The organism is Constrictibacter sp. MBR-5 (genome assembly GCF_040549485.1).
Taxonomy (GTDB): Bacteria; Pseudomonadota; Alphaproteobacteria; order JAJUGE01; family JAJUGE01; genus Constrictibacter.
This window is the reverse complement of sequence record NZ_JBEPTK010000014.1, coordinates 55,960-110,749: the sequence shown is the minus strand read 5'-3', so window position 1 is coordinate 110,749 and position 54,790 is coordinate 55,960. Positions and strand designations below refer to the sequence as shown.

At 70.5% G+C, this 54,790-nt stretch carries 58 protein-coding genes (2 of these 58 running past the window's edge); 30 read left to right on the top strand and 28 right to left on the bottom strand.

Annotated elements, in window-relative coordinates:
* Positions 1-1,217: the beginning of a hydantoinase B/oxoprolinase family protein gene (locus ABIE65_RS22640; protein WP_354080883.1), read on the bottom strand. It extends 2,398 nt beyond the left edge of the window; 1,217 of the gene's 3,615 nt are visible here — the first part of the coding sequence; its start codon is at positions 1,215-1,217; its stop codon lies beyond the left edge, outside the window.
* A gap of 208 nt (positions 1,218-1,425) precedes the next feature.
* On the opposite strand from ABIE65_RS22640, the gene ABIE65_RS22635 reads away from it, so the two are divergent.
* From ABIE65_RS22635 to ABIE65_RS22585, 11 genes are all read left to right on the top strand, one after another.
* Entirely contained in the window at positions 1,426-3,078 is a 1,653-nt protein-coding gene (locus tag ABIE65_RS22635; RefSeq protein ID WP_354080881.1) for an ABC transporter substrate-binding protein, read from the top strand.
* Positions 3,079-3,219: 141 nt separating this feature from the next.
* Positions 3,220-4,170 (top strand): ABC transporter permease, encoded by a 951-nt coding sequence (locus ABIE65_RS22630; protein WP_354080880.1) that lies wholly within the window; start codon positions 3,220-3,222, stop codon positions 4,168-4,170.
* A gap of 37 nt (positions 4,171-4,207) precedes the next feature.
* On the top strand, positions 4,208-5,110 hold the full coding sequence (locus tag ABIE65_RS22625) for an ABC transporter permease (protein WP_354080878.1): 903 nt from the start codon (positions 4,208-4,210) through the stop codon (positions 5,108-5,110).
* Positions 5,111-5,120: 10 nt separating this feature from the next.
* Positions 5,121-5,321, top strand: coding sequence for a hypothetical protein (locus ABIE65_RS22620; RefSeq protein WP_354080876.1), 201 nt, complete (start codon positions 5,121-5,123; stop codon positions 5,319-5,321).
* A complete protein-coding gene (locus ABIE65_RS22615) occupies positions 5,318-6,718 on the top strand; it encodes an amidase (protein ID WP_354080874.1) in 1,401 nt (466 codons plus the stop codon). The genes ABIE65_RS22620 and ABIE65_RS22615 overlap by 4 nt, the downstream gene beginning before the upstream one ends.
* Positions 6,719-6,735: 17 nt before the next feature.
* Positions 6,736-7,740: an asparaginase gene (locus ABIE65_RS22610; protein WP_354080872.1), complete on the top strand. Its 1,005-nt coding sequence runs from the start codon at positions 6,736-6,738 to the stop codon at positions 7,738-7,740.
* Between the two features lie 94 nt (positions 7,741-7,834).
* The gene (locus ABIE65_RS22605) at positions 7,835-8,587 is read left to right on the top strand and encodes a sulfite exporter TauE/SafE family protein (protein WP_354080870.1); all 753 of its coding nucleotides are present in this window, start codon (positions 7,835-7,837) and stop codon (positions 8,585-8,587) included.
* Between the two features lie 11 nt (positions 8,588-8,598).
* Entirely contained in the window at positions 8,599-8,916 is a 318-nt protein-coding gene (gene cutA / locus ABIE65_RS22600; RefSeq protein WP_354080869.1) for a divalent-cation tolerance protein CutA, read from the top strand.
* A gap of 102 nt (positions 8,917-9,018) precedes the next feature.
* Entirely contained in the window at positions 9,019-10,272 is a 1,254-nt protein-coding gene (locus tag ABIE65_RS22595; protein ID WP_354080867.1) for an MFS transporter, read from the top strand.
* A 7-nt stretch (positions 10,273-10,279) separates the two neighbouring features.
* The gene (locus tag ABIE65_RS22590) at positions 10,280-10,858 is read left to right on the top strand and encodes a chromate transporter (protein ID WP_354080865.1); all 579 of its coding nucleotides are present in this window, start codon (positions 10,280-10,282) and stop codon (positions 10,856-10,858) included.
* A 22-nt stretch (positions 10,859-10,880) separates the two neighbouring features.
* On the top strand, positions 10,881-11,420 hold the full coding sequence (locus ABIE65_RS22585; protein ID WP_354080863.1) for a chromate transporter: 540 nt from the start codon (positions 10,881-10,883) through the stop codon (positions 11,418-11,420).
* Between the two features lie 4 nt (positions 11,421-11,424).
* Here the strand turns inward: ABIE65_RS22585 and ABIE65_RS22580 are convergent, their stop codons facing one another.
* Positions 11,425-13,071 (bottom strand): AMP-binding protein, encoded by a 1,647-nt coding sequence (locus ABIE65_RS22580; protein ID WP_354080861.1) that lies wholly within the window; start codon positions 13,069-13,071, stop codon positions 11,425-11,427.
* 179 nt (positions 13,072-13,250) lie between these two features.
* Between ABIE65_RS22580 and ABIE65_RS22575 the strand changes: the two genes are divergently transcribed.
* Positions 13,251-13,958: an SDR family NAD(P)-dependent oxidoreductase gene (locus ABIE65_RS22575; protein ID WP_354080860.1), complete on the top strand. Its 708-nt coding sequence runs from the start codon at positions 13,251-13,253 to the stop codon at positions 13,956-13,958.
* A gap of 16 nt (positions 13,959-13,974) precedes the next feature.
* Here the strand turns inward: ABIE65_RS22575 and secB are convergent, their stop codons facing one another.
* A complete protein-coding gene (gene secB / locus ABIE65_RS22570) occupies positions 13,975-14,484 on the bottom strand; it encodes a protein-export chaperone SecB (RefSeq protein WP_354080858.1) in 510 nt (169 codons plus the stop codon).
* A 171-nt stretch (positions 14,485-14,655) separates the two neighbouring features.
* Between secB and cysE the strand changes: the two genes are divergently transcribed.
* Positions 14,656-15,363, top strand: coding sequence for a serine O-acetyltransferase (gene cysE / locus ABIE65_RS22565; RefSeq protein WP_354080856.1), 708 nt, complete (start codon positions 14,656-14,658; stop codon positions 15,361-15,363).
* A gap of 10 nt (positions 15,364-15,373) precedes the next feature.
* On the opposite strand, the gene ABIE65_RS22560 is transcribed toward cysE, so the two are convergent.
* Both ABIE65_RS22560 and ABIE65_RS22555 read right to left on the bottom strand, forming a co-directional pair.
* The gene (locus tag ABIE65_RS22560; RefSeq protein ID WP_354080854.1) at positions 15,374-17,413 is read right to left on the bottom strand and encodes a putative phage tail protein; all 2,040 of its coding nucleotides are present in this window, start codon (positions 17,411-17,413) and stop codon (positions 15,374-15,376) included.
* A gap of 225 nt (positions 17,414-17,638) precedes the next feature.
* Positions 17,639-18,514: a haloalkane dehalogenase gene (locus tag ABIE65_RS22555; protein WP_354080853.1), complete on the bottom strand. Its 876-nt coding sequence runs from the start codon at positions 18,512-18,514 to the stop codon at positions 17,639-17,641.
* Between the two features lie 74 nt (positions 18,515-18,588).
* Between ABIE65_RS22555 and ABIE65_RS22550 the strand changes: the two genes are divergently transcribed.
* Positions 18,589-19,242, top strand: coding sequence for a DNA-3-methyladenine glycosylase family protein (locus tag ABIE65_RS22550; protein WP_354080852.1), 654 nt, complete (start codon positions 18,589-18,591; stop codon positions 19,240-19,242).
* A gap of 4 nt (positions 19,243-19,246) precedes the next feature.
* On the opposite strand, the gene ABIE65_RS22545 is transcribed toward ABIE65_RS22550, so the two are convergent.
* The 5 genes from ABIE65_RS22545 to ABIE65_RS22525 all read right to left on the bottom strand — a co-directional run bounded on the left by ABIE65_RS22545 (position 19,247) and on the right by ABIE65_RS22525 (position 23,811).
* Positions 19,247-20,680 (bottom strand): alkaline phosphatase D family protein, encoded by a 1,434-nt coding sequence (locus tag ABIE65_RS22545; protein WP_354080850.1) that lies wholly within the window; start codon positions 20,678-20,680, stop codon positions 19,247-19,249.
* 82 nt (positions 20,681-20,762) lie between these two features.
* Positions 20,763-22,280, bottom strand: coding sequence for a tripartite tricarboxylate transporter permease (locus tag ABIE65_RS22540; protein WP_354080849.1), 1,518 nt, complete (start codon positions 22,278-22,280; stop codon positions 20,763-20,765).
* 7 nt (positions 22,281-22,287) lie between these two features.
* Entirely contained in the window at positions 22,288-22,527 is a 240-nt protein-coding gene (locus ABIE65_RS22535) for a tripartite tricarboxylate transporter TctB family protein (protein ID WP_354080848.1), read from the bottom strand.
* Positions 22,524-22,712, bottom strand: a complete 189-nt coding sequence (locus ABIE65_RS22530; RefSeq protein WP_354080847.1) for a hypothetical protein — start codon at positions 22,710-22,712, stop codon at positions 22,524-22,526. Before ABIE65_RS22530 ends, ABIE65_RS22535 begins: the two co-directional genes overlap by 4 nt.
* Before the next feature lie 94 nt (positions 22,713-22,806).
* On the bottom strand, positions 22,807-23,811 hold the full coding sequence (locus ABIE65_RS22525) for a tripartite tricarboxylate transporter substrate binding protein (RefSeq protein WP_354080909.1): 1,005 nt from the start codon (positions 23,809-23,811) through the stop codon (positions 22,807-22,809).
* Between the two features lie 178 nt (positions 23,812-23,989).
* On the opposite strand from ABIE65_RS22525, the gene ABIE65_RS22520 reads away from it, so the two are divergent.
* The 5 genes from ABIE65_RS22520 (at position 23,990) to cofD (ending at position 28,429) form a co-directional block, all read left to right on the top strand.
* On the top strand, positions 23,990-24,886 hold the full coding sequence (locus ABIE65_RS22520) for an alpha/beta hydrolase (RefSeq protein WP_354080846.1): 897 nt from the start codon (positions 23,990-23,992) through the stop codon (positions 24,884-24,886).
* A 139-nt stretch (positions 24,887-25,025) separates the two neighbouring features.
* Positions 25,026-25,958: a methylisocitrate lyase gene (prpB, locus tag ABIE65_RS22515; RefSeq protein WP_354080844.1), complete on the top strand. Its 933-nt coding sequence runs from the start codon at positions 25,026-25,028 to the stop codon at positions 25,956-25,958.
* Positions 25,955-26,626 carry an NADPH-dependent F420 reductase gene (npdG, locus tag ABIE65_RS22510; protein ID WP_354080843.1) on the top strand — a complete coding sequence of 224 codons (672 nt, stop codon included), beginning with the start codon at positions 25,955-25,957 and terminating at the stop codon, positions 26,624-26,626. Before prpB ends, npdG begins: the two co-directional genes overlap by 4 nt.
* A gap of 82 nt (positions 26,627-26,708) precedes the next feature.
* Positions 26,709-27,476 (top strand): coenzyme F420-0:L-glutamate ligase, encoded by a 768-nt coding sequence (gene cofE, locus ABIE65_RS22505; protein WP_354080842.1) that lies wholly within the window; start codon positions 26,709-26,711, stop codon positions 27,474-27,476.
* Positions 27,473-28,429 (top strand): 2-phospho-L-lactate transferase, encoded by a 957-nt coding sequence (cofD, locus tag ABIE65_RS22500; protein WP_354080840.1) that lies wholly within the window; start codon positions 27,473-27,475, stop codon positions 28,427-28,429. The genes cofE and cofD overlap by 4 nt, the downstream gene beginning before the upstream one ends.
* Here the strand turns inward: cofD and ccmI are convergent.
* The 8 genes from ccmI to ABIE65_RS22460 all read right to left on the bottom strand — a co-directional run bounded on the left by ccmI (position 28,426) and on the right by ABIE65_RS22460 (position 33,603).
* On the bottom strand, positions 28,426-29,691 hold the full coding sequence (gene ccmI, locus ABIE65_RS22495; protein ID WP_354080839.1) for a c-type cytochrome biogenesis protein CcmI: 1,266 nt from the start codon (positions 29,689-29,691) through the stop codon (positions 28,426-28,428). The two genes, cofD and ccmI, sit on opposite strands and share 4 nt — an antisense overlap.
* Positions 29,688-30,179: a cytochrome c-type biogenesis protein gene (locus ABIE65_RS22490; RefSeq protein ID WP_354080837.1), complete on the bottom strand. Its 492-nt coding sequence runs from the start codon at positions 30,177-30,179 to the stop codon at positions 29,688-29,690. The genes ccmI and ABIE65_RS22490 overlap by 4 nt, the downstream gene beginning before the upstream one ends.
* Positions 30,179-30,739: a DsbE family thiol:disulfide interchange protein gene (locus tag ABIE65_RS22485; protein ID WP_354080836.1), complete on the bottom strand. Its 561-nt coding sequence runs from the start codon at positions 30,737-30,739 to the stop codon at positions 30,179-30,181. Before ABIE65_RS22485 ends, ABIE65_RS22490 begins: the two co-directional genes overlap by 1 nt.
* A gap of 2 nt (positions 30,740-30,741) precedes the next feature.
* Positions 30,742-30,963 carry a heme exporter protein CcmD gene (ccmD, locus tag ABIE65_RS22480; RefSeq protein WP_354080835.1) on the bottom strand — a complete coding sequence of 74 codons (222 nt, stop codon included), beginning with the start codon at positions 30,961-30,963 and terminating at the stop codon, positions 30,742-30,744.
* A gap of 3 nt (positions 30,964-30,966) precedes the next feature.
* A complete protein-coding gene (locus tag ABIE65_RS22475; RefSeq protein WP_354080833.1) occupies positions 30,967-31,722 on the bottom strand; it encodes a heme ABC transporter permease in 756 nt (251 codons plus the stop codon).
* Positions 31,723-31,731: 9 nt separating this feature from the next.
* Entirely contained in the window at positions 31,732-32,397 is a 666-nt protein-coding gene (ccmB, locus tag ABIE65_RS22470) for a heme exporter protein CcmB (RefSeq protein WP_354080832.1), read from the bottom strand.
* Positions 32,394-33,032 carry a heme ABC exporter ATP-binding protein CcmA gene (ccmA, locus tag ABIE65_RS22465; protein ID WP_354080831.1) on the bottom strand — a complete coding sequence of 213 codons (639 nt, stop codon included), beginning with the start codon at positions 33,030-33,032 and terminating at the stop codon, positions 32,394-32,396. The genes ccmB and ccmA overlap by 4 nt, the downstream gene beginning before the upstream one ends.
* A gap of 154 nt (positions 33,033-33,186) precedes the next feature.
* Positions 33,187-33,603 carry a hypothetical protein gene (locus ABIE65_RS22460; RefSeq protein WP_354080829.1) on the bottom strand — a complete coding sequence of 139 codons (417 nt, stop codon included), beginning with the start codon at positions 33,601-33,603 and terminating at the stop codon, positions 33,187-33,189.
* Between the two features lie 239 nt (positions 33,604-33,842).
* Here ABIE65_RS22460 and acdA point away from each other — a divergent pair, with 239 nt between their 5' ends.
* From acdA to ABIE65_RS22435, 5 genes are all read left to right on the top strand, one after another.
* Positions 33,843-35,042: a 3-sulfinopropanoyl-CoA desulfinase gene (acdA, locus tag ABIE65_RS22455; RefSeq protein ID WP_354080828.1), complete on the top strand. Its 1,200-nt coding sequence runs from the start codon at positions 33,843-33,845 to the stop codon at positions 35,040-35,042.
* A gap of 69 nt (positions 35,043-35,111) precedes the next feature.
* On the top strand, positions 35,112-35,339 hold the full coding sequence (locus ABIE65_RS22450; protein ID WP_354080827.1) for a hypothetical protein: 228 nt from the start codon (positions 35,112-35,114) through the stop codon (positions 35,337-35,339).
* Entirely contained in the window at positions 35,326-35,745 is a 420-nt protein-coding gene (locus ABIE65_RS22445) for a PIN domain-containing protein (protein ID WP_354080826.1), read from the top strand. The genes ABIE65_RS22450 and ABIE65_RS22445 overlap by 14 nt, the downstream gene beginning before the upstream one ends.
* Before the next feature lie 90 nt (positions 35,746-35,835).
* Positions 35,836-36,837, top strand: coding sequence for an SPFH domain-containing protein (locus ABIE65_RS22440; RefSeq protein ID WP_354080825.1), 1,002 nt, complete (start codon positions 35,836-35,838; stop codon positions 36,835-36,837).
* Positions 36,838-36,842: 5 nt separating this feature from the next.
* The gene (locus ABIE65_RS22435) at positions 36,843-37,289 is read left to right on the top strand and encodes an NfeD family protein (RefSeq protein WP_354080824.1); all 447 of its coding nucleotides are present in this window, start codon (positions 36,843-36,845) and stop codon (positions 37,287-37,289) included.
* Between the two features lie 9 nt (positions 37,290-37,298).
* Here the strand turns inward: ABIE65_RS22435 and ABIE65_RS22430 are convergent, their stop codons facing one another.
* From ABIE65_RS22430 to ABIE65_RS22410, 5 genes are all read right to left on the bottom strand, one after another.
* The gene (locus ABIE65_RS22430; protein ID WP_354080823.1) at positions 37,299-38,303 is read right to left on the bottom strand and encodes a CobW family GTP-binding protein; all 1,005 of its coding nucleotides are present in this window, start codon (positions 38,301-38,303) and stop codon (positions 37,299-37,301) included.
* Complete coding sequence (locus ABIE65_RS22425; RefSeq protein ID WP_354080822.1) at positions 38,300-38,614, bottom strand: hypothetical protein; 315 nt, start codon at positions 38,612-38,614, stop codon at positions 38,300-38,302. The genes ABIE65_RS22430 and ABIE65_RS22425 overlap by 4 nt, the downstream gene beginning before the upstream one ends.
* A 425-nt stretch (positions 38,615-39,039) precedes the next feature.
* Positions 39,040-39,855, bottom strand: coding sequence for an ABC transporter permease (locus ABIE65_RS22420; protein WP_354080821.1), 816 nt, complete (start codon positions 39,853-39,855; stop codon positions 39,040-39,042).
* A 73-nt stretch (positions 39,856-39,928) separates the two neighbouring features.
* Positions 39,929-40,921 carry an ABC transporter substrate-binding protein gene (locus ABIE65_RS22415; protein ID WP_354080820.1) on the bottom strand — a complete coding sequence of 331 codons (993 nt, stop codon included), beginning with the start codon at positions 40,919-40,921 and terminating at the stop codon, positions 39,929-39,931.
* A gap of 27 nt (positions 40,922-40,948) precedes the next feature.
* Positions 40,949-41,815 carry an ABC transporter ATP-binding protein gene (locus ABIE65_RS22410; protein WP_354080819.1) on the bottom strand — a complete coding sequence of 289 codons (867 nt, stop codon included), beginning with the start codon at positions 41,813-41,815 and terminating at the stop codon, positions 40,949-40,951.
* Positions 41,816-42,124: 309 nt separating this feature from the next.
* On the opposite strand from ABIE65_RS22410, the gene ABIE65_RS22405 reads away from it, so the two are divergent.
* Positions 42,125-43,345, top strand: a complete 1,221-nt coding sequence (locus tag ABIE65_RS22405) for a CaiB/BaiF CoA transferase family protein (protein WP_354080818.1) — start codon at positions 42,125-42,127, stop codon at positions 43,343-43,345.
* Positions 43,346-43,390: 45 nt separating this feature from the next.
* Here the strand turns inward: ABIE65_RS22405 and ABIE65_RS22400 are convergent, their stop codons facing one another.
* From ABIE65_RS22400 to ABIE65_RS22385, 4 genes are all read right to left on the bottom strand, one after another.
* Positions 43,391-44,827 carry an amidohydrolase family protein gene (locus ABIE65_RS22400; protein ID WP_354080817.1) on the bottom strand — a complete coding sequence of 479 codons (1,437 nt, stop codon included), beginning with the start codon at positions 44,825-44,827 and terminating at the stop codon, positions 43,391-43,393.
* An 85-nt stretch (positions 44,828-44,912) separates the two neighbouring features.
* Positions 44,913-45,380 carry a PAS domain-containing protein gene (locus ABIE65_RS22395; RefSeq protein WP_354080816.1) on the bottom strand — a complete coding sequence of 156 codons (468 nt, stop codon included), beginning with the start codon at positions 45,378-45,380 and terminating at the stop codon, positions 44,913-44,915.
* Positions 45,381-45,425: 45 nt separating this feature from the next.
* Positions 45,426-46,154, bottom strand: a complete 729-nt coding sequence (locus ABIE65_RS22390; protein ID WP_354080815.1) for a GNAT family N-acetyltransferase — start codon at positions 46,152-46,154, stop codon at positions 45,426-45,428.
* Positions 46,155-46,277: 123 nt separating this feature from the next.
* Positions 46,278-47,096 (bottom strand): MBL fold metallo-hydrolase, encoded by an 819-nt coding sequence (locus ABIE65_RS22385; protein ID WP_354080814.1) that lies wholly within the window; start codon positions 47,094-47,096, stop codon positions 46,278-46,280.
* Positions 47,097-47,308: 212 nt separating this feature from the next.
* Here ABIE65_RS22385 and ccmE point away from each other — a divergent pair, with 212 nt between their 5' ends.
* Genes ccmE through ABIE65_RS22365 form a run of 4 tightly spaced genes read left to right on the top strand, consistent with a single transcriptional unit; the run spans position 47,309 to position 51,489 of the window.
* Entirely contained in the window at positions 47,309-47,752 is a 444-nt protein-coding gene (gene ccmE, locus ABIE65_RS22380; protein ID WP_354080813.1) for a cytochrome c maturation protein CcmE, read from the top strand.
* A 30-nt stretch (positions 47,753-47,782) separates the two neighbouring features.
* On the top strand, positions 47,783-49,801 hold the full coding sequence (locus ABIE65_RS22375; RefSeq protein WP_354080812.1) for a heme lyase CcmF/NrfE family subunit: 2,019 nt from the start codon (positions 47,783-47,785) through the stop codon (positions 49,799-49,801).
* A 36-nt stretch (positions 49,802-49,837) separates the two neighbouring features.
* Complete coding sequence (gene argJ, locus ABIE65_RS22370; protein ID WP_354080811.1) at positions 49,838-51,067, top strand: bifunctional glutamate N-acetyltransferase/amino-acid acetyltransferase ArgJ; 1,230 nt, start codon at positions 49,838-49,840, stop codon at positions 51,065-51,067.
* A gap of 2 nt (positions 51,068-51,069) precedes the next feature.
* Positions 51,070-51,489, top strand: coding sequence for a (deoxy)nucleoside triphosphate pyrophosphohydrolase (locus ABIE65_RS22365; RefSeq protein WP_354080810.1), 420 nt, complete (start codon positions 51,070-51,072; stop codon positions 51,487-51,489).
* Between the two features lie 127 nt (positions 51,490-51,616).
* On the opposite strand, the gene ABIE65_RS22360 is transcribed toward ABIE65_RS22365, so the two are convergent.
* The gene (locus ABIE65_RS22360) at positions 51,617-53,713 is read right to left on the bottom strand and encodes a methyl-accepting chemotaxis protein (RefSeq protein ID WP_354080809.1); all 2,097 of its coding nucleotides are present in this window, start codon (positions 53,711-53,713) and stop codon (positions 51,617-51,619) included.
* A gap of 292 nt (positions 53,714-54,005) precedes the next feature.
* On the opposite strand from ABIE65_RS22360, the gene ABIE65_RS22355 reads away from it, so the two are divergent.
* Positions 54,006-54,790, top strand: partial view of an SDR family NAD(P)-dependent oxidoreductase gene (locus ABIE65_RS22355; protein ID WP_354080808.1) — the 5' portion only. Its footprint extends 7 nt past the window's final position; only the first 785 of its 792 coding nucleotides appear in the window; the start codon lies at positions 54,006-54,008; its stop codon lies off the right edge, out of view.

The window sequence follows — 54,790 nt, the reverse complement described above, 5'->3', positions numbered from 1 at the left end:
TCGGCGAGTTCGCCGAACGCGGCCGCGACCGCACTGTCGTCCAGCGGCTGGTCGCGGTTCGGTCCGAAGACGCGCGGGAAGAACTGCGGCTGCACGCGTCCCAGCATGACGTTGCAGTCGGTGACCGTCAGCGGTCCGCCGTTGCGGTAGCAGGCGGGGCCGGGGTTGGCGCCGGCGCTGTCCGGCCCGACGCGATAGCGTGCCCCGTCGAAATGCAGGATCGATCCGCCGCCGGCCGCCACCGTGTGGATGTGCAGCATCGGCGCGCGCACCCGCACGCCGGCCACCTGGCTTTCGAAGGTGCGCTCGTACTCGCCGGCATAGTGCGACACGTCGGTGGACGTGCCGCCCATGTCGAAGCCGATGATGTGGTCGAAACCGCCCATCGCCGCGGTGCGCACCGCGCCGACGATGCCGCCGGCCGGGCCGGACAGGATCGCATCCTTGCCCTGGAACATGCGCGCATCGGCGAGGCCGCCGTTCGACTGCATGAAAAGTAGGCGAGTGCCGCCGAGCTGGCTGGCCACGCGGTCGACATAGCGGCGGAGGATGGGCGACAAATAGGCATCGACCACGGTGGTGTCGCCGCGCCCGACGAACTTCATCAGCGGGCTGGTCTCGTGGCTGACCGACACCTGGGTGAAGCCCAGTTCGCGCGCCAGGTCCGCGACCGCGCGCTCGTGGTTGGTGTAGCGGTAGCCGTGCATGAAGACGATGGCGCAGGCAGTGATTCCGTCGGCGCGCGCGGCTTCGAGATCGCGGCGCGCGGCCTCCAGATCCAGCGGCCTGACCAGCGTTCCGTCCGCGCCGACCCGTTCGTCGACCTCCACCACCCGGTCGTACAGCATCTCCGGCAGCACGATGTTCAGGTCGAACAGCCGCGGCCGCGCCTGATAGCCGATGCGCAGCGCGTCGCGGAAGCCGCGGCTCACCACCAGCAGGACGCGCTCGCCCTTGCGCTCCAGCAGGGCGTTGGTCGCGACCGTGGTGCCCATCCGCACCTGCTCGATCAGCCCCGCCGGGATCGGTGCCTCGCCGTCGACGCCCAGCAGGTCGCGGATGCCCTGCAGCGCCGCATCGGCGTAGTGCGGTGCCTCCGACAGCAGCTTGTGGGTCACGTAGCCGCCGTCCGGCCGCCGCGCGACGATGTCGGTGAACGTGCCGCCCCGGTCGATCCAGAACTGCCACTTCGCACTGTTGCCGGGAGCCGTCTGCATGTTCGTCGTCCTTGGTTCGGTTCGGGCGCAGCCGACCGACGCCCGTGGGTCTTATAGCCCGCCGCTCGCGATCGTGCCGCAACCTCCGCCACCGGCGGTGGCACGGTTGTTGCTGCCTCCCGAAGCAAGGGGCCTGCCAATCGCGGCGAAGAAATGGGCAGGCGTCAATCGGAACGGGTTCGGACGAAACGGAGAGCGGGAGACGATGATGTTTGACAGGAAGAGCCGAACGGCCATGACGGCGCTGCGCCGGCGGGCCTTGTATCTCTCTGGTGTTGCGGCGTTCGCGCTGTCGGCCGTCGTGGCGGCGCCGACCGCGCAGGCGCAGGAGAAGGTGCTGCGCGTCGGCATGACGGCGGCCGACATCCCGACCAACACGGGGCAGCCCGATCAGGGCTTCGAAGGCTTCCGCTTCATGGGCTACATGCTCTACGACTCGCTGGTCCTCTGGGACCTGTCGAGCGCGACGGAGCCGTCGAAGCTGGTTCCCGGCCTCGCCGAGAGCTGGTCCGTCGATCCCAACAACAACCTCCGGTGGATCTTCAAGCTCCGCAAGGGCGTCAAGTTCCACGACGGCAGCGACTTCACGGCCGACGACGTCGTCTGGAACTTTGCGAAGGTTCGCGACGACAAGGCGCCGCAGTACGATTCGAAGCAGGCGGCCCTCGTCGCCGTTCGCATTCCGGCGCTGAAGGAAGTGAACAAGATCGACGATCACACGATCGAGATCATCACTGTCGCTCCGAACGCCGACGTGCCCTATCAGGTCAGCTTCTGGCTGATGTCGAGCCAGGAGCACTGGGAGAAGGTCGGCAGCTGGGCCGAGTTCGCGAAGAACCCGTCCGGCACCGGTCCCTGGAAGCAGGGCACCCTGACGCCGCGCGCCAGCGTCGAGATGCTGCCGAACAAGGACTATTGGAATCCGGAGCGGGTTCCGAAGGTCGACAAGGCGATCCTGCGGCCGATCCCGGAGGCGTCCGCGCGTGTCGCAGCGTTGCTCTCCGGCCAGGTCGACTTCATCGAGGCGCCGCCGCCGGACGCCGTGCCGCGCCTCGAGCAGCAGGGCATGAAGATCGTCACCAACGCCTACCCGCACAACTGGGCGGTCGAGCTCAGCAAGGCGGAAGGGTCGCCGTGGAACGACATCCGGGTCCGCAAGGCGGCCAATCTCTGCGTCGACCGCGACAATATGGTCGAGCTGCTCGGCGGCCTCGCCATCGCCTCGAAGGGCCACGTGCCGCCGGGCGACACCTGGTTCGGCAAGCCCAGCTTCGACATCAAGTACGATCCCGATACGGCTCGTAAGATGATGGAAGAGGCGGGTCACACGAAGGACAAGCCGCTCAGCGTGAAGATCGCGATCTCGACCAGCGGTTCCGGCCAGATGCAGCCGCTGCCGATGTTCGAGTTCCTCCAGGCGAATCTCAACGAGTGCCACTTCAAGGTCGAAGCGGAAGTGATGGAGTGGAACGCACTGCTCGCGTTCGGCCGTCAGCCCGCGAACGGCGCCGAAGCGAAGGCCGCCGGCGTGAACGGCATCATCATCAGCCGCGCCGTCCAGGACCCGTACAGCGCCCTGGAGCGCTCCTACATGAGCACGCGCATCACGCCCAAGGGCTCGAACTGGGGCCTGGTCAACGTTCCCGAGTATGACGCGCTGTTCACCAAGGCTTCGCAGTCGTTCGACATGGAAGCGCAGAACCTCGTGCTGCAGGAAGTGCACGCGAAGATCGTCGACAATGCCGAGTGGATCTGGGTCGTACACGACGTGAACCCGCGGGCGATCTCGCCGCGCGTCAAGGGTTTCGTCCAGGCGAAGAGCTGGTTCCAGGACCTGACGCCGATCACGATCGAGAAGTAATCGCGGCCTCGCATGCCGGGGCGCGGCCCCGGCATGCTTCCGCCCGCCCGGCGAAGGCCGGTGCGACTTCTGTTCGGCCGACGAACGTCGGCATGAATTCCGCCCGCATGCCCTCCGACGGGTCCACGGAGACCGGCGCAAATGCTGTTCTACATCCTGCGACGCATCCTCTACGCCATTCCCATCTCCATCGGCGTCAGCGTCGTGTGTTTCTCGCTGGTCTATATCGGGCCGGGCGACCCGCTCAGCGCCATCCTGCCGGCGGAAGCCTCGCAGGAGATCGTCGACCGTATGAAGCGGGAGTATGGGCTGGATAAGCCGCTGCCGGTCCAGTATCTCGTCTGGCTCGGCAAGCTCCTGACGGGCGACCTCGGCATCTCGATTCAGACGGGGCGGCCGGTCATCGCCGAACTTGGGCCGGCACTGGTCAACAGCGTCATCCTCGCCGTCGGCGCGGCACTGGTGGGCTTCGGCCTCGGGTCGCTGTTCGGCGGCATCGCCGGCTACAACCAGGGCCGTCCGGCCGACCGTTTCTTCACCGCCTTCGCGATCACCGGCGTCAGCGTTCCGCATTACTGGCTGGCAATCGTGCTGGTCATCATCTTCTCGGTGGAACTCGGGTGGCTGCCCTCCCTGGGCATGACCGGCAGCGGCGGTACGGAGTTCACCTTCTCGGCCGAAAACTTCCGTCACATGGTTCTGCCAGTCATCGCCCTGTCGGTGATCCCCATCGGCATTCTCGCCCGCACCGTGCGTGGCGCCGTCAGCGAACTGCTGGCGATGGAATTCGTCGAGGCGCTGCGCTCCAAGGGCCTCAGCGAGGCGAAGATCCTGCGGCACGTCACCAAGAACGTCGCTCCCCAGGCGCTCGCCGTCGTGGGCCTGCAACTCGGCTCGCTGCTCGGCGGATCGATCCTGGTCGAGACGGTGTTCGCCTGGCCCGGGACCGGCCTGCTGCTCAACAACGCGATCTTCGCGCGCGACATCCCGATGCTCCAGGGCACGATCCTGGTGCTGGCGCTGATCTTCGTCTCGCTGAACCTCATCGTCGACGTGATCCAGGCATCGCTCGACCCGCGCATCGCGCGCTGACCGCCCCGACAGACCCGGCCAGAAAGAGGCATCGACCATGGCAACCACGATGGCAGCCGGACCGGTCCCGACCGTCGAACCAGCGGAGTTCGTCGCCGAACGGCGCGGCTACTGGTCGATGGTGTTCACCCGGCTGCGCCGCGACCCCGTGACGATCGTCTGCCTGCTGATCATCCTGACGATCATACTGGCGGCGGTCTTCGCCCCCTGGGTGGCGCCGCACGACCCCTACAAGACCAGCATGCTGAAGCGGCTGAAGCCGCCCGGCACCGACGATTTCCTGCTCGGCACCGACGAACTCGGCCGCGACATGCTGACACGCTTGATCTATGGCGGGCGCGTGTCGCTGTTCACCGCCATCGCGCCGGTCGTCATGGCGCTGCTGCTCGGCGGTTCGCTCGGCGTCATCGCCGGCTTCGTCGGCGGCAAGGTCAACATGGCGATCATGCGGACCATGGACGTGTTCTACGCGTTCCCGTCCGTGCTCCTCGCGATCGCGATCTCCGGCGCGCTCGGTACCGGCATCGTCAACGCGGTGATCGCGCTGACCCTGGTCTTCATGCCGCCGATCTGCCGCGTCGCGGAGACCGTGACGACCCAGGTGCGCAACCTCGATTTCGTCGCGGCGGCCCGGGCGACACCGGCCGGAACGATGCGCATCCTGCTGGTCCACGTGCTCGGCAATGTGCTGGGGCCGATCCTGATCTATGCGTCCAGCCTGATCAGCGTCAGCATCATCATCGCCTCGGGCCTCAGCTTCCTGGGTCTCGGCGTCTCGCCGCCGGAAGCCGACTGGGGCCTGATGCTGAACACGCTGCGCCAGTCGATCTACGTCGCGCCGTTGAACGCGGCCCTGCCCGGCGTGATGATCTTCATCACGGGCATGTGCTTCAATCTGATGAGCGACGGCCTGCGGACGGCCATGGACATGAAGCTCTGAGGGGGTGGCGATGAGCGAAGACGTGACACTGGAGGCCTTCCGCGCCATCGCGGCGCAGGCGAGGCTCGCGCTCGACGAGGGCGAGACGGTGCGGATGCACGAAGGCTATCTCGGCTTGCAGACGCTGCTCGCGCGCCTGCCCGCAGCGCCGGACATGGCGGATGAGCCGTCCCTCGTGTTCCTTCCAACCGGCACGCGGGTCGTGCTGTGAGCGACCTGCACTATCTCTCCATCGCCGATGCCGGTGCGGCGATCCGGGAGCGAAAGGTGAGCAGCGCCGAACTGGTCGAGGCCTGCCTCACGCGCATCGAGATGGTCGACGGCGACCTGCATTCCTTCATCACGGTCACCGGTGCCGACGCCCGTGCCGAGGCGGTGGCGGCCGACCGCGCCATCGCCGAGGGCGGCTGGAAGGGGCCGCTGCACGGCGTGCCGATCGCACTGAAGGACATCTATTCGACCGCCGGCGTGCGCACGACCTGTCACTCGCGCCTGCTGCACGACAACGTGCCGCAGGAGGATGCCGAGACCGTGGCGCGGCTGAAGGCGGCCGGTGCCATCGTCGTCGGCAAGCTCGCGACCCACGAATTCGCCTTCGGCGGGCCGTCGCACGACCTGCCCTGGCCGGCCGCGCGCAATCCCTGGAACCCGGACCACATTCCCGCCGGCTCGTCGAGCGGCTCCGGTGCCGCGGTTGCCGCCGGCCTCTGCGCCGGCGCCATGGGCTCGGACACCGGCGGCTCGATCCGCGGCCCGGCCGGGGTCTGCGGCATCGCCGGCCTGAAGCCCAGCTACGGCCGGGTCAGCCGCCGCGGCGTCTACCCGCTCAGCTGGACGCTCGACCATGCCGGCCCGATGGCCCGCAGCGTCGAGGACTGCGCCCTGATGATGCAGGCGCTCGCCGGTTACGACCCGCAGGATCCCGCCAGCGTCGACGTCCTGGTCCCCGACTACGCCGCCGCCCTGAAGCGTCCCGCGGCCAATCTGCGCGTCGGCTACGTCCGGGCATGGCACGAAGGGCCGGATGGTGCCGACGCCGACGTCTGCGCGGCGCTCGACCGGGCGGTCGTGCTCCTGGGCGAGCAGGGCATGGAGGTCGTCGACGTCGACCTGCCGGACATCCGCGACTTCCACGCCTGCGGCCGCATCATCCTGCTGGCCGAGGCTTGGGCAATCCACCGCGCCACGGTGACCGCGACGCCGGAGAATTACGGCGCCTTCTTCCGCGACCGCATCCGGCTCGGCGCCTTCATCTCGGCGGCCGATTATGTCGAGGCCGTCCGCATGCGGCGCCGCCTGACCGAAGCGACCGCGGCGGCGATGGAGGCCGCGGGCGTCGACCTGCTGCTCTGCGCCAACCAGTACGGACCGGCGGAGCGGTTCGACCAGGCGACGCGCACCTTCCCGTTCTTCGGCAAGCCCTACCTGACCATGCCGTTCAACGTGACCGGCCAGCCGGCGCTGACCGTCTGTGCCGGCTTCGCCGAAAGCGGCCTGCCGATCGGCATCCAGATCGCCGGGCGCGCCTTTACCGACATGCTCGTGCTGCATGCGGGCCACCTCTACGAACAGGCGCGCGGCGACCTCGGCCGCCATCCGCCCATCTGACGGACCGGGAGACAACGATGACGACCCAGCGGCCGCGCGTGGCGGTGATCGGCACCGGCGGGACCATGTCCTCGGTCGGCCGCCACCCGCTCGACCTGATCGAGTATCCCGACACCGGGATCAAGCTCCAGGTCGACGAACTGATCGAGCGCTTTCCGATCGTCCACGAGGTGGCCGACGTGGTGCCGATCCGCTTCCAGGCGGTCGGCAGTACCCAGATCGGGCCGAAGGACTGGCTCGACCTGCTGAAGATCATCCACGACGCCGCGGCGCAGGATCCCGCCATCGACGGCTTCGTCGTGACCCACGGCACGGCGACGACCGAGGAGACGGCCTGGTTCCTCGGCCTCGCCGCCAAGGTGGAGCAGCCGATCGTCGTGGTCGGCGCGCAGCGTCCATCCTCCGGCCTCGGCACCGATGCCGGCATCAATCTCGTCAACGCCATCCGCACGGCCGGCTCCCCGGCGGCGCGCGGGATGGGGGCCCTCGTGGTGCTTAACGACGAGATCCAGTCGGCCCGCGAGGTCACCAAGACCTCGACCCTGCGCCAGCAGACCTTCCGCTCGCCCGATTTCGGCATCCTCGGCCATGCCGACGCCGATGCGGTCGCCTTCTATCGCAAGCCGCTGCGCCGGCACATGCCCGACACGGAGTTCGACGTGGCCGGCCTCGATGCGCTGCCGCGCGTCGACATCGCCTACGCCTATGCCGGCGTCGACGGCGTGGCGGTCGACGCCTACGTCGCCGCGGGCGCCAAGGGCATCGTCACCGCCGGCTTCGCGCCCGGCTCGACCTCGCCGGCCGAGACCGACGCGCTCGACCGCGCCGTCGCCGCCGGCGTCGTCGTCGTCCAGTCGACCCGCGCCGGCAGCGGCCGCGTCACCCAGCGCGCCAACCTGTCGAGCCACGGCTTCGTCGCCGCCGACAATCTCAATCCGCAGAAGGCGCGCATCCTGCTGATGCTGGCGCTGACCGTGACGCAGGACCGCAAGGAGATCGAGCGGATCTTCGCGACCTACTGAACCGGGGTTTCGCTCCCGGGATTTCCGCCTCGGGGGTGCGGCGCGGCGCCGGGACTGCTATCAGGCATGTCCCGACCGCTCGCGCGAGCCGCCCATGCCCCTTCCCGAGATCGTGCCGCTGGTGCTCGCCGTCTGCGTGGCGGCCCTCTTCGCCGGCGGGTTCGTCAAGGGCGTGACCGGCATGGGCCTGCCGCTCGTCGCGGTGCCGGTCATGGCCCTGGTCACCGACGTGGCGGCCGTCCTGCCCGTCATCGCCATCCCGACGGTCCTCTCCAACATCGTCCAGGTCTGGCAGGCCGGCCGCCTGCGCGAGGCGGCGCTGCGCTTCTGGCCGGCCTTCCTCTGCATCGCCGTCGCCACCTGGATCGGCACCGGCCTCGTCGCCGTCGCCGATGCGGAACTGCTTCGGCTCGTCGTCGGCATCGTGGTGATCGTGCTCGCCCTCGTCAGCCTCGCACGCTTCGCCCCGGAAGTGTCGCCCACGGCGGAGCGCTGGCTCGGGCCGCTCGCCGGGACCGCGACCGGCCTCCTCGGCGGCCTGACCTCGATCTTCAGCCCGCCGCTGGCCATGTACCTGCTGGCGCTGAAGGTCGGCAGCGACCTGTTCGTGTCCGCCATGGGCGTCGGCATGCTGACCGGGACGGTCATGTTCACCGGCGGCCTCGCCGGCTACGACCTGCTCGGGCCGCAGGAACTGGTGCTCGCCACCGCGGCGATCGTACCCGTCGTCGGCGGCCAGTGGTGCGGCGCCTGGATGCGGCGGCGACTCGGCGCCGAGACCTTCCGCCGCGCCGTCCTCGCCATGCTCCTGGCGGTCGGCGCCACCCTGGTCTGGAAGTCGATCTGAGAGGACCCGCGATGGAATTCCGTTCGATCTACGTCACCGCCGCCTCCCTCGACGAGGCGAAGCGCATCGGTCGTGCGCTGGTCGCGGAGCGGCTCGTCGCCTGCGTCAACATCATGCCCGGCGCCACCTCGCTCTACCGCTGGGAGGGCGCGGTGCACGAGGACTCCGAAACGGTCTTCTTCGCGAAGACCCGCGCCGAGCTGGTCGATGCCGTGGTCGCCCGTGTCACGGACCTTCACGGCTACGACGTGCCCTGTGTCGTCGCGCTGCCGATCGAGGCGGGAAACCCGGACTATCTGCGCTGGATCGCGGCCGAGACGCAGGGCTGATCTGCAGAGTCGGCGTATGGCGACCGCATGGCCGGCGGTGTAGGCTGCCCGTCGCTTCGGGTGCGGTCCGCCGCGCCCCCGAAACTGCGGCGAGACGCTTCGATGTCCGACACGTCCATGTCCGACACGTCCAACTCGGACAGGCCCCAGCGCGGTCTGATGCCCTTCCTGTGCGTCGGCCACAGCATCGACCACATGTTCATGCTGCTCTATCCGACCGTCGTCCTCGCCCTCGAGGCGGAGATGGGCTGGAGCTACGGCGAGCTGCTCAACCTGTCGATCGGCGGCTTCATCATGTTCGGCCTCGGCGCGCCGCTGGCCGGCTGGCTGGCCGACCGCTGGAGCGCCGGCGGCGCGATGATCGCCTTCTTCGTCGGCATCGGCCTGTCCGCGATCGTCACCGGTCTCGCGACCGGGCCGGTCGGCATCTTCATCGGCCTCACGCTGATCGGCCTGTTCGCCTCGATCTATCATCCCGTCGGCATCGCCCTGATCGTCCAGACGGCGGGCGACCGGCGCGGCCGCTATCTCGGCATCAACGGCGTCTTCGGCAGTGCCGGGATGGGTATCGCGGCCCTCGTCGCCGGCGCGCTCATGCAGCTGATCAGCTGGCGCGCCGCCTTCATCCTGCCGGGTGCCGTCGCCGTCGGCATCGGCCTCTGGTTCGCCGCCATGTTCCGCACCGGCATCCACAAGGCGCCCAGCAGCGGCAGCGACGACCGGCCGGCCGGCGGCATGGGCGCGTTCGTGCGCATCATGGCGGTCATCGGCGTCATCACCATCCTCTCCGGCATGGTGTTCCAGGCGCTCACCGTTGGCCTGCCGAAGTTCCTCGACCATCGCGTCGACTTCCTGCAGGGCGGCGGCCTCGGCGTCGGTATGGCGACCACCGTCATCATGCTCATCGGCGGCGCGGCGCAGCTCGGCGGCGGCTGGCTGGCGGACCGCCTGCCGCTGCGCCAGGCCTATTTCCTGGTCTACGGCATGATGGTCCCGGCGATGGCGGTCGCCACGGTGGCGGCCGGCGCGCCGCTGATCCTCGTCATGATCATGTCGATCGCGATCACCGTGGGAATCCAGCCCGTCGCGGACTCGCTGTTCGCCCGCTACATCCCGCCGAAATGGCTCAGCACGGCCTTCGGCTTCCGCTTCGCCCTGTCGCTCACCGTCAGCGCCGTCGCCGTGCCGCTGGTCGGCGGTCTCTTCGACCTCACCGGCGATTTCGCCTGGCTGTTCGGCATTCTCGCGGTCTTCGCCCTCGGCGTGCTCGGTGCCGTCGCGCTCCTGCCGGCGCGCACGCCGGGCGACGCGGTCGGTCGGCCCGCCGCCGCACCCGCACCCGTCGCGGCGGAATAGACGGGGCGTGCCGGACGGAGCGACCGCAGTCCCGGCGACGGACGAGACCCGCCCGCATCCCGGCCTCGCCGCCCTCTTCGCCGGCTTTGTCTCGGTCTCGGCCTTCGCCTTCGGCGGCGTGCTGCCCTGGGCGCGGCTGATCCTGGTCGAGCGCCGCCGCTGGCTGACGCCGGACGAGTTCACCGACGTGCTGTCGCTCTGCCAGTTCCTGCCCGGCCCGAACATCGTCAACGTCTCGATCGCCGTCGGCGGCCGCTTCCGCGGCGTGCCGGGCGCGATCGCCGCCGTCACCGGCCTGTGGGCGATCCCGATCGTCCTCGTCCTCTCCCTGGGGGCCCTCTACACCCACTATGGCGAGAGCGAGGCCATCGCCGGCGCGCTCGGCGGCATCGCCGCCGGTGCCGCGGGCCTCGTCGTGGCCATGGTCGCGAAGATGATCGGCCCATTGCTCGGCCGGCGCTGGCGCACCGCTGTCCCGATGATGCTGCTCGCCTTCGTCGCGATCGGCGTCATGCGCTGGCCGCTGCTGCCGGTGCTCCTCGTCCTGGCGCCGATCGCCATCGCCCTCGTCTGGCGCCGCCGATGAGCCCATCGATGCGGAGCGGCCGATGCTGAGCGACCTGCCCGGTGGCGACCTGCTGATGCTGGTCCTCTATTTCGCCAAGCTGTCGCTGCTCGCGGTCGGCGGCGGCAACAGCATCCTGCCCGAAATGTACCGCCTCACGGTCGAGGTGGAGCACTGGCTGACGCCGGAGGAGTTCGCCGACCTCTTCGCCATCGCCCAGGCGACGCCGGGACCGAACATGCTGATCGTCACGCTGATCGGCTGGCACGTCGCGGGCATTGCCGGCGCGATGACGGCGACCCTGGCGCTGTGCATCCCCTCCTGCACCCTGACCTACTTGGTGTTCCGCGCCTGGGGCCGCTTCGCCGACCGCCCGTGGCGCGCCGCCGTCCAGCTCGGCCTGGCGCCGCTCACCGTCGGCCTCGTCGCCGCCGGCGCCCTCATGCTGGTGCTCGCGACCGCGCGCAGCAACGCCGGCATGGCGATCATCGCCGCCACTGCCGCCGGCGCCTACTTCACGCGCCTCAACCCCGTCTGGCTGCTGCTCTGCGCCGCCGCGGCCGGCTACCTGCTCGGCGCCTGACCCCTCAGGCGGCGGTCAGTCCGCTCGCTGCCTCGCGCAGCCGAAACTTCTGGATCTTGCCGCTCGGCGTGCGCGGCATCTCGTCCACCACCTCCAGCCGCTCCGGCAGGTACTGGCGCGCCATGTGCCGCCCCTCCAGCCAGGCCACGGCCTCGTCCAACGTCAGTGCGGCCCCCGGCTTCAGCGTCACGAAGGCGCAGGCGCGCTCGCCCAGCCGTTCGTCAGGCATCGCAACGATGGCGACGTCCTGCACGGCCGGATGGCGGTAGAGGATCTCCTCGACCTCGACGATCGGGATGTTCTCGCCGCCGCGGATGATGATGTCCTTCGACCGGCCGGTGATGCGGATGTAGCCGTCCGCGTCCATACGGGCCATGTCGCCCGTCTCGAACCAGCCCTCGGCGTTGGTGTCGTAACGCTCCGGCCGCTTCAGATAGCCGACGAAGTTGGCCGGACCGCGTGCCTGCAGCCGCCCTTCCTCGCCGGTCGGCATGGGAGCGCCGTCCTCGCCGACCACCCGGACCTCCGCGCCCGGGATCGGCAGGCCGTCCGTGCCGAAGATCTTCTCCGGCGGATCGTCGGCGCGCGTGCCCGTGGTGAAGCCGTTTTCCGACATGCCCCATCCGGCGTGCACGCTGCAGCCCAGGCGCTTCGTCGCCCGCTCGACCAGCACCCGCGGGATCGGCGCGCCGGCGGAGACGAAGGCGCGCAGGGTGGACAGGTCGTAGCGTTCCGCCGCCGGCGTGTCGGCCAGGTCGGCGACGAAGGGCGTGGCCCCCATCGTGTAGGTCAGCGCCTCGTCCTGGATCAGCCGCGCCGCGTCCTCCGGATTCCAGACGTCGAGCATCGCCAGCTTGATGCCCAGCACCTGGGAGACCATCAGCCCGTAGAGGAAGGCCGACTGGTGCGCCAGCGGCGACCCCATCAGGATCGCGTCGTCCCGGTGGAGGCCGTTGCGCTCGATGAAGCCCAGCACCGCCGCCAGCAGCGTGTTCGACGTGTGCATCACGCCCTTCGGCTCGCCCGTCGTGCCGGAGGTGTAGATCAGCTCGACCACGTCGTCCGGGGATGGACGGCTCGCGGCGAACAGCGCCCGCGCATCCGTCTCGTCCTCCCAGCGCCGGTCGACCAGTGCCGCCTCGAACGACGTCTCGCCGGCGCCGCCGACCGCCAGGACGTGGGCGAGGGCGGGCAGCTGGCCGCGGATCTCCCGCACCATCGCCGGATAGTCGAAGCCGCGGAACCGCTGCGGCACGACCAGAACCCTGCTCTCGGCCAGCCCCAGCATGAAGGACAGTTCGCGCGACCGGAAGATCGGCATCAGCGGGTTCGTGCAGGCGCCGATGCGCAGGCAGGCGAGGTGCAGCGCTACGAACTGCCACCAGTTCGGCAGCTGCACCGACACGACGTCCGACCGGCGCACGCCGAGTGCGTGCAGCCCCAGCGCGATGCGCGTCGACAGGCGGTCGAGCTGGCGGAAGGACAGCACGGTGCGCGTGCCGCTGCTGCTGTTCCGGTCGATCACCGCCACCCGGTCCGGGTGCCGGGCGACGGCCTCGTCGTGATAGTCGATCAGCAGTCGGTCGCGCCACAGGCCGGCGGCACGCATGGCCTCGCCGCGCGCCTTTGGCAGAATCGGCTGGAAGTCCATTCGGCGTCTCTCCCGGCGCCGCGGCGCGTGCGGCGGTCTGTTCCGCGTCCGGTCGGTGCCGGTACGTGCTTGTCGCGCGGAATGATCCGGCGCGCGCCGCACCCTTGTCAATTTCGGCCGCGGTTGCGCCGGCGCGCCCGCGGGGCGATCCTCTGGCGCGACAGGAACGGGAGGAAGCGATGGCGGAAGGCGCGAACGGGGTCGCGGTGATTGTCGGCGTCGGGCCGGGGCTGGGGGCATCCCTCGGCCGGCGTTTCGCCGCCGGGGGCATGTCGGTGGCGCTCGCTGCGCGCCGGCCCGAGCGCCTGCAGCCGATGCTGGCCGAGATGGGCGCGGGTGCCAGGGCCTATGCCTGCGATGCCACCCGCGAGGAGCAGGTTGTCGCCCTGTTTGCGGCGGTGCGCCAGGATCTGGGCGAACCCGACGTCGTCGTGTTCAACGCCAGCGGCCGGGTGCGCAAGCCGCTGATCGAGATCCAGGTGGCGGAACTGGAGGCGGCGTGGCGCGGCGCCTGCCTCGGCGGCTTCATCGTTGGGCGGGAAGCGGCCCGGGCGATGCTGCCGCGCGGGCAGGGGACGATCCTCTTCACCGGCGCCACCGCCTCGCTGAAGGGCTACGCGAACTCGGCCGGCTTCGCGATCGGCAAGTTCGGCCTGCGTGGGCTGGCGCAGTCCATGGCGCGCGAACTGGGGCCCCAGGGCATCCACGTCGCCCACATCAACGTCGACGGCAGCATCCTGCCCCAACGGCGTGATGCCGCGACGGATGCCGCCGACGACCGGCTCGATCCGGATGCGATCGCCGAAACCTACTGGCAGCTGTATCGCCAGCACCGCAGCGCCTGGACCCAGGAGATCGACGTGCGTCCCTGGGTCGAGCGCTTCTGAGGCGCCGGCGCGGCCGTCAGTTGACCGTCGGCGCGGCCGGCGCGGTCGCCTGCTGCTGGGCCGCGTTCTGCTGGTAGAGGCGGCCGAAATCGATCGGGTTGATCAGCAGCGGCGGGAAGCCGCCGTTACGCACCGAGTCGGCGATGATCTGGCGCGCGAACGGGAACAGCAGGCGCGGGCCCTCGATCGTGACCAGCGGCTGCACATGCTGGTCCGGCACGTTGCCGACGACGCAGATGCCGGCATAGGACAGCTCGACCATGAAGAACACCGCCTCCTCGCGCGCCGCGCGGACCCGGATGTTCAGGACGACCTCGACCACCCGCTGCTGCAGCGGCTGCACTTCGACGTTGATGTCGACGTTGATCTCCGGCGGCGTGCCGAGTTCGCCGAAGGACTGCGGCGCCCGCGGATTCTCGAACGACAGGTCCTTCACATACTGGACGTTGATCGAGAGGGGCGGCAGGTCGGGAGCCTGGCCAGCCTGCGGCTGCGTGCCCTGGTTCGTATCGCCGGTATCAGCCATGGTCGCCTCGTCTGCGAAAGGCGCTTCCGCTAACACGGATGGGCCGGGGATACAACGCGCCTGTCGGTCGGCTGCGATCCGGCCGTGCGGCGCACCGTTGCCACGCGAGGCGACTTGTCGCACGCTCCCTCACTGACCACTTTCGATCAGAGGCTGACAGGGGTCGTCGCGATGTTCAGGGATCTCCGCGCAGAAATCGACTCCTATGTCGAGCGCGATCCGGCACTGCGTTCGCGGCTGGAGGTGGCCCTCTGCTACCCCGGCTTCCATGCGCTCGTCTTCCACCGCATGGGCAACGCGGCGTGGCGGCGCGGCTGGCACCTGCTCGGCCGCTTCATCTCGCATCTCGGCCGCGTCTTCACGGGCATCGAGATCCATCCGGGCGCGCGTATCGGCAAGCGTCTCTTCATCGACCACGGCATGGGCGTGGTGATCGGCGAGACGGCCGAGGTCGGCGACGACGTCACCCTCTATCAGGGCGTGACCCTCGGCGGCACCTCGCTGGAGAAGGGCAAGCGCCACCCGACGCTGGAGGACGGCGTGATCGTAGGCTCGGGCGCGCAGATCCTGGGACCGTTCACGGTCGGCAAGGGCGCGCGGGTCGGTGCCAATTCCGTCGTGCTGCAGGCGGTGCCGCCCGGCGTCACCGTGGTCGGCATACCGGCGCAGATCGCCTCGCGCCGCGACGGCAGCGCCAGCCGCCGCAGCGTCTTCGAGGCCTACGGCATGCCCTGCGAGGGCGTCGAGGATCCGCTCGCCTGCGCGATCGAAACGCTGCTGAAGCGAGTCGAGACGCTGAACGAGCGGGTCGCCGTCCTGGAGGGCGAGCGCGCCGACTTCCTGTCGCCGCCCGAGCGCCGCACCGGCACCAACGACTGAGGTTCCGCGGTCAGGGGGCGCGTAGGAACCGCACCGCCGCGACCAGCAGGGATCCCTCCGCCGAAAGCCGCAGCGTGTCGCCCGCTTCGAGCGGGCCGAGGTCGACCCGCGTCCATGCCGCCGCATCCAGCGGGTGCCGGGTCTCGCCGCCGTGCGCGCCCGCCACCAACCGCGCACCGTCCTTGGCTGACCGCGCGAAAACTGCCGCCGCCGCTGCCGCGCCCGGCACGGGCACCTCCAACGGGGCGCCGGCGCGCAGCAGCCAGGCCGCCCGGCTCCCCGTCTCGTCTTCGACCCGCCGGAAGGGGATGCCGCCGGCCGCCCAGGTGCGCGGGCTGTACAGCCAAGCGTCCGGCTGCGGCGTTGCCGTCTCGGCCGGGCCAGGAAACGGCGCGTCGACCGTGACGAAGGGATGCCATCCCGGCGCCACCACCGTATCGGCGCAGTTCGCGAAGCCCATCCGCTTGCGCGTCGACGTCGGATCGGGCTCGACGTTGCCCAGGACCAGCGACCGGACATCGCCGTTCGAGCCGGGAACCTTGCCGATGCCGGTCAGGAACATGGCGCCGTTGTCCGGCCGGTAGACGAAAGTCGGGACGTTTGGGAATGAATCGGGATGGCTGGTATCGATCAGGGCATCGTGCGCCCCGCCGTGCAGCAGCGCATAGCCGTGGATCCGCACGACGCGTGCCGCCGCGGCCGACCAGGTGAAGACGAAGCCGCGCGACCAGACCCGCACCGCGGCACCGTCGACCGCCGTCACCAGGCAGGTGTCACGCTGCCCCTCCGGCCCGTGCAGTTCGATCAGCGACAGGCCGGGAAACAGGATGCCGCCGGCATCGCCGGACAGGATCACCCGGTCGTCGTCCGCCCGGACACGCGCCGTGATCCCTGCCTGTGCCGTCAGGTCGAAGCGGCCGGCGCCGCGCGGCGGGCCCTGGACGTTCGCCTCGGTGCGCAGCCGCGTCGCCGCCAGCTGCACCCCGTCCGAGACGACTGCGCCGAAGGTGAAGCTCTCCGCCTGGATGTCGGCCAGCCGGTGCTGCACGCCGAACCAGCCCGACCGGCGCAGCAGGAAGGGCAGATGACCGTTGTTGCAGCGGACGTTGCGGATCACGGGCGCATCGCAGCCCCATGTTTCGACCTGGACGTCGCCGCCGACCAGGGTGCAGTCTTCGATCGTGCTCTCGAAGCACTTGGTCAGGAAGATCAGGCGCTGGCCGCTCCGCTCGATCCGCCCGCCTTCGTCGGAACCGTGCTTCGCGATCCCGCCGCGGATCCGGCACCCCTCGAACCGCACGCCGTGAACGTATTTCTGTCCCTGGCGGTCGCGCACCGTCTCGTAGCGCACAGGGTCGAGCGACCCGTCCTCGGCCGCGGTGCCGAAGGCGAAGCCGTGGGTGTCGCCCAGGCGGAAGTCGATGTCGGCATGGACGAAGGGGCCGATCGTCTCGTGCAGCGGCGGCTCGCGGTCGAAGCGGCGGATCAGCCAGCCGCCCGCGCCGATCGCGGAGGCGTCGACGACGGTGGTGTTGTCGGAGCGGTACTGCCCCCGCTCCGGCATCTGGCCGCGCAGGTGCCAGCGGGATGCGGTCGGGGCGAGGGAGGCCGAGATCCGGATCGTCCCCTTCGGCAGCATCAGGCGGCGCCCTGCAGCCGCGTCGATTGCACGGGTCAGGGCCGGACCGTCGTCCGTCACGCCGTCCGCCCGGACGCCGAACCACGCGGCCTGCCAATCGCCGTCGATCAGCCGCCGCCACCGTCCGGTCCCGCCGTCCACCGGCGCGAAGACGGTGCCGCCGTCCTCGGCCTCGGCGGCCGCCGCGTCCCACCAGAAGACGCCGCCGCCGCCGTCGCCGCGGACCTGCCGGCCGAGCGCGTGGCGCACCGCGCCGTCGCGTCGCGCGCCCGGCGGCACCGCGCGGAGCGCCTCGACGGTTTCGACGGCTGCGGTGGCGTCGCGTTCCGTGCCGCGAGCACCGGCGGCGGTCCCGACGAGCGCGCCCGCGGCACCGGTCAGGGCGATGAACAGGCGTCGGGAGATCGGCACGGCTGTCGGACATCCGGAGGTTGCGCACGGCGAGTGTCGGCCTCGTGCGCTTCGCGGTAAAGGGCGACCGTAACCCGTCCCGGGATTGTCATCGGATCGACCGACGGCCGACACGATGCGGGCGTATGCTCGCATCGGCCGCCTCCCGCGCGGTCGCCGCGGGCGCCCTGCCTGCCTTTCGGCCCCGCGCTCCCCACGCGGGGCCGATCGCTGTCCGGCCCGTGGTTAGCGGCCGAGTCCGGCAACGAAGGCCGCCACCGCGTCGCCGATCTCGGCGGGCGAATCCTCCTGGATGAAGTGCGACCCGGCCACCGTCACCTCGCGCTGGTTCGGCCAGGTCCGGCAGAAGTCGCGCTGCGCCCCCGTCAGGATCGAGCCGGGCTCGGCATTGACGAACAGCTTCGGCATCGGCGACTGCGCCATGAAGGCGGCATAGGCCTCGGCCGTCTCCACCACCTCCGGCGGCTCGCCCTCGATCGGGATCTGCCGCGGCCACGTCAGCGTCGGCCGCCGCACCTCGCCCGCCTCGCGGAAGGGCGCTCGGTAGGCCTCCATCTCCTCGGGTGCCAGCTTGCGCAGGATGCTGGCCGGCAGGATGCGCTCGACGAAGACGTTCTTCTCCAGGACCATCGCCTCGCCCGCCGGCGAGCGCATGCCCTGGAACACAGCCCGCGCGTTCTCCGGCCACTCGTCCCAGGTCAGCGGCCGGACGATCGTCTCCATGTAGGCGACGCCGGCGACCCGCTCGGGATGCCGCCGCGCCCAGTCGAAACCCAGCGCGCCGCCCCAGTCGTGCGCCACCAGCACGACGCCGTCGAGCTTCAGCGCGTCGAACCAGGCGTCCAGATAATGGGCATGGTCGGCGAAGGCGTAGCCCCGCTTCGACGGCCCCGACGCGCCCATGCCGACCAGGTCGGGCGCCAGGCAGCGCGCACTGCCCGCGACGCGCGCGATCACGTTGCGCCACAGGAAGGACGAGGTCGGATTGCCGTGCAGGAACACGACGTTCCGGCCTTCGCCCACGTCGACATAGGTCATCTCGGTGTCGCCGACGGCGACGCGCTTGCGCGGATGCGGGTCGGTGGCGCTCGGTTCGCTCATGGACATCTCCTCTTTGCGTGGGCGCATCTGAGCGGTTTCTGGCATGACCGGCAACGCCGTGTCATCGTCGGAGCATGACCGCTTCCACCGCCTCCGCCCACGTCAATCCCGCACGCGGCGACGCCGTCCGCCTGTGGCGCGAGGGGCTGGCGGCGCTGTCCGCCGCCGATCCCGACATGGGCCGCGCCGCCGCCGAGGCGGGCGAGCCCGCCTTCGAACTGCGCGAGCCGGGGTTCCCGACGCTGCTGCGGGCGATCGTGGCGCAGCAGGTGTCCGCGGCCTCGGCTCGGGCGATCTGGGCACGGCTCGAGGCCGCCTTGCACCCGGTGAGCGCCGAGGGCTTCCTCGCCCTCGACGAGGAGGCGGTCCGCGGCCTGGGTTTCAGCCGCCCGAAGCTGGCCTACGCGCGCGGCCTCGCCGAGGCGGTCGCGTCCGGCGCCTGCGACCTGGATGCGCTGGCGGACCTGCCGGACGACGCGGCGCTGGCGGAACTGGTCCGTCTGAAGGGGATCGGCCGCTGGACGGCGGAGGTCTACCTGCTGTTCGCGCTCGGCCGGCCGGACGTCTGGCCGGCGCAGGACTTGGCCCTCGCCGTCGCCGCGCAGAAGATCAAGAACCTGCCGTCGCGCCCGACCTTCGCCGAGATGGACGCGCTGGCCGAAGCCTGGCGGCCCTGGCGCAGCGTCGCCGCGATCCTGCTCTGGCACTACTACCGCAAGATGCCGTGAGCCGTCAGCGGGCGGCCGGCGCATCGATCTCCAGCGGATGGTGTCCGCCGCCCTCGGCATGCCAGACCGCCTGCGTGCCGCCGCCCGGCGGCAGGGTCAGCTCCAGCCAGTTGCGCCGCGCGAGATAGCGGCTGCCGTTGAAGAAGGGCGGGATCTCCATCTCGGCGCCGTTGGGCAGGCGCTTCGTCTTGCGTGCCCACCAGTTCAGGAAGGCGACCAGCGGCCCCGGCGACGGCGGGTGGACGATGCCGGACGAGGTCATCTGGTGCAGCATCGCCCGGCCGCGCCGCGCCCTCCCGTAGCAGCCGATGTGGATCTCGCCCGACAGGGAGAGGACCGTCGCATCGTTGCGCTCGCCGAAATCCAGCAGCGCGTCGAGGAAGCGCATCCACTCCTTGCGGTGCGTCCGGCTCTGCCACTGGTCGCGCAGGTCGTCCTGGTAGGACTGGTAGCCGGGCGTCGCCATGAGGACCCTCTCGATCGCCGAGAGGTCGACGTTGAGCGTCGGCACCGTCGAGACGATCAGCAGCTGGCGGCAGCCCTCCAGCCGGTCCAGCCCCGCCCGGAAATCGGCCCAGGCGACATCGTCCATGATCCGGCGCTGGGTGCGCACGCTGCGCAGGTCGGGGACGATCAGCCCGACGTCGCCGATCCGCCAGGCGCTGCCGAAATGCCGGCCGTCGCGGCGCAGGAAGCCGTCGGGCAGCGCGTCCGGACGGGCGCCGAGCTGGAACAGCGCAAACGCCTCGCGTGCCGCGGCGAAAACCCCGCGATAGACCGGCGATTCCTGGCGTTCGGGCGGGTGGCTGCCCCAGCCGTCGAGGATCTCGTGGTCGTCCCACATCATGATCGAGGGGACGCGCGCCGTGACGGCGTCGACCTCGGCATAGCCGAAGACGGTGGTGTAGATCTTCCGGTAGTCGGCGCGAACCGCCCGGTCCAGGCTCTCGCCGTACGGCGTCTCCGCCTGCCACCGCCGGGACAGGCGCTTCCACCGCGCCAGCGCCGGGATGCGCCGCCACATGCCGTCGGCATAGATCTGGTCGCCGCCCTGGATCAGCAGATGGAAGGGCGCCCGTTCGTTGCGCCTGTGCAGATGCGTCCAGCGCTCGTTACGTCCGGTCGTCCACGCGCCTTCCTCGGTCTCGTCGCCGTTGCAGGCGGTGAAGGCGACCCTCAGTTCGCCGCCGATCGCGGGCACCGCGACCCGCCAGGACCGCTCGCCGATCGCATAGGTCGCCTCGCGCGGCTCCGGGCCCATGGCCAGGGCGAAGTCGTAACGCCAGACCGCTTCGCCGGGCTCGTCGGTCAGGCGTGCGGGGGCGGCCCGCCCGCCGTCGCCGGTCAGCAGCGGCGGCGGCTCGTGGTCGCTCGTCAGCGTCGCGGACAGGCGCCACGCGCCGCCGGCACAGCCGCGGAAATGGAGAAGCGGTCCCATCGGAAAATCCTCGTCGGCCCCCGCGGCGCAAACGAGGTACCGACGGAAGGGTTCGCCCCTTCCGCCTGCGACTCTCGCCGCATTACTCCTCTGTCAGCATCGTCTTGCCGGACCGATGGTGGCGGATCTCCCGCACCACGGAGTAGATCAGTGCCGCGACGGTCAGCACCATGAACACCACGGTGATCGTGTTGCTCATGAAATACTGCATCGCCGACATGCCCCGCGCGTTGGCGATGGTCATCACCCGCTCCAGGTTGCTCTCGGCGAGCGGCCCCAGGATGATGCCCAGGATGATCGGCGCCAGCGGGAAGCCGGTGCGGCGCAGGACGTAGCCGACGACGCCCAGGAAGAGCATCAGCCAGACGTCCTCCATCATGTTCCGGTAGGCGTAGGCGCCCAGGAACGAGAGCACGGCGACCGACGCGGCCAGCACGCCCTGCGGGATCAGCACCACCTTCGCCAAGTACTTCAGCCCGCCGAAGGCCGCGAGCGCGAAGAACAGGTTGGCGGCGAACAGGCTCAGGATGAACGGGTAGATGATCCCCGCCTGCTCGGTGAACAGCCGCGGGCCCGGCAGCAGGCCGTGGATCAGCAGGCCGCCCATCAGCGCCGTGCTGACCGCGTTGCCCGGAATGCCCAGCGTCAGGGCCGGCACGAGGCTGCCGCCGACGACGGCGTTGTTCGCCGCCTCGGCGCCGACGACGCCCTCGTAGGACCCCTTGCCGTATTCCTCCGGGTTCTTCGAGAAGCGCTGCGCCTCGTTGCGGCCGATGAAGGAGGCGATGTCCGCGCCCGCCCCGGGCAGCAGCCCGACGAACGTGCCGATGACGGCCGAGCGGATGTAGGTCGCCTTGACCTTCATGATCTGCGCCCAGCCGGGCCAGAGCGAGCCGATCGTCGGAATGTCGATCTGCTTGTCCATGCCGCGGCCGTGGCAGAGATAGAGGACCTGGCTGATCGAGAAGAGGCCGACGATGCCGACGATGACCGGGAAGCCCTCGTAGAGCGCCGGCAGGTCGAAGGTGAAGCGCAGCGAGCCGGTGAACGGATGCGTGCCGACGGCGCCCAGGATCAGGCCCAGGACCGCGGCGATCAGGCCCTTGGTGACCGAACCGCCGCCGATGGCGCCGACCGTGCTCATGGCGAAGACGACGATCCAGAAGAACTCGGCCGAGCGGATGTGCAGCGCCGCCGCGGCGACCAGCGGTGCGGCGACCAGCAGCACCAGCACGCCGATCTGGCCGCCGAAGAACGAGGCGGTGATCGCACCGCCCAGCGCCTTGCCGGCCTGCCCCTTCTTGGTCAGTTCGTAGCCGTCGAGCATCGTCGCGACGGCGGCGGGCGTGCCGGGCACGTTGATCAGGATGCTGGAGATCGAGCCGCCGTAGATGGCGCCGCAATAGACGCCGCCCAGGAAGGACAGGCCGTGCACCGGCGTCATGCCGAAGGTCAGCGGAACGAGCAGCGCCATGCTGAGCGTGGCGGACACGCCGGGCGTGGCGCCGAACACCGTGCCGAGGACGGCGCCGGCGAAGACGAGCAGCAGGTTCATGGGCTCGAACGCGTCACCCATGCCTGCGATGATCAGGTCGAACATCGGCGCCTCAATAGATCATGCCGTGCGGCAGGGGCACGTTCAGGAACCACTCGAACACGGCCCAGGCGACCAGCAGCAGCCCGGCGGTGACGGCGATCAGCCAGACCGGCTTGCGCACGCCGAGAAAGGACATGTGGATCAGCAGGAACGCGGCACTCGCGGTGAAGAAGCCGACCACGGGGACCAGCAGCGCATAGCCCGCCAGTAGCGCCACCGTGACGGCGACGCGGAGATCGCTGGCGGTCATGACGGCTTTCGACCCTTGAGCAGCGACTGGACGAGCAGCACGACCGAAAGGGCGATCAGCGCGCCCAGCATCCATTTCGGCCAGACGCCGGCCTGCTCCGGATAGCTGCTGGCTTCGATCCAGCCGAGTATGCCGAGAATGATGAGAACGACGGCGGCAATCGCATCGCTGCCGAGCCTGGGCATTGCAGCCTCATCGGAATGTGTAAGGAGAAGCGGGCGCCGCGTCCTGCGGCGCCCGGAGCGCGGGCGGGCCGCGCGCGGCGGCCCGCCGTGCGGCCTACTTCAGGTAGCCGCCCTGCTTGAAGTACTCGAGCAGGCGATCGACGTCGTCGCTGGTGCGCTTCATGATCGCGCCGAATTCGTCGCCGACCTTCGGCTCGACCAGGGTGACGTTGCGCTTCTTCGCGTCTTCCTGCCACTTCGGGTTCTGGGCGAACCGCTGGAACGCGGCGCGGTAGAGTTCGACCAGCTTCTCCGGGGCTCCCTTCAGGGTGACCCAGCCGCGGGTCGAACCGCCGGTGGTCACGTCCATGCCGGTCTTCTCCTTGAAGGTCGGCACGTCGGGGATCATCGCATAGCGCTCGTCCGCCAGGATGGCGGCGTCCACCGACGAATCCTTCGTCTGCATGTAGTCGATGACGTTGCCGACGCTGACGCCCACTTCCTTCGACAGGAACGCGCGGTTGGCCGGCGCCGAGCCGTTGTACGGAATGAAGGCGAACTTGGTGTCCGTCGCGTCCTGGATGGCGTAGACGCCGAGATGGTCGTCCGACAGCGGACCGTCCGAGCCGATGGTCACCGAGCCCGGCTCCTTCTTGGCCTGCTCCATGACCTCCTTCAGGCCCTTGTACTGGTCGTTGACGGTGATGACGTTCGGGTCGATCACGTCCACGCCGATCGGCACGAAGGTCTCGGTGTAGGGCGCGTAGGGCACCTTCCGCGACGCCTGGATGATGGCGATGCTCGGCAGGTTGATGATGCCGATGGTGCTGCCGTCGGGTTCGGCGCGAGCCATCGTCGCCCAGCCGACCTCGCCGCCGGCGCCCGGCACGTTCTTGACGATCATGTTCGGCTTCTGGCCGCTCAGTTCCTGGATCGCCTGCTCGAAATAGGGCAGGGCCGTCCGCACCAGCACGTCCGAACTGCCGCCCGCGCTGTAGGCGACGACGACGTTGATGGTCTGCGGAACCTTGACGTCCTTGAATTCCTGCGCCTGTGCGGCACCGGCGCACACGAACGCGGTCGCCGCAGCGGCTGCGGCGACGGACTTTATGATACGCATCTTCACTCCACTCCTCCCTCGATGTCCCTTGCGATGGGACCGGGTTGGCCTCCACGATGATTGGCATCTGACCCGGTCGGACGGGGCGTTTATCGTCCGCCGGTACGAGGGGCTATCATAGGGCGAGGGCCCGGCCTGTCCACGTCGCCGGCCCGCGCCACAAGGGGAGAGGACGAGAATGACGGCCACGGAACTGGCGACTCTGATCCAGGCCATGCGCGACCGCGGCCGGCCCGAGCAGCCGACGGTGCCCGAGATGCGCGCGCGCTACGAACTGCTGGGCGAGAAGTTTCCCGCACCCGGCGACGCGCGTGTGGAGAAGGTCTCCGCGGGCGGCTGTCCGGCCGAGATCGTCGCCGCGCCGGAGGCTGCCGCGTCCGATCGCTGGATCGTCTACCTGCACGGCGGCGGCTACGTGATCGGTTCCTGCGACACGCACCGCAACCTCGCCTACGCGTTGTCGCGGGCGGCGGATGCCCAGGTGCTCCTGCTCGACTACCGCCTCGGGCCTGAGCATCCGTTCCCGGCGGCCGTGGAGGATGCGGTCGGCGCCTATCGCTGGCTGATCGCCCGCGGTGCGAAAGCGGAGCGCACGGTCATCGCCGGCGATTCCGCCGGCGGCGGCCTCACGGTCTCGGCCCTGGTGGTGCTTCAGGACGACGGCGACGCAATGCCGGCGGGCGGCGTGTGCATCTCGCCCTGGACCGACATGGAGGGCACCGGCGCCACGATGCAGTCGAAGGCCGAGGTCGACCCGGTCATCTGGCCGCCCGTCATCGCCTGGTTCGCCGATCAGTATCTGGCCGGTGCCGACCCGAAGATGCCGCTCGCCTCGCCGCTGTACGCCGACCTGAAGGGGCTGCCGCCGCTGCTGGTCCAGGTCGGCACGGCCGAGTGCCTCCTCGACGACGCCGTCCGCCTCGCCGACAGGGCGCGCGCCGCGGGCGTCGAGGTTGTGCTGGAGCCTTGGGACGACATGGTCCACGTCTGGCACATGTTCGCACCCATCCTCTCGGAAGGCCGCGACGCCATCGAACGCGCCGGCGCCTTCGTGCGCGAGCGGACGGGCGGCTGAAGCATGGGCGGCTGACGAACAGGCGGCTGACGGCCTCCCTCCCGGCGGCCCAGCCGTCCTGGTGACCTTCGCCGGAAAGCGTGCTTCACTGCGCGCGCTTCGGCCGGGCGCGGCTGGACGGTTTCGGGCGGAGACGGCGATGACGTGGCTGACGGCTGATTTCTGGGAGGCGGCGCCGGCGGGCGAGCGGCTCGGCGCCATGCTCGCGCAGCCCGGGATCGTCCGCGTTCCGGGCGCGCACGACGCCATGGCCGGCCTGCTGGCGAAGCGCGCCGGATTCGGCTGCCTCTACGTCTCGGGGGGCGCGGTGACCGCGGCGCGCGGCCTGCCCGACCTCGGCGTGCTGACGATGGAGGAACTCTGCGCCTCGACGCGCAGCATCGCGCGCGCCACCGGCCTGCCGCTCATCGTCGACGGCGACACCGGCTACGGCGAGGCGCTGAACGTCATGCGCCTCGTGCGCGAACTGGAGGATGCCGGCGCCGCCGCGGTCCAGATCGAGGACCAGATCCTGCCGAAGAAGTGCGGCCACCTGAACGACAAGCGCCTCGCGTCGCCCGAGGACATGGCGGCCAAGGTCGCCGCCGCCCGGCGGGCGCGCTCGCACCTGCGCATCATCGCCCGCACCGACGCCGCGGCGTCGGAAGGCCTCGACGGCGCCATCCGCCGTGCCCGCCTCTATGCCGAGGCCGGCGCCGACATCCTGTTTCCCGACGCCCTGACCGGCGAGGCGGACTTCCGCGCCTTCTGCGCGGCGGTGCCCGTTCCCGTCATGGCGAACATGACCGAGTTCGGCCGCACGCCCTACTTCACCGCCGACCAGCTGGAATCCTTCGGCTGCCGCATCGTGATCTGGCCGGTCTCCTCGCTGCGTATCGCCGCGAAGGCCATGGAAGGCCTCTATGCCGAGCTGGCCCGTGCCGGCAGTGCCGCCGCCCTGCTCGACGGCATGCAGACGCGCGCCGAACTCTACGAAACCATCGGCTACCACGACTACGAGGCGCTCGACGCATCGGTCGCCCGCAGCGTGGTTCCCGACGACGTACGCACACCCACCGGAGGACGTAAATGAGTGAAGGTCGGCCCACCGTCGCAGTGCTCGGCGGCACCGGCGATCTCGGATCCGGACTGGCGCGGCGCTGGGCGCGCGCCGGCTATCCGCTCGTGATCGGCTCGCGCGGCGCCGAGAAGGCCGAGGCGGCCGCGGCCGAGCTCAACACCCGCAGCGGCCGCAGCGACATCCGCGGCATGGCGAACCCGGAGGCGGCGGCCGCCGCCGACATCGTCGTCATGACGGTGCCGTGGTCCAGCCACGCCTCGACGATCGAGAGCGTGCGCGCGGCCTGCCAGGGCAAGATCTTCGTCGACACCACGGTCCCGCTCGAGCCGCCGAAGGTCGGCACGGTGCAGCTTCCGTCCGAGGGCTGTGCGGCGGTCATCGCGCAGCGGCTGCTGGGCGAGGGCGTCCAGGTCGTCTCCGCCTTCCAGGACGTGGCGGCGGCCAAGCTCCAGGACGAGGATCTGGAGATCGAGTGCGACGTGCTGGTCTGCGGCGACAAGGCCGCGGCGCGCGACGCCGTCATGGCCCTGGTCGAGGCGGCCGGCCTGCGCGGTTGGCATGCCGGGCCGCTGGCGAACTCCGCCGCGGCCGAGGCGCTGACGTCGGTGCTGATCACCCTCAACCGCCGCTACAAGATCGAGGGCGCCGGCATCCGCATCACCGGAAAGCCGGGGGTGTGACCGCGGCGGCTTCTCCCGCCCGAAACGACGTCCGCGCCGGAACCTCGCCCGGAACCTCGCAGGGCCGCCTGGAAGGGTGCCGATGACCCGCCGCGTCACCATGACCGCCCTGCCGGGCATCCCGCTGGTCTCCCCCGGAGACGACCTCGCGGGACTGATCCTGCACGCGGTCGCGGCGGCGGGCGAGGCGCTCGCCTCCGGCGATGTCCTCGTCGTCGCGCAGAAGATCGTCTCGAAGGCCGAGAATCGCTATGTCGACCTGCGGACGGTGACGCCGGGGCCGCACGCCGCGGCGCTCGCCGCCCAGACGGCCAAGGACCCCCGCATGGTCCAGGTCATCCTCGACGAGTCGAGCGAGGTCGTACGCTTCCGGCCGGGCGTCATCGTCGTCGCCCACCGCCTGGGCTTCGTCTCCGCCAATGCCGGCATCGACCATTCCAACATCGAGCAGATCGGCACCGACGACCTCGTGCTGCTGCTGCCGCGCGATCCGGACGGATCGGCCCGGCGGTTGTCGGACGAACTGGCCGAGCGGACCGGCGCGCGCGCGGCGGTGGTGATCAACGACAGCCACGGCCGCGCCTGGCGCAACGGCACCGTGGGCGTCGCCATCGGCAGCTACGGCATCGAGCCGCTGACCGACCTGCGCGGCCATCCCGACCTGTTCGGCCGCGCGCTCCAGGTCACCACGGTCGGCCAGGCCGACGAGATCGCCGCCGCCGGCTCGCTGGTGATGGGGCAGGCGGCGGAAGCGACGCCGGTCGTCCTGGTCCGCGGACTGGAATTCAGCGCCTCCGATCAGTCGGCGGCCGCCCTGGTGCGGCCGAAGGAAATGGACCTCTTCCGGTGACGGTCCGCATCCTCGCTTTGTCGGGCGGCATCGGCGGCGCCAAGCTGGCGCTCGGCCTCGCCCAGGTGGTGCCGCACGCCGACCTGACGATCGCCGCCAACCCCGGCGACGATTTCGAGCATCTCGGGCTGACCATCTGCCCCGACCTCGACACGCTGACCTACACGCTCTCCGGCCTGTCGGACACCGAGCGCGGCTGGGGCCGCCAGGGCGAGACCTGGAACTTCATGGCCGCCCTGGGCGAACTGGGCGGCGACACCTGGTTCAACCTCGGCGACCGCGACCTCGCCCTGCACGCCGAACGCACCCGCCGCCTGCGCGCCGGCGAGACGCTGTCGGAGGTCACGGCGGCGCTCTGCGGCCGCCTCGGCATCGGCCCGTCCATCGTGCCCGCCACCGACCAGCCGGTCCGCACGGTCGTCGAGACGCCCGACGGCCCGCTGCCCTTCCAGCATTATTTCGTGCGCCTGCGCTGCGAGCCACGCGTCACCGGCTTCCGCTTCGAGGGCGCCGCCGCCGCGCGTCCGTCCCCCGCACTCGCCGAAGCGCTCGCCGACCCCGGCCTCGCCGCGGTCGTGATCTGCCCCTCCAACCCCTTCATCAGCATCGATCCGATCCTGGCTATCCCGGGTGTCGTGGAGGCGCTGAACGACGTAAAGGCGCCCATCGTCGCCGTCTCGCCCGTGGTCGGCGGCGCGGCGGTGAAGGGGCCGACCGCCAAGATGCTGGCCGAACTGGGATTCGAAGTCAGCGCGTCGGCCGTCGCCCGGCACTACCGCTCGCGCATCCGCCTCGACGGCTACCTCCTGGACGAGGCCGACGCCGCCCTCGCATCGGACCTCGAAGCCGAAGGGCTGACGGTGGCGGTGGCGCAGACCGTAATGACCGATTTGGAGACGAAGACGGCCGTCGCCCGCGCCGTCCTGTCCCTGGCGGATCGGCTGCGACGTTAGAGCAGCTGCTCGACCTGTCGCAGCCGGCCTTCGATTTCGGCGCGGTCCGGGGCGTCCGCGGCCGTATTTTCCAGCCGTTCCCGCCAGATCGCCGCGGCCTTCTCGTAGGCGGCCTTCGCCTCGTCCGGCTCGCCGAGCACCGTGCGGGCCCGGCCGAGGCGCACCCAGCCGTCGGGGTCGTCGGGCTCCGCCGCCAGCCGGTCGGCCAGCCGCTGCACCATCCCGCGGATGAAGGCCTCGCGTTCCTCCGGTGACATCTGCGCCGCCGCTGCCATCGTCTCGCGGTCCGGTCCGCGCTCGGCGACGGCACCGGCGAACGGTCCCCCCGGCTGCGCGGCAGGTGCCGACGGCCGCTCCGGTTGCACCGAGGCGGCGTCCGGACCGATCCGCGTCTCCAGCTGGGCGATCCGCTGGCGCAGCGCCGGCAGCCAGGGTGCATTCTCCGGCGCTTCGACCTCGATGCCGCGCATCAGGGCGAGCGCGCCGCGGTCGTCGCCGGCCTGCGACCGGGCGACCGCCAGATAGTGCCGCGCCTTCAGGTGCGACGGATCGCGGGCGAGGGCGCGTTCGAACCAGCCGCGCGCCGCCCCGTCGACCCTGCCGTTGGCGGTGTAGACATGCGACTCGCCGATATCCGCCAGCAGGTCGGCCGGTGCCGCGGCCGGGCCGCCCGCCGCCTTCAGCGCCGTCTCGAATGCCGCGAGGCTGGGCGCGTAGCGGCCGAGCAGCCGCTCCGACCGGCCCAGCATAATCCAGCCGGTAACGTCGTCCGGCCGGTCGCGCAGGCGTTCCCGCAGGTCCGCGGTCAGCGTCTCGAAACGGGCACGCTCCTCCGCGTCCCGGCTCTGCGCCGCGGCGATCCGCTCGCTCAGCGGCATGTCCGGCGCGCCCGGCGTCCCGATGGCCATGTAGAGGGCCACCCCGGCGAGCGGCACCGCCAGCGCGATCGCCCAGGCCGCCGGCTTCGGCATGCGCCGCCCGGCGCCGGCCGGCGCCGCCTCGGCGCGTTCGCCGGCACGGATCAGGCGGCGCTGGATCTCGATACGCGCCGCTTCCGCCTGACCGGCCGCCAGCACGCCGCGCGCGAGGTCGCGCTCGACCTCGGCCAGTTGCGCCCTGTAGACGGCGATGTCGCTGGCTGCGTGGTCCTGAGCGGGCGAGACGTCTTCGGCGCGGCGGGCGCGCAGCAGCGGGCGGGCCAGGACCAGCGCCACGATGCCGGACAGCAGGGCGGCGGCGATCCAGAAGAGCGGATCGGTCACGACGGATCCTCGTCGCCCAGGACGCGCGCCAGTCGGCCGCGCTCGGCTTCCGACAGCGGCGCCGGTCTCTCCGCCGTGCCGCCGCGCCGCCGGAAGAACAGCACGATCCCGGCGCCGCCCAGCAGGATCACGGCTGCCGGCCCGAACCAGAGCAGCCAGGTGCCCGGCCGCATCGGCGGCCGCAGCAGCACGAAATCGCCGTAGCGCGCGTGGATATAGTCCAGCACCTCCTGGTCGCTGTCGCCGGCCTTCAGCCGCTCGCGCACCAGCAGGCGCAGGTCGCGCGCCAGGTCGGCGTTGGAATCGTCCAGCGACTGGTTCTGGCAGACGAGGCAGCGCAGCTCCTTGCCCAGCGTCCGGGCGCGCTGCTCCAGCGCCGGATCGGCCAGGATCTCGTCGGGCTGTACCGCCCACGCGGGACCCGAGGCGGGGCCGGGGGCATGCAGCGCCGTGATCAATAGAGCCAGCAGGATCAGCAGGCGCCGCATCAGCCCGCTTCCTTTGCCGCCCGCAGGGCCGGCAGCAGTTCGCGCTTCACCACCTCCGGCGTCAGCGGGCCGGGATAGCGATAGCGGATGACGCCGTTGCCATCGATCACGAAGGTCTCCGGCACGCCGTAGACGCCGAAGTCGATCCCCACCCGACCGTCGCGGTCCGAGCCGATCGCGGCGAAGGGGTCGCCCAGATCCGCCAGCCACTTCGCTGCGGCGGCCGGCACGTCCTTGTAGTTGATGCCGTGGACCGGCACGCCCGCCGTCTCCGCCAACTCCGTCAGGATCGGATGCTCCGCGCGGCACGGCAGGCACCAGGAGGCGAAGACGTTCACGATCTTCGCACCGCCGGTCTTCAGGTCGGCGGTCGACAGGCCGCGTTCCCTGTCGGCACCGCCGCCGGTGCGACCGGCGAGGGCGGGCAGGGCGAACTCGGGCACCGGCTGGTCGATCAGCGCCGACGGCAGCCGCTGCGGGTCGAGCCACAGCCCGACCAGCAGGTAGCCGGCGACGCCCAGGAACAGCAGGACCGGCAGGAAGAAGGCGAGGCGCCGCATGCTCAATCGCGGCCCGTCGGCGTCCCGGTGCCGATCCCGTCGGCGCGGCCGCGGCGGCGGCGCGGCAGGTCACGCTCCAGGATCGCCGCCGTGCGTTCGGCGGCGCGCAGCGTCCGCAGCGTCGCCACCAGCAGGCCGGCCAGCACCGCCGCCGTCACCCCGTAGGAGGTCCAGACGTAGAAGGCGTAGCCGCCCATCTGCAGGAAGGAGGCGAGGCTGTCCATGGCTCAGGAATATCCCGGTTCGTGCATGGCGGCGGCAGCCGGGCCGCGGCTGTGGGCGATCTGCAGCGTCCGCACCCGGCGCGCGGCGATCTCGGCGCGCGTGCGCAGCAGCAGGAGCGTGACGAAGAAGGCGACATAGGCCGCGGCCATCAGCAGCAGCGGCGTCAGCATCGCCGGATGGATCGCCGGCGTGCCGATGCGCGTGATGCTGGCCGGCTGGTGCAGCGTGTTCCACCAGTCGACCGAGAACTTGATGATCGGCAGGTTGACCACGCCGACCAGCGCCAGGATGCCGGCCGCCCGCGCGCCGCGGCTCTGGTCGTCGAAGGCGTTCCAGAGCGCCATGTAGCCCAGATAGAGGAAGAGCAGGATCAGCACCGAGGTGAGGCGCGCGTCCCACACCCACCATGTGCCCCAGGTCGGCTGCCCCCAGAGCGCGCCGGTGACCAGGGCGATGGCGGTGAAGCCGGCGCCGATCGGCGCGCAGGCCTTGGCCGCGAGGTCGGCGAGCGGATGGCGCCAGACGATGGCGACGGCACTGGCCAGCGCCAGGAAGGCGTAGGCGCCCATCGCCATCCAGGCGGCCGGGACGTGCACGTACATGATCCGCACCGTCTCGGACTGCTGATAGTCCGGCGGCGAGAGGACCAGCGCATAGGTCAGCCCGACGCCGAAGAGCAGGACGGTGGCCGCCGCGCTCCACGGCACGATCGCTGCCGCGAGGCGAAGGAACCGGTTGGGGTTCGCGAAGCGGTGCATCTCTGGTCGCTACTCCACGGACTGCCGCAGCGCGGCGCCGGCAGCCCAGGGGCAAAGCGGCAGCGCCGCGAGCAGAAACGCAGCCAGGACGAGCAGATGGGCGCGGGCGCCTTGGGCCGCAACGGCCGATTCCGCCGCACCCGCGCCGAAGATCAGCACCGGAATGTAGAGCGGCAGGACCAGCAGCGTCAGCAGCACGCCGCCGCGCCGCGCCCCCACCGTCAGCGCCGCACCAACCGCGCCGATCAGGCTCAGCGTCGGCGTGCCGAGCAGCAGGGCGAGCGACAGCGCCGCCACCCCCTTCGCATCGACGTTCAGTAGCAGGGCGAGCAGCGGCGAGGCGATCGCCATCGGCAGGCCGGTGACCAGCCAGTGCGCCGCCGTCTTGGCCAGCACGATCCCGGCGAGCGGCAGGCCGGAGAGCACCAGCAGGTCCAGGCTGCCGTCCTCCCAGTCCGCCTGGAACAGCTTCTCGATCGACAGCAGCGAGGCGAGCAGCGCCATCACCCAGAGGAGGCCGGCCCCGGCGCGGGCCAGCATGTTGGGGTCCGGCCCGATGCCGAGCGGAAACAGCACGGTGCCCAGCACGAAGAACAGCAGCGCCAGTGAGGCCTCGCTGCCGCGCCGGCTGGCCAGCGCCAGGTCGCGCCGCAGGATCGTGACGAGGCCGCTCACCAGCCGTCCGCCACGGTCTCGACGGGTTCGGCGTCGTCCATTACCAGCCGCCTTGCCTCGGGCAGGCTGACGGGCGCGTTGGTCGAGACGACCGCGATCCCGCCCGCCGCCCTGTGTTCGGCGATCGCCGCCTCGACCGCCGCGACCGACGCCGTGTCGAGCGCCACCGTCGGCTCGTCCAGCAGCCAGAGCGGCGCCGGTGCCGCGATCAGCCGCGCCAGCCCCAGCCGCCGCCGCTGTCCCGCCGACAGCACCCGCGCCGGTAATCCCGCCAGATGGCCGATGCCGAGCGCCTCCAGGCCGCGCGCCACGGCGTCCGGCCCGTGCCCCGCCAGCCGCGCCCAGAAGGCGAGGTTCTCCGCCACCGTCAGCACCGGCTTGATCGCGTCCAGGTGGCCGACATAGCGCAGGTCCGCGGCGAAAGCCTCGCGGTCCTCGGCCACGGCTTGGCCGCGCCAGTGCAGCGTGCCGGTCGCCGGCCGCAGCAGTCCCGCCATGACGCGCAGCAGGCTCGACTTGCCGCTGCCGTTGGCGCCGGTCACGAGCAGGGCCTCGCCGGCGGAGAGGACGAAATCCACCCCGCCGAACACCAGCCGCTCGCCGCGCAGGCAGGCAAGGTCACGCCCCTCGAACATCTCGTCCCGTCTTCGCCGATGACCGCGGCAGCCTATGGGGCTTCGCCCGCCTTGTCACATGCGCCCGATGTCGCGCCGTCCGCGACAGGGGCCGGCCTGTCGCCGGCGTGCGGGCGCTCGAACCGAGCCGATGACGGCATCGGCCGGCCGGCACCTATTTCAGCGTCACGTGCCAGAATCCGGAACCGCCGTCTGCGCCGCTATCGAGTCTGACGAGAGCTGCGCCGCCGCCGGCATCCACGCATCTCGAAGAATCGCCTTCGTAGTCGATGTCCCTGAACGTTTTGACGACCTGCACATCACCATTGCCGTTGATGAAGGCTATCCCCCAAAAGGCGTCGGACACGCTCCAGGGACCGGCTGGGACGGGCGCGCCGAGCCGGTCGGTGATGCGCCGCCGCCCTTGATAAGGGCCGATGATGCAGGCGCGACGCCAGTCGCCGAGAAGCGAAGTCAGCGTCACCGCGTTGCCGGGTTCCCTCAGCTCGGACTGGATCGCATCTCTGAAGGTGACGTCTCGCCACGATAGCGCGAAGCAGTCATCGCGGAGGGCGATGTACCCCGCCGCCACGACACCAACGCCTCCGACAAGGACGAGGCTCGCGGTAACCAAAGGATGTAGCGGCAACTTGCTTCCCTTTGGATCGAGGCACGCTTGGCCGGATCACCGACGGGCATTGGTAAGACGGGCATTGGTAACACGTCCCCATCGCGAGCGCGCGGGATCGGCCAGCGGCCTTCCGGCACCTCCCGTCGACATCATCCCGGGCGACCGCTACAAACGGTCGAACCATGGCCGGAGGATGCTCCATGTTCGCCCTCACCCCCGAGCAGCTGAAACTCCAGGCGCGTGCGCGCGAACTCGCGCAGGGGCCCGTCAGGGGCCGCGCCGCCGAGGTCGACCGCACCGAGCAGTATCCCTGGGACAATGTCGAGCGGCTGAAGGACGGCGGCTTCGTCGGCATGACCATCCCGACCGAATATGGCGGGCAGGGGCTCTCCTATCTCGACGCCGTGCTCGTCACCGAGCAGATGAGCCAGGCCTGCTCGGTCACCGGGCGCGTCGTCGTCGAGACCAACATGGGCGCCATCTCCGCCGTCATGGCCTACGGCACCCACGAGCAGAGGCAACTCGCCGCCGGCATGGTGCTCGACGGCGACAAGCCGGCCATCTGCATCACCGAGCCCGGCGCCGGCAGTTCCGCGACCGAGATGACGACGCGCGCCGACAAGCGCGGCAACCGCTACGTCATCAACGGTGCCAAGCACTGGATCACCGGCGGCGGCGTCTCGCGCCTGCACCTCATCTTCGCCCGGGTCTTCGACGAGAAGGGCGAGGAGGAGGGGATCGGCGGCTTCCTCGCCATCCGCGACGAGACCGAGGGCCTGAAGATCGTCAAGCGCGAGCCCACCATGGGCCTGCGCGGCATCCCCGAGGCCGAGATCGCCTTCGAGGACATGGAGGTGCCGCCTTCCGCCCTGGTGATGCCGCCGCGCGGCCTGAAGAAGGGCTTCGCCGACCTGATGAACGCCTACAACAGCCAGCGCGTCGGTGCTGCGACCGTGGCGCTCGGCATCGCCCAGGGCGCCTACGAACTGGCCCTCGACTGGAGCGAGACGCGCGAGCAGTTCGGCCGGCCGATCAACGAGTTCCAGGGCATCCAGTGGAAGCTCGCCGACATGTCGATCAAGCTCGCCGCGTCCCAGGCGCTGGTCTACAAGGCGGCGGCCAGCGCACCGCCCGGCGGCTTCCCCGACATGGTGATGGCGGCGCAAGCCAAGGTCTTCACCTCGGAATCCGCCATCGAGGTCGCCAATCAGGCGCTCCAGATCTTCGGCGCCCGCGGCTATTCGCGGAACAATCCGGTGGAGCGCATGGTGCGCGACGTCCGCATGTTCACCATCGGCGGCGGCACGGCGGAGATCCTGCGCACGGTGGTCGCCGGCGGCATCCTGAAGAAGAAGCTGCCGCAGTCCCGCGACGGCTACGTGAAGAAGGCGGCCGAGTAGCGGTGAGATTGCAGTATCCGGGCGATCGTCCATATCCTGCGTTCGGCACCGACTTTCCGGGGAATGCGGATGGACATCGTCCTCACCATTGACGAACCGACTGCCGAGCGTGCCGCCGAAGCCGCCCGGGCGATGAACAAGAGCCTGGATCAGGTCCTGCGCGAGACGGTCGAACAGCTGGCCGGCGGAGGGAGCGCCGACCGGGATTGCGCCGAGATGGCACGGTTGACCGCCGAGACGACCGGACGGATCGGCGATTGGACGTTCGACCGCGACGAACTGCATGCCCGGCGGTAGCTTCCTCGACACCAACGTTCTTCTCTATCTCGACGCCACGGATGCACCCGAGAAGCAGGCGACGGCGAGGGTCCTGTGGGAGCGGTTGCGCCGGTCCGGCGAAGGCGTGATCTCGACGCAGGTACTGCAGGAATACTACGCGGCGGCAACCCGGAAGCTGGGTGTTCGGCCCGATATCGCCCGTCGTCGCGTGGATCTCTGGGCGACGCTGCGCGTGCTCCAGGTCAACGTACCGATGATCCGCGCCGCCATCGTCCGGGAGCAGCGGGACCGCCTCTCTTTCTGGGACGCGCTGATCGTCGAGGCGGCTGTCGGTGCAGGGTGTGAAACGCTCTTCAGCGAAGATCTGCAGACCGGCCGGCGGTTCGAACAGTTATTGATCGTCAATCCATTTGCCGGGGACTGACGCGCCGTCGCTGCGATCCCGGTAAAGTGCCGTTAACGCTATTCCGGTAGGTCTGCATCGTCCCGCGGCAAACGGCGGATGGAGACAGGCATGGGCTTCGGCGCTTTCGAAATCTTCGCGATCATCGTCGTCGTCATGGCGGTCCTCACCGTCTTCATGGGCGTCCAGACGGTGTCCCAGGGCTACGAGTACACTGTGGAGCGGTTCGGCCGGTACACGCGCACCCTGCCGCCGGGCCTGCACATCATCGTTCCCTTCATCGACCGCATCGGCGCCCGCATGAACATGATGGAGCAGGTGCTCGACATCCCCTCGCAGGAGACGATCACCCGCGACAACGCGATGGTCGGCGTCGACGGCGTCGTCTTCTACCAGGTGCTCGATCCGGTGGCGGCCTCCTACGAGGTGCGCCAGCTCGAGTTCGCCATCATGAACCTGACCATGACCAACCTGCGCACGGTCATGGGCTCGATGGACCTCGACGACTTGCTGTCGCAGCGCGACGTCATCAACGCGAAGCTGCTGACGGTCGTCGACGAGGCGACCAATCCCTGGGGCGTCAAGATCACCCGCATCGAGATCAAGAACATCGAGCCGCCGACCGAACTGGTGAACGCCATGGCGCGCCAGATGAAGGCCGAGCGCGAGAAGCGCGCGACCATCCTCGAGGCCGAGGGCGACCGGCAGGGCCAGATCCTGAAGGCCGAGGGCCTGAAGCAGTCGGCGATCCTGGAGGCCGAGGGCCGCCGCGAGGCCGCCTTCCGCGACGCCGAGGCGCGCGAGCGCGAGGCCGAGGCGGAGGCGAAGGCGACCGAACTCGTCTCCGCCGCCATCGCCGGCGGCAATGCCCAGGCGATCAACTATTTCGTCGCGCAGAAATACGTCGAGGCGCTGCAGGCGATCGCGACGGCGAACAACCAGAAGGTCGTGCTGATGCCGCTGGAGGCGGCCAGCGTCATCGGCGCCATCGGCGGCATCGCCGAGATCGCGCGCGGCGCCTTCCCGGGTCAGGTACCGCCGGGTCTCGTCGAGCGCGCCGCCGGGGGCCTCCGCCAGGGCGGCTCCGTCCCGCCGTCCGGCTTCACCGGCTGACCCCCATGCTGGAGCAGATCGACTACTGGCACTGGATGGCGTTCGGCGCCCTGCTCGGTGCCGTCGAAATTCTCGTTCCGGGCGTGTTCTTCCTGTGGATCGGCATCGCCGCCGTCGTCATCGGCTTCGTCCTGCTCCTCCTGCCGGCTCTGCCCTGGGGCATCCAGCTGGTGCTGTTCGCGGTACTTTCGGTGGCTTCGGTCTATGGCGGCCGTGGCTTCTTCCGGGTGCGCGACGGCGACAGCGACCATCCGGACCTGAACCGCCGCGGCCGGAAGCTGGTCGGCCAGCACTTCACCCTGGACGCGCCGAGCGTGGACGGTCGGGGCCGGGTCAAGGTGGGCGACGGCGTCTGGAGCTACGTCACCGCGGGGGGCGACCTCGCCGCCGGCACCCGGGTCCGCGTCGTCGGCGTCGAGGGCGCCGTGCTGCGGATCGAGGCGCTGCCGTAGACAGCCGGGTCAGTGTGCCCGGCCCGAGCCCGCCTCCGCCGCCTCGGCCTCGATCACGCCCAGCAGCGTCTCCACCCACGCCTGCGACAAGCCCTGCGTGATGAAGACCAGGCGCGAGCGCCGGTCCGCCGAGGGCCAGCCCTCCAGCCACCGCGGCTCGTGGAAGACGTGCTGCACGCCGTGGATGGCGGCCGGCCTGTCCGGCGCCTCGGCCAGTGCGACGATGCCCTTCACCCGCAGCAGCCGCTCGCCGCAGACCTCGGCCAGCGTCTGCAGGAAAAGCAGCAGCGCCACGGCGCCGATCGGCGCGTCGCGCACGATGGCGAAGCTGCCGACGCCGTCGCTGTGCCCGGCTTCCAGCAGCACGCTCTCCGGCAATGCCCGCTCCGGCTCCTCCGCATCGCCGATGACCAGCGCCGGATCGATCCCGCCGTGCAGGCAGTCCGCCTGGACCGCGGTCGGGTTCAGCGCCGCCAGCGCCGCCCGCAGCGCCGGCACGCGCTCCGCCGCCACGTCGCCCTTGGTGATCAGCAGCCGGTCCGCCATCGCCGCCTGCTTGCGCGCCTCGGGATGGCGGCCCAACGTCGCCTCGCCCGTCGGCGCATCGACCATTGTCACGGTGCGGCCGACCGCCAGCCGCGAGGCGAGGCCCGGATCCGTCATCAGCTGGTGCAGGATCGGCGCCGGGTCGGCGAGGCCGCTCGTCTCGATGACGATGCGCTCGAACGGCGGCAGTTCGCCGCGTGCGCGCCGGTCGAGCAGGCCGGCCAGCGTGATGCCCAGGTCGCTGCGCAGCGCGCAGCACAGGCAGCCGCCGGACAGCTGCACGATCTGCTCGTCGCTGGACTCGACCAGTTCGTGGTCGAGCGGGATCTCGCCGAACTCGTTGACGATCACCGCCGTGCGCGACAGCTCCGGCCGCTTCAGCAGGGCACCGAGCAGGGTGGTCTTGCCGCTGCCCAGGAAGCCGGTCAGGACGGTGACGGGCAGGCGCCCCTCCGTCGCGTCGTTCATGCCTCCGCTCCCGGTGCCCGCGCCACGATCAGGCGGGCATGCGGCTGGTCCGGCGCCAGCAGCACCCGCAGGCTGCGCAGCATCGGCCCGACCGACGCATGCGCCCAGGTCGCGGGCGGCTCGCCGGCGACGGCCGGCGCGGTGACCTGCCACCCGCCTGCAATGCGCCGGACGTGGATGGTGCCGTCGAGCGTGCGGATCTCGGCCTGCTCTTCGCCCATAGCCTCGACCGTACCGCTTACGCCCCACAGATCGAGGCAGCCGGCGAGAAGCAGCCGGAGGTGCGTGTTGTGACCGACTGCGGACATCATGCCCCGAAATGCATCCGGCGGATCTGCGAGGGGCGCATCCCGGCGGAGGGGACGGGCATGCCGGTCATGCTTCGTCGTCGTCGAAGGGTAAGGACCGAGGCGGATCCTGCCGCTCGATCTCGGGAAGCTCTGCTCCCCGGGGCAGATGCGTGACGAGCCACTGACCGAGAGGTGGCCGCTGCCTGCTACGTTCCTGCAATCTCGCCGCATGCCGCGCGCGGACGGCGTCGAAGACGTCGGCAGCCGGCAGTCCACGACCCGGATCCGTCATCATCCTGTCGTAGGTCGGGACGACCTCCTCACGGAGCCACCGCTCCAGGCTTGCCCTACGCTCCCTCGGTGTTTCCCCCATGCGATCGATCCCGCGTGATGGACAGGCCGATAGGCTACCACAGCGCGCGGCCCCTTGGCGCGGGCGACCGGCCCTAAACGCTCCGCGCCTTCTGCCACCGGAACAGATAGCGCTCCGCCGGCCGGAATATGCCGACCTCGACCGCGACCATCATCGAGATGATCAGCACCGTCCACGCGAATACCTGGTCGGCCTGGAACAGGTCCGCCGCCTGGCGCAGGCGATAGCCGACGCCGCTGGAGGCGCCCAGCGTCTCGGCGACCAGGCTGACGCGCCAGCCGAAGGCGAAGGCCAGCCGCGACCCGGAGAAGATGTGCGGCAGGATCGACGGCAGGTAGATCTTGCGCAGGATCGCCGTCCGGCCGAAGCGCAGCGACTCGGCCACCTCGACCAGTTCCGGGCTGACGTTGCGCGTCCCCTGCCAGGTGTTGGTGATGATCAGCGGCATCGCCGTCATCAGCACGACGAAGATCGTCGCCATGTCGGACAGGCCGAACCACAGCATGGCGAAGATCGCCCAGATCGCCGACGAGACGGTGTTCAGGATCGGCAGCAGCGGCTCGAAGAAATTGCCGATCGTGCGGTTCGCGCCGAACACGATGCCCAGCGGCACGCCGACGATCAGCGCGATCCCGAACCCCGTCGCGACGCGACCCAGGGTGGCGCCGATGTCGACGAGGAAGGTTTCCGTGCCGGCCAGATCGCCGACCGCCTGCGCCACCGCGAGCGGTCCGGGCAGGACATAGGCCGGCGTGTTGAGCGAGCCGACCCACCAGATCGCGAGAATGAAGGCGAGCAGCCCCAGGCGCTGAAGCGCCGGGACGAATGTCGACAGGCCCGGCGTCGCCCCCGCGTTTGCACTCGTCGGGGACGTGCTTGCGCTCGTCATAAGGTCTCCTGCGTCTGAAGGCTTGCCGCCGGCTCCCGCCTCTGACGTGCGGGCGAGGGTCGGCGGCGGATGGTCACTTGCCGGCGGTGGCCTTCTCGAACGGCCCCGTGGCGTAGAGCGTGTCGGGCGCCATGCCCTTCGTGGCGCCGGAGTCGACGAAGATCCGGTTCTCCGCCTTCAGGGCGGCGACGTCTTCCGGGGCCAGGGAGGACGTGTAGATGACGTCCCAGAGCTCGGCGTAGTTGCGGGCGGCGTCGGCGTCCATGTTGGCGGCCTTCACCAGATGCTCGGCCACCCCTTCGGGATTGGCGCTGCCCCACGCCGTCGCGGCGCGCATCGCCTTGACCAGGGCGGCGAGGTCTTCCGGCCGCTTCTCGACCACGTCGGCGCGCGTCAGGGCCACCGCGAGGATCGGCGGCGCGTCGCCCTTGGTCATCTTCTTCCAGTCGGGCACGATGTCGGCGATCGATCGCACGCTGCCCTTGGCGATCTGCGCGATCGTCACGTTGCGCAGGGCGGCCGCGTCGATGTCGCCCCGTGCGATCAACTGGGCGAGTTGCCCCTCGTTACCGGGCACGACCGCATAATCGTTCGTCGAGACGTCGTAGAGCGTCTTCAGCAGGGTCGTGGCGACCGCGTGCGTCGAACTGCCCGGACGGGACATGCCGACCTTCTTGCCGGCCAGGTCCTTCGGCGTCTTGATCGGGCTGTCCGCCGGCACGACGATCCGGCCTTCCAGGATCTGCGTCGCCAGGATCACCCGGATCGGGGCGCCCTGCTGACCCAGGTTGAAGGCGGCGGCGGCGGGCGCCGCGAAGGCGACGTCGACGTCGCCATTCAGCACGGCCTGGGCCGGTGCGGCGACCTCGCTGAACTTGCGGTAGGTCGCCTCGACCCCTTCCTTCTCCAGGAACTTCTCCTGTTCCAGCACGGCCCCGAAGCCGAGGCTGAAGCCGCTGCTCCAGTAGGCGACGCGCAGCGGTTCGGCGGTGGCGGTGGTGGCGCCGGCCGCGAGCGTCCCGGCCGACAGTGCGAGGACCGCAGCGGCGATTGTCCTGAACTTCATGATGCTCTCCGTCTCCCGTTCGTGTCCCTAGTGCCCGGCGCCGTCGCTCTCGGCGGGCGGTTCGCCCAGTGCGGCCTTCAGCGCCCGCGCGGTTTCCACCGCTTCCGGCGACGTGCCGTCGCGCGGCGGCGGCGAGCGGTCCAGGTCGAACCGTTCGACGATGCGCCCCGGCCGCGGTGCCAGCACCGTCACCTGTTCGGCCAGGACCGCCGCCTCCTCGATGTCGTGCGTCACGAACAGCACCGTCATGCCGAGCAGGTCGCGCAGCCGCACCAGTTCGGCGTGCATCGCCGACCGCGTCTGCGCGTCGAGCCGCGAGAAGGGCTCGTCCATCAGCAGGATGCCGGGCCGCGGCGCCAGGCTGCGCGCCAGCGCGACGCGGCTGCGCATGCCGCCCGACAGTTCGTTCGGATAGGCGTTCTCGAACCCGGCGAGGCCGACCATCTCCAGCATCTCGCGCGCCCGATCCAGGCGCGCGCGCCGCCCCATGTTCCCGGGCTCCAGGGAGAGGGCGACATTGTTGAGCGCGGTGCGCCAGGGCAGCAGGCGGTCGTCCTGGAACATGTAGCCGACGGAGCCGCTCTCGCGGAACGTCGACGCCGGTTTGCCCTCGATCCAGACTTCGCCGGAATCCTGTTCGGTCAGGCCGGCGACGATGTGCAGCAGGGTGGACTTGCCGCAGCCCGACCGGCCGAGCAGGGCGGCGATGCCGCCGTGCGCGACGTTCAGGTCGATGCCGCGCAGGACCTCCAGCCGTTCGCCGCCGCGAAGGTCGAAGCTCTTGGAAACGCCTTCCAGGCGCAGAGCCGGCGCTCGGCCCTGACCCGTCCACGGTTCCGTTCCGTGTGCGGCGCCGGCCGCGCCGTTCTCCGTCGTTCGGGCTTCTACGAGCATTGCCTCACCGTCCTCTGCGGTATCTGCCGGCGCCGGCGCGATCCGATCGTGCGACTGTCGTTCCTCTTTCCTCGGCGCCTGCGGTCGCCGTGGGGGCCACTAAAGAAAAGATATTCTTTTCGCAGTGCAAGATGGTGCGCCGCAAAAGAAATTTCTTTGTCCATTCAGGTCTGTCGTGCCGATAATTTTCTCTCGAAGCCGCCTGTCGCGATGGTGCGCGCCTTTGGCCCGCGGGTCTCCGCTGTCCGGCTTTGCGCGCCGCGGCAGGCGCGTTAGAAGTGTGAAACAGCGCGAACCGCCGGAGTTCCGATGAGCGACCCCGCCCAGCCCTCCGCCCTGCCGATGACGGGCGTGCGCGTGCTCGACGTGGCGACCTTCATCGCCGCACCCTTCGCCGCCTCGATCCTCGGCGAGTTCGGCGCGGAGATCGTGAAGATCGAACAGCCGGGCGCCGGCGACCCCTGGCGCCGCTACGGAACGCCGTCGGCGCGCGACGACAGCTCGCTCGCCTGGCTGACCGAGGCGCGGAACAAGCGGTCCGTGACCCTCGACCTGCGCCATCCGGAGGGCAAGGCGCTGTTCCTGCGGCTGGTCGCCGACGCCGACGTGGTCTGCGAGAATTTCCGGCCGGGCACGATGGAGAAGTGGGGCCTCGGCTACGACGCCCTCGCCGCGGTCAATCCCGGGATCGTCATGCTGCGCGTGTCGGGCTACGGCCAGACCGGTCCGAACCGCGAGCGGCCCGGCTTCGCCCGCATCGCCCACGCCTTCGGCGGCCTGACGCATCTGGCCGGCATGCCCGACGGCCCGCCGGTGACGCCGGGCTCGACCTCGCTCGGCGACTATATGACGGGCATGTACGGCGCCATCGGCGTGCTGATGGCGCTCCGGGCGCGCGACGCCACCGGCAGGGGGCAGGTGGTCGACGTCGCCCTCTACGAGCCGGTGTTCCGCGTTCTCGACGAACTCGCCCCGGCCTATGCGGCGGACGGCACGGTGCGCGGCCGCGAGGGCATGGGCACGGCCAACGCCTGTCCGCACGGCCATTTCCAGTGCGGCGACGGCCGCTGGGTCGCCATCGCCTGTACCAGCGACAAGATGTTCGCCCGGCTCGCCGCGGCGATGGGCGACCGCGACCTCGCCTCCGAGGCGCGCTTCGGCAGGGTGCAGGAACGGCTGCGCCGCCGCGACGAGGTCGACGGCATGGTCGGGGACTGGGCGCGCTCGATGCCGCGCGACCGGGTCATGGAGCGGTGCCTCGCCGCGGAGGTGCCGATCGGCCCGATCCACTCGATCGACGAGATCTTCCAGGATCCCCATTTCGCTGCCCGCGAGAACCTGCTGCGGATCTCCGATCCGGAAGTCGGCGAGGTGACCATTCCCGGCGTCGTTCCGCGCCTGTCGGCGACGCCCGGCCGCGTCGCGCGCCTCGGGCCGGCCCTCGGCGAGGCGACCGACGACGTCTATCGCGGCCTGCTCGGCCTGACAGAGGCGGAGGTCGCGGCGCTGCGCGCCAAGGGCGTGATCTAGGACCGGGGCGTGATCTAGGACCGGATCGAACGGGGGCATCGCGGCTCAGCCCAGCGGCAGGCTGAGGGGCGTGATCGCGTCGGCCCGGCGGCCGGCATAGTCGTGGTTCGGCACGTCGCGCAGCATCCGTTCCTGGGCCTGCGCCAGCCGCCCGGCGGCGTCGCGCCGGTCGAGCGTCAGCACCCTGCGGTCGGCGACCACCTTGATCCCGTCGACATAGACGTCGCGCACCGCGCGTTCGGCCGCCGTGTAGACTAGGCTGCGCAGCGGGTCGCGCGCCGGCATCATGCCGGGGTCGGTCAGGTCGACCAGGACGATGTCCGCCCTGCAGCCCGGCGCCAGCCGCCCGATGTCGTCGCGCCCCAGCGCCTTCGCCCCGCCGACGGTGGCGGCGAACAGGATGTCGGCGGTGGACACCGTGTCGATGTTCTCCGCCGCGATCCGCGCCAGGACCGCCGCCGTCCGCATCTCCTCCAGGATGTTGTGGGGCGACGTGTCGGTGCCGATGCCCATGTTGATCCCGGCGCGGGCATAGCGGCCGAAATCCTCCAGCATCTGGCCGTAGCGCGCGAAGGGCGTCGGGCAGTGCGCGACAGAGGCGCCGCTCTCCGCCAGCATCGCCACGTCGCGCCTGCTGTGCCAGTGCACCCAGGAATGGTCGTCGACGAAGATCGCATGGCCCAGGATCGTCCGCGGCCCCAGCAGGCCGATCTTCTCCGCCCATTGCAGCGGCGTCGTGCCGTGCCGCTTCACCATCTCCAGGAACTCGTTGACGCTCTGCGCCGCATGGGTGGTGATCGGCAGGTTGCGGTCTGCCGCCGCCGCGATGCTGTCGCGCAGCAGGTCCTCGGTGCAGGTGTCGAGCTGCGCCGGGAAGACCATGCCGGAGAGCCGGCCCGACGGATGCTGCTCGGCGGCGTCGATCACCCGCAGCGCCGCCTCGAAGCCGCGCCGTCCGCCCGCCTCGTCCCAGGCGTATTTCAGTTCCTGGCGGTTCTCCATCTTCCACCTGGCGGACGCATAGCCGGGCGCCACGCAGACGCGCATCCCGCTCCGCCCGAGCAGGTCGAGCCAGCCGTCGAACGGCGCCGACAGGTCGGCCAGGGTCGTGACCCCCGACGCCAGCAGTTCGGCATAGGCGACCTCGGTCGCCGCGCTGCGGCCCTCGGTGTCCAGCTTGTAGGCCTGTCCGCGCTCGAACAGGCCGGACATGTACATCTCGGGGACGCCATGCTCCTCGCGGATGCCCTTGTAGGATGGCTCGTGCGTCGGGTGCGCGTGGATGTCGACCAGTCCGGGTATGACGAACAGGTCGCGCCCGTCGACCGCCTCGTCGACGAAGCCGCTGTAGTCGGGCCCCACATGGGTGATCAGCCCGTCCTCGAAGACCACGTCGATGTCGCGGCGATAGACATGGCGGCCGGCGGGCGCGTCCCATGCCGCCACCCATGCGGCGTTCCGGATGCAGACGGTGTGGCCCATGGCGGTCTCCCCGGCTGTGGCGTCGGTCCTTCTCCCGGCCGCATCCCTGCAGGTTTCGGGCCGCACGCGCCGCCGCGGCCCGCGGTCACCGATGCTGGTAGGCGATCAGCTGGAAGATCATGTCGACGGTCTCTCCGTCGCTGGAGAGTGGCATCAGCAGGTTCTGGCCGCTATGCACGTCGTCGCGCGGTCCGATATAGGGCGGGCGCCGGGAGAACGGCGCACGCGTCCGCACCACGGTCAGGCAGTTGTCCCACAGGACGCTCTCCGGCCCCTTGCCCGCCAGCTCCGAGAAGCGGAAGCCCGTGAAGTCGCGCCGCGAAACGGCGACCACCTCCGTGCCGATCAGCCGGTAGCGGAAGTCGAGCGGGTCGCGCAGCACGTCGATCAGCAGGACCCAGGGCAGCAGGTGCGGGATCTCGATCGGGTCGAGGTCGCGCCGCGCCGGCATCGGCCGTCCCCGGCGTTTCGAATGCCAATAGGCGAGCCCACGGCGCAGGCTGTCGTAGCGCAGCACCGATGCGATCGCGTGCGTGTCGTCCCCCGTCTCCACCCCGAATCAATAGCACAACCCGCGGCCGGCGCACTTCGCGTTTGCTCAGGCTGCCCGGGCGGCGTCGATGAAGGTGCCGAGCGACCGGCGCTGCTGCCCGTCGCCGTCGAAGTTCGCCGGGTCGAGCCAGCCTTCGAACGCCGCCTTCAGTGCCGGCCACTCGCCGTCGAGGATCGAGAACCAGGCCGTGTCGCGGTTGCGGCCCTTGTAGACGGTGGCCTGCCGGAAGATGCCCTCGAAGGTGAAGCCCAGCCGCGCCGCGGCCGCGCGCGACGGCGCGTTGCAGGTGTCGCACTTCCACTCGTAGCGGCGATAGCCCAACTCCTCGAAGGCCCGCCGCATCATCAGGTACATCGTCTCGGTCGCCGCGGCCGTCCGCTGCAGGCGCGGCGGATAGGTGATGCTGCCGACCTCCATCACGCCGACGCCCGGCTCGATCCGCATGAAGCTGGCGGCACCCGCCGCGCGCCCCGTCCTGCGGTCGATGATGGCGTGCACCAGCGGGTCGTCGCCCAGGCAGGTCGCCCGCATCCAGGCCTCCAGTTCCGCCGCCGAGGCGAACGGCCCGTGCGTCATGTAGGTCCACATCCGGCCGGCCACGTCCTCGGCATAGGCCGCGTACAGGTCTGCGGCATGGCGGCCGGGATCCAGCGGCTCGATGCGGCAGAACCGCCCTTCCATCGGCGTGCGCGGCGGCCGCGGGCGCGCAGTCCAGCCGGGCAGGGCATCGCCGATCGGCTGGCCGAGTTCGTTCGTCCGCTGGCTGCTCGTCACGTCCATTCCCTCCGCTGCGCGTCGCGGCCGGCATCCTAGGCGCCGCGCGCGCCCGCGAAAGGGCCACAACGCCGCCGGGTGGACAGGCCAATTCGCGGCAGACCCATCGACGCCGGGCCGCGTTCAGTCACCCGGCAGCACGATCGCCCGGCGATGCGGCAGCGTGGCCCGCGACAGCACGATCTCCGGGGTCTGCCGCGTCTCGACCTCGAAATCCTCGCTCAGCATCGTCAGGAACCGCTCCAGCGTGCCCATGCCGAAATAATGCATCGGGATCACCACCGACGGCCGGATCTGCCGGATCACCTCCATCATCAGCGGCTGCGCCAGCGTGTAGCCGCCGTCGACCGGCACCAGCAGCACGTCGATGACGCCCATATAGGCCAAGTGTTCGTCGGTCAGCCGGTGGTGCAGGTGGCCCAGATGCGCGATGCACAGGCCGGCGACCTCGAAGACGAAGATCGAATTGCCGCCGATTCGGGCATTGTCGCCCCAGTCGCGCACGTTGGTCGGGATGTTCCAGACCCGGATGTCGCGATAGGTGACGTCGTGCCGCGCCGGTCCCGGCCCCTGTCCCGCGGCATCGGCCCAGCCGCGCAGCACGTGCTTCACCCCCGGATCGATCGTGTCGGTGAAGTGCGTGTGGTGCGCGTTGTTCATCGTCACGATGTCCGGCACCAGCGGCGGCCGGTGGACGCCGTTATAGTCGGTGACGGCGGTGGCGCCCTCCGGGCTGCGGAACAGGAAGCTCGCATGCCCCAGAAAGGTCAGCTCCACCTGCCCCGGCATCAGATCGGTGGCGGCGGCCGGGATCAGCCGCGCCCGGAAATCCGGTGCCCGCGCGATCGGCAGGCAGGAGGCCGCCGCCGAGACGGCGCCGAGGAGGATGCAGAGACACGCCAGCACTGCCGACGCCCAGCCCGCGATCCGACCGCCCGTCATGCGCGCCTCCCCGGGTGCGGCTGCCGTTCGAGCGCAGCCGCCGCCATGATGCCGCCTCTCCCCGGACCCGAGCAATAACGATGCCGGGCGGATCCGCCGTCGCCTCACCCGCGACCGAGTGCCGCCCGGCCGGCCTGCGGGGTGGCGTCGGGCGGCCGGGTGGGCCACATATGGGGCGCGACCGAAGCAGCCCGCCGCGTTAGCATCGAGCCATGACCCGCAAGCGCCGCCGCCTCTATCTCGTCGGACTGGCCCTGCTCTCGCTGGGCACGGCGACGGCGCTCATGCTGACGGCGTTCGAGGACAATCTCGTCTTCTTCTTCAGCCCGACCGAACTCGCGGCCAAGGGCGTCGAGCCGGGGCAGCGCGTCCGCCTCGGCGGCCTCGTCGAGGAAGGCAGCGTCGTGCGCGATTCCCGCACGGCCCGGGTCAGTTTCCGGATCACCGATACGGTGAAGACGGTGCCGGTCCATTATACCGGCATCCTTCCCGACCTTTTTCGCGAAGGGCAGGGGGTCATCGTCAACGGCCGGCTGGAGGCGGACGGCTCTTTCGCGGCGGCCGAGGTGCTCGCAAAGCACGACGAGAACTACATGCCGCCCGAGGTCGCCGCCGCCCTGAAGCAGGCCGACCACCTGCGCACCACCGCGCACTAGCCCGAGACCGTTGAGAGGGAGCGGCCCGCGATGAGCGTCGAACTCGGCCATTTCGCCGTCGTCATGGCTCTGGCGGTGGCGCTGCTCCAGTCCGTGCTGCCGCTGATCGGCGCGTCCCGCGGCATTCCGGGGCTGACGGCCGTGGCGCGGCCGGCGGCGCAGCTGCAGTTCCTCCTGGTCCTGGCGGCCTTCCTGGCGCTGACCAACGCCTTCGTCACGTCGGACTTTTCCGTCGAACTGGTGGTCGCCAACTCCCATTCGCTGAAGCCGCTGATCTACAAGATCTCCGGCGTCTGGGGGAACCACGAGGGCTCGCTGCTGCTCTGGGTGCTGATCCTCACCCTGTTCGGCGCCGCCGTCGCCAGTTTCGGGCGCAACCTGCCGGAGACGCTGCAGGCGCGCACGCTGGCGGTGCAGGCGATGATCTCGGCGGGCTTCCTCGCCTTCATGCTCTTCACCTCGAACCCGTTCGCGCGGCTGCCGATGCCGCCGGCCGACGGCCGCGACCTCAACCCGCTGCTCCAGGATCCCGGCCTCGCCTTCCACCCGCCCTTCCTCTATCTCGGCTATGTCGGCTTCTCGATCGTCTTCTCCTTCGCCGTTGCCGCGCTGATCGAGGGCCGCGTCGACGCCGCCTGGGCGCGCTGGGTGCGGCCCTGGACCCTGCTCGCCTGGTGCGGCCTGACGCTCGGCATCGCGCTGGGCAGCTGGTGGGCCTATTACGAGCTCGGCTGGGGCGGCTTCTGGTTCTGGGATCCGGTCGAGAATGCCTCGCTGTTGCCCTGGCTGTCGGGCACTGCGCTGCTGCATTCGGCGACGGTGGTGGAGAAGCGCAACGCGCTGAAGAGCTGGACCATCCTGCTCGCCATCCTGACCTTCTCGCTCAGCCTGATCGGCACCTTCCTGGTCCGCTCGGGCGTGCTCACCTCGGTGCACGCCTTCGCCACCGACCCGGAGCGCGGCATCTTCATCCTGCTGCTGCTGGTCGTCGCGATCGGCGGCGCGCTCACCCTCTATGCGATCCGCGCGCCGTCGCTGCGCAGCGAGGGCTTCTTCGCCCCGGTCAGCCGCGAGGGCGCGCTCGTCCTGAACAACCTCGTCCTCTGCACGGCGACCGCGACGGTGTTCTTCGGTACGCTCTACCCGCTGTTCCTGGACGCGGTCGGCGGCGGCAAGATTTCGGTGGGGCCGCCCTATTTCAACGCGACCTTCGGGCCGCTGATGGCGGCGCTGCTGCTGCTGGTGCCGCTCGGCCCGTTCCTCGCCTGGAAGCGTGCCGACCTCGCCGGCGTGGCACAGCGCGTCTGGATGGCCGCCCTCGGCGCCGCTGCGATCGGGGCCGTCGCATGGTGGTGGCGCGGCGGCGGCCCGCTGCTGGCCGTGTTCGGCCTGGCGCTGGCCGCCTGGCTCGTCCTGGGCGCGCTCGCCGAGGTGGCGGAACGCATCGCGCTGTTCCGCGCGCCGGCCGCCACCGTCTGGAGCCGCGCCCGCAACCTGCCGCGCTCGGCCTGGGGCATGACGATCGCCCATGCCGGCGTCGGCATCGTGATGGCCGGCCTCGTCGGCCTGACCGCCTGGACCAGCGAAGACATCCGCGTCGTCCGGCCGGGCGACCGGATCGAGATCGCCGGCCATCGCCTGACCTTCCAGGGCGTGTCGCGTACGGAAGGCCCGAACTACATCGCCGACGTCGGCCGCTTCCGCCTGGAGAGCAGCGGCGAGATCCTGCTGCCGGAGAAGCGCATCTATCCCGTCGCCGGCACCAACACGACGGAGGCCGCGATCCGCACGACCGGCTTCGGCGACCTCTACGTCGTCCTCGGCGACGCCTATCCGGACGGCGGCTGGGCGGTGCGCATCTACGACAAGCCGCTGGCGCCCTGGCTCTGGGCGGGAGCGGTCATCATGACCCTCGGCGGCCTCGTCTCGCTGGCCGACCGGCGCTATCGCGTCGGGGCGCCGACCCGTGGCCGAAAGGCACGGCCGGCCGGCCGCCGGGCACCCGCGGCGCGCGCGCCGATTGACAGTGGCGCCACCGGGACCGGATAAGGCTGATACCCCGCCAAGGATCCGAGGAAGCCGCCCGTGCCGCCGAGATCGCCGCTCGCTCCGACGACCATTCCCGACCTGCCCCCCATCGCCGGCGTGCGCGTCGGCGCCGTCAACTGCGGCATCCGCTACAAGGGCCGCGACGACCTGTTCATGGCCGAACTTGACCCCGGCACCACCGTGGCCGGCGTCTTCACCCGCTCGCAGACGGCCTCCGCCCCGGTCCTCTGGTGCCGCCGCGCCCTCAGCCACGGCAAGGCGCGCGCGATCGTCGCCAACTCCGGCAACTCCAACGCCTTCACCGGAGCCCGCGGCGACCGTACCGTCGCCGCCACCGTCGCGAAGGCGGCCGAACTGCTCGGCTGTTCCGAGGACGAGATCTTCGTCGCCTCGACCGGCGTCATCGGCGAGCCGTTCGACCATGAGAAGATCCCGGCCGCGCTGCCCGCCCTGCGCGACGGCCTGCGCCCGGAGGCGTGGTCCACCGCCGCGGCCGCGATCCTCACCACCGACACCTTCCCCAAGGTCGCGACCCGCAAGGCGCGTATCGGTGCCGCCGAGGTCACGATCAACGGCATCGCCAAGGGCTCGGGCATGATCGCGCCCGACATGGCGACGATGTTCGCCTTCGTCTTCACCGACGCGAACATCCCGGCCGGCGTGCTCCAGGTGCTGCTCAACCGCTCGGCCGACCGTTCGTTCAACTGCACCACCGTCGACAGCGACACCTCGACCAGCGACACCGTCATCCTGTGCGCGACCGGGCAGGCGGCGCACCGCGCGGTGGAATCGTCGACCGAGCCGGCCCTGCGCGAGTTCCGCCGCGCCCTCGATTCCATCTGCCTCGACCTCGCCCACCAGATCGTGCGCGACGGCGAGGGGGCGACCAAGTTCGTCACCATCGAGGTGACGGGCGCCACCTCCGCCCGTGCGGCCAAGCGCATCGGCCTCGCCATCGCCAACTCGCCGCTCGTGAAGACCGCCATCGCCGGTGAGGACGCCAACTGGGGCCGCATCGTCATGGCGGTCGGCAAGTCGGGCGAGAAGGCCGACCGCGACCGCCTCGCCATCTCGGTCGGCGGCGTGCAGATCACCAAGGACGGCCAGCTGGTCGAAGGCTACGACGAGACGCCGGTCGCGGCGCACATGAAGGGCCAGGAGATCCGCATCGGCGTCGACCTCGGGCTGGGTCGCGGCCGCGCCACCGTGTGGACCTGCGACCTGACGCACGGCTACATCGACATCAACGGCTCCTACCGCAGCTGACGATGGAAGCGGCGGAGGCGGACGCACCCATCCTGCTGGTCGTCGCGGTCGCGCTGGTCGACCCCGACGGCCGCGTCCTCCTCGCCCGCCGTCCACCCGGCAAGGCGCTCGCCGGCCTCTGGGAGTTCCCCGGCGGCAAGGTCGACCCCGGCGAACGGCCCGAGGCCGCCCTCATCCGCGAACTGCGCGAGGAACTCGGCATCGAGACCGATGAGGCCTGCCTCGCCCCCTTCACCTTCGCCTCGCACGCATACGAGACGTTCCACCTCCTGATGCCGCTCTACGTCTGCCGCGTCTGGAAGGGCACCGCCGCCGCCCGCGAAGGCCAGGAACTCGCCTGGGTCCGCCCGGTCAGGATGGGCGACTACCCCATGCCCCCGGCCGACAAGCCGCTGGTCGCGATGCTCAGGGACCTGCTGTAGGACGGTCTGGAAAATCCGGACCGTGTGGCGCGGTCAGTCGCAGGCGAACATCTGATACGCCGACAGCCCCGACGCGACGCTCGCGCACCGGGGCTGTCGGTCGTTCCGATCGGCAGCGCGAAGGCGCTCAGGCGGCCTGGACCGCCTTCAGGAAGTGCTCCACGCGTTCCCTAATCGCCGAGGCCTGGAGCGACAGGGCGTCGGACGCCGACAGCACCTGATCGGCGCGGGCGCTGGTCTGGCCGGCGGCGTCGCGGATGCCCAGGATGCTGTGCGACACCTGCTCGGTGCCCTGGGCCGCTTGCTGCACGTTGCGGGCGATCTCCAGCGTGGCGGCGTTCTGCTCCTCCACGGCGGCGGCGATGGCCGTCGCGATCTCGTCGATGCGCACGATGGTCGACCCGATGCCCTGGATCGCCGTCGCGGCCTCGCCGCTGACGCCTTGCATGGCCTGGATCTGCGACGCGATCTCTTCGGTCGCCTTCGCGGTCTGGTTGGCGAGGTTTTTCACCTCGCTCGCCACCACCGCGAAGCCCTTGCCGGCGTCGCCGGCGCGTGCCGCCTCGATGGTCGCGTTAAGCGCCAGCAGGTTGGTCTGTGCCGCGATCGAGTTGATCAGGTCGACGACGTGCCCGACCTTCTGCGCCGCCTCGACCAGGCCGGCGACGGTTTGGTTGGTGCGCTGCGCCTCGCCGACGGCTTGGCGGGCGATGGTCTGCGACTGGTCGACCTGCTGGCCGATCTCCTCGATCGACTTGGAGAGTTCCTCGGAGGCTGCGGCGACGGTCTGGACGTTGGCGCTCGCCTGTTCCGATGCGGTGACGACGGTGTTCGCCTGCTCGGCCTCCTCGACCGCCGCACCGTTCATCGCTGTGGCGGTGGCGTTCAGGTCGGAGCCGGCGGTGGAGACGGTCTGCAGCAGGGCTGCGATCTCGGCCTCGAACCCGCGAATCAGCGCGTCGACGGCCTGTCGGCTGCGTTCGCGCCGCTCCTGCTCCTCGGCCGTCACGGCCTGCATGCGGGCGCGCTCGGCCGCCGTCTCCTTGAACACGACCAGGGCGCCGGCCAGTTCGCCGATCTCGTCCCGGCGGTCGCCGTAGGGCACTGCGGTGGATAGGTCGCCGCCGGCCACTTGGCGCATCGCGCGGGTGATCGCGGCGATCGGGCGGGTGACGCGGCCGCGGATGATCGCCAGGCCGACGATCCCGACCAGGATTGCGAAGGCGAGCAGCCCGCCCTGCAGGAGCAGCTGTCCCTGCGCCGCGTCGGAGCGGGCCCTGGCATGGGCGAGGGTGAGGTCGAGCGCGGTGGTGGAGATGCCGGCGAGGCTGTCGAGAGCCGCGTTGCTGACGGTGACCCACTCGCTCTTGCCGACCGGTACGGGCTGGCCGGCCTCGATCGCCTGTTCGATCGCGTCGCGCTGCTTAACCAGCGTCTCGGCATAGGCGCCCTTGGCGGCCGCAACGGCGGCCAGGATCTCGGCGGGCGTGCCGGGCCGCTTGGTCAGGTCCTGGACCATGCCCCAGCCGGTCTCCGCCTGACCCCGCAACCGCGCCATCTCGGTGCGCCGTTTCGCGTCGATCGTCCCGGCGTCCATGGCGCCGGAGACGAGGTTGCGGCTCAGGCCGACTGCGTCGCGCGCCAGATAGGCCGCATCCTTGATCGCGATCAGCTCGCCGATGATCGGGTCGACCATGCGCACCCGCTCGCCGAGGGACCCGGAAATCGCCTCGAGGTGGTCCACGACGCTAGTTGCCGCGGTGTCCCACGCCTTGGCGATGTCCTTGGGGCGTTCGGCCAGACCGGCCGTCAGGGCGCTGTCGACCTGGGTGCGCAGCGCCTCGATCTTGTCGCGCGATGCGCGCAGCGCGTCCGCAGTGATGCCGGGGGCGCAGTCCAGGTTGGCGCAGATGTCGATGACGCTGGCGGTCGCCGCGCGCGACTTGGCGCGCAGGTCCGCGACGGTCGCGATGAAGCTCTTCTCCGCCGGTGACGGTCCCTGCAGGGCGTTCCGCACGGGTCCGCGCTCCAGACGGGTCGTCTGCAGGCCGGCGAACACGTCGCGCGCGGCGAGCGTGGCCTCGGCGACCTGGTCGGCGTCGTGCTTCTGGACCACGGCGTGGAAGATCGACAGGCCGATGAAGCCGGTCAGGACCGCGAGCACAACGGCAAACAGACCGGTCAGCAGACCGCCGATCCGCCACTGAGGTAGCAACTTGTTCATCGAGAAGAACTCTTGGATCGCCGAGACAGGCGGCAGTCGCGTGATGTCGGCGACCGATCCGCAGCACTCGACTATGGCTGCAATACGTAAATGCCGGTTGAATGTCTGCGCGCGGTGAAGTCTTGGTCCGGTGACTTTTTGTCCCTATGGCGGCCGCCCCAGGGTGAGGTGTGCCATTCGTGTCTCCCCGCGTGGCCCTACCGTGTCGCCGGGGCCCGCGCTACCGTATCGCCGGATGTGAAGCGGCCCCGGACGAGGGCCGTGCAAGACGAATCCTGCGGAGGAGAGGAAGATGGGTCAGGTCGACGGCAAGGTGGCGCTGGTCTCGGGCGGGGCGTCGGGAATCGGGCGGGCGGCGTGCGAGACGCTGGCGCGCGAGGGGGCGGCGGTGATCGTCGCCGACGTGGACGACGCACTGAGTGCCGAAGTCGTGGCCGGGATCGCCAAGGCCGGCGGCCGGGCGAAGGCCGTCCATCTCGATGTCACGGAAGAGCAGCAGTGGATCGATGCGGTAAAGGCGACGCTCGACGCCTTCGGCCGGCTCGACGTGCTGGTGAACAATGCCGGCATCTGCGTGAACTGCCCGATCACCGACATGACCCTGGCCGAATGGCGCCGGCAGCAGGCGGTCAACGTCGACGGGGTCTTCCTCGGCACCAAGCACGCCATCCCGGCGATGCGCCAGGGCGGTGGCGGGGCGATCGTCAACATCTCGTCGGTCGCCGGCCTCGTCGGCAGCAGCGCCGGCCTCGCCGCCTATACCGCCACGAAGGGGGCCGTGCGCCTCTTCACCAAGTCGACTGCGCTGGAATGCGCCACGAACGGCGACAACATCCGCTGCAACTCGGTGCATCCGGGCATCATCATCACGCCGCTCTGGGGCAAGATGTTCCCCGACGACCCGTCCTTCCAAATGGGTTCGAACGACCTCGACCCGGCCAAGCGCATGAAGCGCAACATCCCGGTCGGCCGCAGCGGCTCGGCCCAGGACATCGCCAACGGCATCCTGTTCCTGTCGTCGGACGCGTCCAGCTACATGAACGGATCGGAACTGGTCATCGACGGCGGCGTCACCGC

Excerpts from the sequence above, each read along its gene's own strand:
- ABIE65_RS22635 (WP_354080881.1), top strand. The coding sequence starts at position 1,426 with ATGTTTGACAGGAAGAGCCGAACGGCCATGACGGCGCTGCGCCGGCGG.
- ABIE65_RS22630 (WP_354080880.1), top strand. The coding sequence starts at position 3,220 with ATGCTGTTCTACATCCTGCGACGCATCCTCTACGCCATTCCCATCTCC.
- ABIE65_RS22625 (WP_354080878.1), top strand. The coding sequence starts at position 4,208 with ATGGCAACCACGATGGCAGCCGGACCGGTCCCGACCGTCGAACCAGCG.
- ABIE65_RS22620 (WP_354080876.1), top strand. The coding sequence starts at position 5,121 with ATGAGCGAAGACGTGACACTGGAGGCCTTCCGCGCCATCGCGGCGCAG.
- ABIE65_RS22610 (WP_354080872.1), top strand. The coding sequence starts at position 6,736 with ATGACGACCCAGCGGCCGCGCGTGGCGGTGATCGGCACCGGCGGGACC.
- ABIE65_RS22605 (WP_354080870.1), top strand. The coding sequence starts at position 7,835 with ATGCCCCTTCCCGAGATCGTGCCGCTGGTGCTCGCCGTCTGCGTGGCG.
- cutA (WP_354080869.1), top strand. The coding sequence starts at position 8,599 with ATGGAATTCCGTTCGATCTACGTCACCGCCGCCTCCCTCGACGAGGCG.
- ABIE65_RS22595 (WP_354080867.1), top strand. The coding sequence starts at position 9,019 with ATGTCCGACACGTCCATGTCCGACACGTCCAACTCGGACAGGCCCCAG.
- ABIE65_RS22585 (WP_354080863.1), top strand. The coding sequence starts at position 10,881 with ATGCTGAGCGACCTGCCCGGTGGCGACCTGCTGATGCTGGTCCTCTAT.
- ABIE65_RS22580 (WP_354080861.1), bottom strand. The coding sequence starts at position 13,071 with ATGGACTTCCAGCCGATTCTGCCAAAGGCGCGCGGCGAGGCCATGCGT.
- ABIE65_RS22575 (WP_354080860.1), top strand. The coding sequence starts at position 13,251 with ATGGCGGAAGGCGCGAACGGGGTCGCGGTGATTGTCGGCGTCGGGCCG.
- secB (WP_354080858.1), bottom strand. The coding sequence starts at position 14,484 with ATGGCTGATACCGGCGATACGAACCAGGGCACGCAGCCGCAGGCTGGC.
- cysE (WP_354080856.1), top strand. The coding sequence starts at position 14,656 with ATGTTCAGGGATCTCCGCGCAGAAATCGACTCCTATGTCGAGCGCGAT.
- ABIE65_RS22555 (WP_354080853.1), bottom strand. The coding sequence starts at position 18,514 with ATGAGCGAACCGAGCGCCACCGACCCGCATCCGCGCAAGCGCGTCGCC.
- ABIE65_RS22550 (WP_354080852.1), top strand. The coding sequence starts at position 18,589 with ATGACCGCTTCCACCGCCTCCGCCCACGTCAATCCCGCACGCGGCGAC.
- ABIE65_RS22545 (WP_354080850.1), bottom strand. The coding sequence starts at position 20,680 with ATGGGACCGCTTCTCCATTTCCGCGGCTGTGCCGGCGGCGCGTGGCGC.
- ABIE65_RS22540 (WP_354080849.1), bottom strand. The coding sequence starts at position 22,280 with ATGTTCGACCTGATCATCGCAGGCATGGGTGACGCGTTCGAGCCCATG.
- ABIE65_RS22535 (WP_354080848.1), bottom strand. The coding sequence starts at position 22,527 with ATGACCGCCAGCGATCTCCGCGTCGCCGTCACGGTGGCGCTACTGGCG.
- ABIE65_RS22530 (WP_354080847.1), bottom strand. The coding sequence starts at position 22,712 with ATGCCCAGGCTCGGCAGCGATGCGATTGCCGCCGTCGTTCTCATCATT.
- ABIE65_RS22525 (WP_354080909.1), bottom strand. The coding sequence starts at position 23,811 with ATGCGTATCATAAAGTCCGTCGCCGCAGCCGCTGCGGCGACCGCGTTC.
- ABIE65_RS22520 (WP_354080846.1), top strand. The coding sequence starts at position 23,990 with ATGACGGCCACGGAACTGGCGACTCTGATCCAGGCCATGCGCGACCGC.
- prpB (WP_354080844.1), top strand. The coding sequence starts at position 25,026 with ATGACGTGGCTGACGGCTGATTTCTGGGAGGCGGCGCCGGCGGGCGAG.
- npdG (WP_354080843.1), top strand. The coding sequence starts at position 25,955 with ATGAGTGAAGGTCGGCCCACCGTCGCAGTGCTCGGCGGCACCGGCGAT.
- cofE (WP_354080842.1), top strand. The coding sequence starts at position 26,709 with ATGACCCGCCGCGTCACCATGACCGCCCTGCCGGGCATCCCGCTGGTC.
- ABIE65_RS22490 (WP_354080837.1), bottom strand. The coding sequence starts at position 30,179 with ATGCGGCGCCTGCTGATCCTGCTGGCTCTATTGATCACGGCGCTGCAT.
- ABIE65_RS22485 (WP_354080836.1), bottom strand. The coding sequence starts at position 30,739 with ATGCGGCGCCTCGCCTTCTTCCTGCCGGTCCTGCTGTTCCTGGGCGTC.
- ccmD (WP_354080835.1), bottom strand. The coding sequence starts at position 30,963 with ATGGACAGCCTCGCCTCCTTCCTGCAGATGGGCGGCTACGCCTTCTAC.
- ABIE65_RS22475 (WP_354080833.1), bottom strand. The coding sequence starts at position 31,722 with ATGCACCGCTTCGCGAACCCCAACCGGTTCCTTCGCCTCGCGGCAGCG.
- ccmA (WP_354080831.1), bottom strand. The coding sequence starts at position 33,032 with ATGTTCGAGGGGCGTGACCTTGCCTGCCTGCGCGGCGAGCGGCTGGTG.
- acdA (WP_354080828.1), top strand. The coding sequence starts at position 33,843 with ATGTTCGCCCTCACCCCCGAGCAGCTGAAACTCCAGGCGCGTGCGCGC.
- ABIE65_RS22450 (WP_354080827.1), top strand. The coding sequence starts at position 35,112 with ATGGACATCGTCCTCACCATTGACGAACCGACTGCCGAGCGTGCCGCC.
- ABIE65_RS22445 (WP_354080826.1), top strand. The coding sequence starts at position 35,326 with ATGCCCGGCGGTAGCTTCCTCGACACCAACGTTCTTCTCTATCTCGAC.
- ABIE65_RS22440 (WP_354080825.1), top strand. The coding sequence starts at position 35,836 with ATGGGCTTCGGCGCTTTCGAAATCTTCGCGATCATCGTCGTCGTCATG.
- ABIE65_RS22435 (WP_354080824.1), top strand. The coding sequence starts at position 36,843 with ATGCTGGAGCAGATCGACTACTGGCACTGGATGGCGTTCGGCGCCCTG.
- ABIE65_RS22430 (WP_354080823.1), bottom strand. The coding sequence starts at position 38,303 with ATGAACGACGCGACGGAGGGGCGCCTGCCCGTCACCGTCCTGACCGGC.
- ABIE65_RS22425 (WP_354080822.1), bottom strand. The coding sequence starts at position 38,614 with ATGATGTCCGCAGTCGGTCACAACACGCACCTCCGGCTGCTTCTCGCC.
- ABIE65_RS22420 (WP_354080821.1), bottom strand. The coding sequence starts at position 39,855 with ATGACGAGCGCAAGCACGTCCCCGACGAGTGCAAACGCGGGGGCGACG.
- ABIE65_RS22415 (WP_354080820.1), bottom strand. The coding sequence starts at position 40,921 with ATGAAGTTCAGGACAATCGCCGCTGCGGTCCTCGCACTGTCGGCCGGG.
- ABIE65_RS22410 (WP_354080819.1), bottom strand. The coding sequence starts at position 41,815 with ATGCTCGTAGAAGCCCGAACGACGGAGAACGGCGCGGCCGGCGCCGCA.
- ABIE65_RS22405 (WP_354080818.1), top strand. The coding sequence starts at position 42,125 with ATGAGCGACCCCGCCCAGCCCTCCGCCCTGCCGATGACGGGCGTGCGC.
- ABIE65_RS22400 (WP_354080817.1), bottom strand. The coding sequence starts at position 44,827 with ATGGGCCACACCGTCTGCATCCGGAACGCCGCATGGGTGGCGGCATGG.
- ABIE65_RS22385 (WP_354080814.1), bottom strand. The coding sequence starts at position 47,096 with ATGACGGGCGGTCGGATCGCGGGCTGGGCGTCGGCAGTGCTGGCGTGT.
- ccmE (WP_354080813.1), top strand. The coding sequence starts at position 47,309 with ATGACCCGCAAGCGCCGCCGCCTCTATCTCGTCGGACTGGCCCTGCTC.
- ABIE65_RS22375 (WP_354080812.1), top strand. The coding sequence starts at position 47,783 with ATGAGCGTCGAACTCGGCCATTTCGCCGTCGTCATGGCTCTGGCGGTG.
- ABIE65_RS22365 (WP_354080810.1), top strand. The coding sequence starts at position 51,070 with ATGGAAGCGGCGGAGGCGGACGCACCCATCCTGCTGGTCGTCGCGGTC.
- ABIE65_RS22360 (WP_354080809.1), bottom strand. The coding sequence starts at position 53,713 with ATGAACAAGTTGCTACCTCAGTGGCGGATCGGCGGTCTGCTGACCGGT.